This is a genomic window from Sphingopyxis sp. NFH-91, assembly GCF_021401285.1.
In the GTDB taxonomy this organism is placed as follows: domain Bacteria; phylum Pseudomonadota; class Alphaproteobacteria; order Sphingomonadales; family Sphingomonadaceae; genus Sphingopyxis; species Sphingopyxis terrae_A.
This window is the reverse complement of record NZ_JACBGA010000001.1, coordinates 902,230-959,900: the sequence shown is the minus strand read 5'-3', so window position 1 is coordinate 959,900 and position 57,671 is coordinate 902,230. Positions and strand designations below refer to the sequence as shown.

General features: G+C 61.1%; 48 protein-coding genes, 1 tRNA gene and 6 pseudogenes (2 of these 55 only partly in view). 29 read left to right on the top strand and 26 right to left on the bottom strand.

Annotated elements, in window-relative coordinates; genetic code table 11:
* The 9 genes and pseudogenes from L0963_RS04745 to L0963_RS04700 all read left to right on the top strand — a co-directional run.
* On the top strand, positions 1–212 hold the 3' end of the coding sequence (locus L0963_RS04745) for a serine hydrolase domain-containing protein (protein ID WP_052208266.1). Its footprint begins 802 nt before the window's first position; 212 of the gene's 1,014 nt are visible here — the last part of the coding sequence; its start codon lies off the left edge, out of view; the stop codon is at positions 210–212.
* Between the two features lie 175 nt (positions 213–387).
* Positions 388–2,040: a long-chain fatty acid--CoA ligase gene (locus L0963_RS04740; protein WP_313906803.1), complete on the top strand. Its 1,653-nt coding sequence runs from the start codon at positions 388–390 to the stop codon at positions 2,038–2,040.
* A gap of 171 nt (positions 2,041–2,211) precedes the next feature.
* Positions 2,212–2,889 (top strand): TetR/AcrR family transcriptional regulator, encoded by a 678-nt coding sequence (locus L0963_RS04735; RefSeq protein WP_039575391.1) that lies wholly within the window; start codon positions 2,212–2,214, stop codon positions 2,887–2,889.
* A gap of 98 nt (positions 2,890–2,987) precedes the next feature.
* A pseudogene (locus L0963_RS04730) lies at positions 2,988–3,674 on the top strand (DDE-type integrase/transposase/recombinase); the annotation flags it as partial.
* A gap of 86 nt (positions 3,675–3,760) precedes the next feature.
* Positions 3,761–4,204 carry an IS66-like element accessory protein TnpA gene (gene tnpA, locus L0963_RS04725; protein WP_052208271.1) on the top strand — a complete coding sequence of 148 codons (444 nt, stop codon included), beginning with the start codon at positions 3,761–3,763 and terminating at the stop codon, positions 4,202–4,204.
* A complete protein-coding gene (tnpB, locus tag L0963_RS04720) occupies positions 4,201–4,557 on the top strand; it encodes an IS66 family insertion sequence element accessory protein TnpB (RefSeq protein WP_039575394.1) in 357 nt (118 codons plus the stop codon). Before tnpA ends, tnpB begins: the two co-directional genes overlap by 4 nt.
* 31 nt (positions 4,558–4,588) lie before the next feature.
* Complete coding sequence (gene tnpC / locus L0963_RS04715) at positions 4,589–6,106, top strand: IS66 family transposase (RefSeq protein ID WP_217372522.1); 1,518 nt, start codon at positions 4,589–4,591, stop codon at positions 6,104–6,106.
* 12 nt (positions 6,107–6,118) lie between these two features.
* A pseudogene (locus L0963_RS04710) lies at positions 6,119–6,391 on the top strand (integrase core domain-containing protein); the annotation flags it as partial.
* 69 nt (positions 6,392–6,460) lie between these two features.
* Positions 6,461–7,242, top strand: a pseudogene (locus L0963_RS04700) (IS5 family transposase).
* Positions 7,243–7,260: 18 nt separating this feature from the next.
* On the opposite strand, the gene L0963_RS04695 reads toward L0963_RS04700, so the two are convergent.
* The 7 genes from L0963_RS04695 to L0963_RS04665 form a co-directional block, all read right to left on the bottom strand.
* Positions 7,261–7,872: an ABC-type transport auxiliary lipoprotein family protein gene (locus tag L0963_RS04695; RefSeq protein WP_081997347.1), complete on the bottom strand. Its 612-nt coding sequence runs from the start codon at positions 7,870–7,872 to the stop codon at positions 7,261–7,263.
* Positions 7,869–8,777 carry an MlaD family protein gene (locus tag L0963_RS04690; protein ID WP_054588698.1) on the bottom strand — a complete coding sequence of 303 codons (909 nt, stop codon included), beginning with the start codon at positions 8,775–8,777 and terminating at the stop codon, positions 7,869–7,871. Before L0963_RS04690 ends, L0963_RS04695 begins: the two co-directional genes overlap by 4 nt.
* Positions 8,777–9,544 (bottom strand): ABC transporter ATP-binding protein, encoded by a 768-nt coding sequence (locus tag L0963_RS04685; RefSeq protein ID WP_136173726.1) that lies wholly within the window; start codon positions 9,542–9,544, stop codon positions 8,777–8,779. Before L0963_RS04685 ends, L0963_RS04690 begins: the two co-directional genes overlap by 1 nt.
* On the bottom strand, positions 9,541–10,755 hold the full coding sequence (locus L0963_RS04680) for an MlaE family ABC transporter permease (protein WP_136173725.1): 1,215 nt from the start codon (positions 10,753–10,755) through the stop codon (positions 9,541–9,543). The genes L0963_RS04685 and L0963_RS04680 overlap by 4 nt, the downstream gene beginning before the upstream one ends.
* Before the next feature lie 241 nt (positions 10,756–10,996).
* A complete protein-coding gene (locus L0963_RS04675) occupies positions 10,997–12,460 on the bottom strand; it encodes an efflux transporter outer membrane subunit (protein WP_039575413.1) in 1,464 nt (487 codons plus the stop codon).
* 7 nt (positions 12,461–12,467) lie between these two features.
* Positions 12,468–14,039 carry an MDR family MFS transporter gene (locus tag L0963_RS04670; RefSeq protein ID WP_095385529.1) on the bottom strand — a complete coding sequence of 524 codons (1,572 nt, stop codon included), beginning with the start codon at positions 14,037–14,039 and terminating at the stop codon, positions 12,468–12,470.
* On the bottom strand, positions 14,036–15,163 hold the full coding sequence (locus L0963_RS04665) for an HlyD family secretion protein (RefSeq protein WP_054590305.1): 1,128 nt from the start codon (positions 15,161–15,163) through the stop codon (positions 14,036–14,038). Before L0963_RS04665 ends, L0963_RS04670 begins: the two co-directional genes overlap by 4 nt.
* A gap of 131 nt (positions 15,164–15,294) precedes the next feature.
* Between L0963_RS04665 and L0963_RS04660 the strand changes: the two genes are divergently transcribed.
* The 3 genes from L0963_RS04660 (at position 15,295) to L0963_RS04650 (ending at position 18,213) form a co-directional block, all read left to right on the top strand.
* On the top strand, positions 15,295–15,783 hold the full coding sequence (locus L0963_RS04660) for a MarR family winged helix-turn-helix transcriptional regulator (protein WP_052208277.1): 489 nt from the start codon (positions 15,295–15,297) through the stop codon (positions 15,781–15,783).
* A gap of 5 nt (positions 15,784–15,788) precedes the next feature.
* Entirely contained in the window at positions 15,789–17,378 is a 1,590-nt protein-coding gene (locus L0963_RS04655; protein WP_039575416.1) for an ABC1 kinase family protein, read from the top strand.
* Positions 17,379–17,442: 64 nt separating this feature from the next.
* A complete protein-coding gene (locus tag L0963_RS04650; protein ID WP_054590306.1) occupies positions 17,443–18,213 on the top strand; it encodes an NUDIX hydrolase in 771 nt (256 codons plus the stop codon).
* A gap of 115 nt (positions 18,214–18,328) precedes the next feature.
* Here L0963_RS04650 and L0963_RS04645 read toward each other — a convergent pair.
* Both L0963_RS04645 and L0963_RS04640 read right to left on the bottom strand, forming a co-directional pair.
* Positions 18,329–18,936, bottom strand: a pseudogene (locus L0963_RS04645) (IS5 family transposase); the annotation flags it as partial.
* Complete coding sequence (locus tag L0963_RS04640) at positions 18,861–19,973, bottom strand: hypothetical protein (protein ID WP_215350569.1); 1,113 nt, start codon at positions 19,971–19,973, stop codon at positions 18,861–18,863. The pseudogene L0963_RS04645 and the gene L0963_RS04640, both read right to left, overlap by 76 nt.
* 687 nt (positions 19,974–20,660) lie before the next feature.
* On the opposite strand from L0963_RS04640, the gene L0963_RS04635 reads away from it, so the two are divergent.
* Positions 20,661–23,597: a TonB-dependent receptor gene (locus L0963_RS04635; protein WP_054588702.1), complete on the top strand. Its 2,937-nt coding sequence runs from the start codon at positions 20,661–20,663 to the stop codon at positions 23,595–23,597.
* A 256-nt stretch (positions 23,598–23,853) separates the two neighbouring features.
* On the opposite strand, the pseudogene L0963_RS04630 reads toward L0963_RS04635, so the two are convergent.
* Positions 23,854–24,809 (bottom strand): annotated as a pseudogene (locus tag L0963_RS04630) (IS3 family transposase); the annotation flags it as partial.
* 299 nt (positions 24,810–25,108) lie between these two features.
* Here L0963_RS04630 and L0963_RS04625 point away from each other — a divergent pair.
* Genes L0963_RS04625 through L0963_RS04605 form a run of 5 tightly spaced genes read left to right on the top strand, consistent with a single transcriptional unit; the run spans position 25,109 to position 29,437 of the window.
* The gene (locus L0963_RS04625) at positions 25,109–26,020 is read left to right on the top strand and encodes a hypothetical protein (RefSeq protein ID WP_188236317.1); all 912 of its coding nucleotides are present in this window, start codon (positions 25,109–25,111) and stop codon (positions 26,018–26,020) included.
* Positions 26,017–27,126, top strand: a complete 1,110-nt coding sequence (traN, locus tag L0963_RS04620) for a conjugal transfer protein TraN (RefSeq protein WP_039575491.1) — start codon at positions 26,017–26,019, stop codon at positions 27,124–27,126. The genes L0963_RS04625 and traN overlap by 4 nt, the downstream gene beginning before the upstream one ends.
* A complete protein-coding gene (locus tag L0963_RS04615) occupies positions 27,098–27,991 on the top strand; it encodes a type-F conjugative transfer system pilin assembly protein TrbC (protein ID WP_054588714.1) in 894 nt (297 codons plus the stop codon). The genes traN and L0963_RS04615 overlap by 29 nt, the downstream gene beginning before the upstream one ends.
* Positions 27,963–28,562 (top strand): S26 family signal peptidase, encoded by a 600-nt coding sequence (locus L0963_RS04610; protein ID WP_054588715.1) that lies wholly within the window; start codon positions 27,963–27,965, stop codon positions 28,560–28,562. The genes L0963_RS04615 and L0963_RS04610 overlap by 29 nt, the downstream gene beginning before the upstream one ends.
* Positions 28,559–29,437, top strand: a complete 879-nt coding sequence (locus L0963_RS04605; protein WP_082665250.1) for a conjugal transfer protein TraF — start codon at positions 28,559–28,561, stop codon at positions 29,435–29,437. Before L0963_RS04610 ends, L0963_RS04605 begins: the two co-directional genes overlap by 4 nt.
* 35 nt (positions 29,438–29,472) lie before the next feature.
* On the opposite strand, the gene L0963_RS04600 is transcribed toward L0963_RS04605, so the two are convergent.
* Positions 29,473–29,883, bottom strand: a complete 411-nt coding sequence (locus tag L0963_RS04600) for a type II toxin-antitoxin system VapC family toxin (protein ID WP_054588716.1) — start codon at positions 29,881–29,883, stop codon at positions 29,473–29,475.
* Entirely contained in the window at positions 29,880–30,131 is a 252-nt protein-coding gene (locus L0963_RS04595; protein ID WP_039575504.1) for an AbrB/MazE/SpoVT family DNA-binding domain-containing protein, read from the bottom strand. Before L0963_RS04595 ends, L0963_RS04600 begins: the two co-directional genes overlap by 4 nt.
* Before the next feature lie 94 nt (positions 30,132–30,225).
* On the opposite strand from L0963_RS04595, the gene L0963_RS04590 reads away from it, so the two are divergent.
* From L0963_RS04590 to L0963_RS04580, 3 genes are all read left to right on the top strand, one after another.
* On the top strand, positions 30,226–30,756 hold the full coding sequence (locus L0963_RS04590) for a hypothetical protein (RefSeq protein WP_052208289.1): 531 nt from the start codon (positions 30,226–30,228) through the stop codon (positions 30,754–30,756).
* A 192-nt stretch (positions 30,757–30,948) separates the two neighbouring features.
* Positions 30,949–31,224, top strand: coding sequence for a hypothetical protein (locus L0963_RS04585; protein WP_223181289.1), 276 nt, complete (start codon positions 30,949–30,951; stop codon positions 31,222–31,224).
* A gap of 4 nt (positions 31,225–31,228) precedes the next feature.
* Positions 31,229–31,945 carry a nucleotidyl transferase AbiEii/AbiGii toxin family protein gene (locus L0963_RS04580; RefSeq protein ID WP_052208291.1) on the top strand — a complete coding sequence of 239 codons (717 nt, stop codon included), beginning with the start codon at positions 31,229–31,231 and terminating at the stop codon, positions 31,943–31,945.
* A gap of 300 nt (positions 31,946–32,245) precedes the next feature.
* Here the strand turns inward: L0963_RS04580 and vapC are convergent, their stop codons facing one another.
* Together vapC and L0963_RS04570 are read right to left on the bottom strand one after the other, a co-directional pair.
* Entirely contained in the window at positions 32,246–32,653 is a 408-nt protein-coding gene (gene vapC / locus L0963_RS04575) for a type II toxin-antitoxin system VapC family toxin (protein ID WP_058804244.1), read from the bottom strand.
* Positions 32,650–32,844 (bottom strand): type II toxin-antitoxin system VapB family antitoxin, encoded by a 195-nt coding sequence (locus L0963_RS04570; RefSeq protein ID WP_058804243.1) that lies wholly within the window; start codon positions 32,842–32,844, stop codon positions 32,650–32,652. The genes vapC and L0963_RS04570 overlap by 4 nt, the downstream gene beginning before the upstream one ends.
* A 289-nt stretch (positions 32,845–33,133) precedes the next feature.
* On the opposite strand from L0963_RS04570, the gene L0963_RS04565 reads away from it, so the two are divergent.
* Together L0963_RS04565 and L0963_RS04560 are read left to right on the top strand one after the other, a co-directional pair.
* Positions 33,134–34,531, top strand: a complete 1,398-nt coding sequence (locus L0963_RS04565) for a conjugal transfer protein TraH (RefSeq protein WP_234178595.1) — start codon at positions 33,134–33,136, stop codon at positions 34,529–34,531.
* A gap of 5 nt (positions 34,532–34,536) precedes the next feature.
* Positions 34,537–35,013, top strand: a pseudogene (locus L0963_RS04560) (conjugal transfer protein TraG N-terminal domain-containing protein); the annotation flags it as partial.
* Positions 35,014–35,315: 302 nt separating this feature from the next.
* On the opposite strand, the gene L0963_RS04550 reads toward L0963_RS04560, so the two are convergent.
* From L0963_RS04550 to L0963_RS04515, 8 genes are all read right to left on the bottom strand, one after another.
* Positions 35,316–35,519: a hypothetical protein gene (locus tag L0963_RS04550; protein ID WP_171005305.1), complete on the bottom strand. Its 204-nt coding sequence runs from the start codon at positions 35,517–35,519 to the stop codon at positions 35,316–35,318.
* Positions 35,520–35,563: 44 nt separating this feature from the next.
* Positions 35,564–36,151: an RES family NAD+ phosphorylase gene (locus tag L0963_RS04545; RefSeq protein ID WP_062900453.1), complete on the bottom strand. Its 588-nt coding sequence runs from the start codon at positions 36,149–36,151 to the stop codon at positions 35,564–35,566.
* Between the two features lie 2 nt (positions 36,152–36,153).
* Positions 36,154–36,735: a hypothetical protein gene (locus L0963_RS04540; protein WP_062900454.1), complete on the bottom strand. Its 582-nt coding sequence runs from the start codon at positions 36,733–36,735 to the stop codon at positions 36,154–36,156.
* An 84-nt stretch (positions 36,736–36,819) separates the two neighbouring features.
* The gene (locus L0963_RS04535) at positions 36,820–37,818 is read right to left on the bottom strand and encodes a hypothetical protein (RefSeq protein ID WP_120216964.1); all 999 of its coding nucleotides are present in this window, start codon (positions 37,816–37,818) and stop codon (positions 36,820–36,822) included.
* Positions 37,819–37,920: 102 nt separating this feature from the next.
* Positions 37,921–38,235 carry a hypothetical protein gene (locus L0963_RS04530; RefSeq protein ID WP_062902943.1) on the bottom strand — a complete coding sequence of 105 codons (315 nt, stop codon included), beginning with the start codon at positions 38,233–38,235 and terminating at the stop codon, positions 37,921–37,923.
* A 26-nt stretch (positions 38,236–38,261) separates the two neighbouring features.
* Positions 38,262–42,557, bottom strand: a complete 4,296-nt coding sequence (locus L0963_RS04525) for a strawberry notch family protein (protein WP_062900456.1) — start codon at positions 42,555–42,557, stop codon at positions 38,262–38,264.
* A 138-nt stretch (positions 42,558–42,695) separates the two neighbouring features.
* Entirely contained in the window at positions 42,696–44,714 is a 2,019-nt protein-coding gene (locus L0963_RS04520; RefSeq protein WP_062900457.1) for a ParB/RepB/Spo0J family partition protein, read from the bottom strand.
* Between the two features lie 32 nt (positions 44,715–44,746).
* Positions 44,747–45,679 carry a DUF7146 domain-containing protein gene (locus tag L0963_RS04515; RefSeq protein ID WP_223181169.1) on the bottom strand — a complete coding sequence of 311 codons (933 nt, stop codon included), beginning with the start codon at positions 45,677–45,679 and terminating at the stop codon, positions 44,747–44,749.
* Between the two features lie 205 nt (positions 45,680–45,884).
* On the opposite strand from L0963_RS04515, the gene L0963_RS04510 reads away from it, so the two are divergent.
* Positions 45,885–46,085, top strand: a complete 201-nt coding sequence (locus L0963_RS04510; RefSeq protein WP_062900458.1) for a helix-turn-helix domain-containing protein — start codon at positions 45,885–45,887, stop codon at positions 46,083–46,085.
* Positions 46,086–46,200: 115 nt separating this feature from the next.
* On the opposite strand, the gene L0963_RS04505 is transcribed toward L0963_RS04510, so the two are convergent.
* The 4 genes from L0963_RS04505 to L0963_RS04490 form a co-directional block, all read right to left on the bottom strand.
* The gene (locus L0963_RS04505; protein ID WP_062900459.1) at positions 46,201–46,791 is read right to left on the bottom strand and encodes a mobile mystery protein B; all 591 of its coding nucleotides are present in this window, start codon (positions 46,789–46,791) and stop codon (positions 46,201–46,203) included.
* A complete protein-coding gene (locus L0963_RS04500; protein ID WP_062900460.1) occupies positions 46,788–47,252 on the bottom strand; it encodes a mobile mystery protein A in 465 nt (154 codons plus the stop codon). The genes L0963_RS04505 and L0963_RS04500 overlap by 4 nt, the downstream gene beginning before the upstream one ends.
* 135 nt (positions 47,253–47,387) lie before the next feature.
* Positions 47,388–48,623, bottom strand: coding sequence for a tyrosine-type recombinase/integrase (locus L0963_RS04495; protein WP_062900461.1), 1,236 nt, complete (start codon positions 48,621–48,623; stop codon positions 47,388–47,390).
* 172 nt (positions 48,624–48,795) lie between these two features.
* Positions 48,796–48,882: transfer RNA gene (locus L0963_RS04490), tRNA-Leu, on the bottom strand.
* Positions 48,883–49,095: 213 nt separating this feature from the next.
* Between L0963_RS04490 and L0963_RS04485 the strand changes: the two genes are divergently transcribed.
* The 5 genes from L0963_RS04485 to gltB all read left to right on the top strand — a co-directional run.
* A complete protein-coding gene (locus L0963_RS04485; RefSeq protein WP_186402759.1) occupies positions 49,096–50,022 on the top strand; it encodes a complex I NDUFA9 subunit family protein in 927 nt (308 codons plus the stop codon).
* A gap of 194 nt (positions 50,023–50,216) precedes the next feature.
* Positions 50,217–51,017 (top strand): undecaprenyl-diphosphate phosphatase, encoded by an 801-nt coding sequence (locus tag L0963_RS04480; RefSeq protein ID WP_217372554.1) that lies wholly within the window; start codon positions 50,217–50,219, stop codon positions 51,015–51,017.
* Positions 51,018–51,175: 158 nt separating this feature from the next.
* Positions 51,176–52,618, top strand: a complete 1,443-nt coding sequence (locus tag L0963_RS04475; protein WP_186402757.1) for an NAD(P)-dependent oxidoreductase — start codon at positions 51,176–51,178, stop codon at positions 52,616–52,618.
* 23 nt (positions 52,619–52,641) lie between these two features.
* Positions 52,642–53,799, top strand: coding sequence for a DUF2059 domain-containing protein (locus L0963_RS04470; protein WP_186402756.1), 1,158 nt, complete (start codon positions 52,642–52,644; stop codon positions 53,797–53,799).
* A 29-nt stretch (positions 53,800–53,828) separates the two neighbouring features.
* Positions 53,829–57,671, top strand: the 5' portion of a protein-coding gene (gene gltB, locus L0963_RS04465; RefSeq protein ID WP_062900466.1) for a glutamate synthase large subunit. It continues 684 nt past the right edge of the window; 3,843 of the gene's 4,527 nt are visible here — the first part of the coding sequence; the start codon lies at positions 53,829–53,831; the stop codon falls past the right edge of the window.

Below are 57,671 nucleotides of genomic sequence, written 5' to 3'. Positions count from 1 at the left end.
CCACCGATATCACCAGTCATGCCAACGAACTCCCGGCGGATATGGTCGTCGCCGCCGGCGCGGGCGATCAACGCCTCTATATCATTCCGTCGCTTCGGCTTACAATCGTTAGGCAGGCGAAACTCGATCTGGCGGCTTTGGCGGCGGGGGAAAAAGGCGATTGGTCCGATTGGCGGTTCCTGTCACTGTTGCTGAAAGCGGCGAGTGACTAATTTGAAACGCGGCCGAAAACATGTCGGGGCCGATCGAACCTAGGCCGTGCCGCTGCAATATGATCATTGAGAATTGCTGGCCGAATGGAAACGCGGCACGTGGAGTTTGCCGCTGGACCAAAATGATGACGGTTATTGACAGCCCGCGCGGCAATCATACCCGAGGGGCGGAACCTTGCACGCGACGCCGCAGTGGGGCGAAGAAGGATGCAGCATGTTACGGGGATTGATGCAGGACGCGCCGCTGCTGATCAGCGGAATATTGGAATATGCCGCGCGCGCGCACGGCGAGAGGGAGATCGTCTCGAAGGCTGTCGATGAGCCGGTTTGGCGGTATGACTGGCACCGCTGCGATCAGCGTGCGCGTCAGGCTGCGCAGGCCCTTGGTGTCCTCGGGATTGCAACGGGCGACCGCGTCTCGTCGCTCGCCTGGAACACGCACCGCCACCTCGAACTCTTCTATGCGGCGCCGGGCATGGGCGCTGTATTGCACACTGCCAACCCGCGTCTCAGCGACGAGCAAATCGCCTTTACTATCGCTCATGCAGGCAGCCGCATTCTCTTCTTCGAGCCCAATCTAGCCGAGCTCGTCGCACGGCTGCGCCCTCTCCTTCCAGGTATCGAGCGTTATGTCCTTCTCGCGGATCGCGGAGCGACCGCGCCAGATGTTGCTGACGCGTTGAACTATGAAGCGTTGCTGGCACGCCAGGACGGGGCCCTCACCTGGCCGAGCTTCGATGAAAAGGCAGCCGCATTTCTTTGCTACACTTCGGGGACGACGGGCGACCCCAAGGGCGTCCTATACAGCCACCGATCAATCGTTCTCCACGGGATGGCGGCCGGTCTGAGCAGTGCCTTCGGGTTCAGCGCTTTTGATGTCATCATGCCCTGCTCGTCCATGTATCATGCGACGGCATGGGGACTTCCGTTCACGGCAGCGATTAACGGCTGCAAGCTAGTGCTTCCTTGCGACAGGATGGACGGTGCCAGTCTCGCCGATCTGATCAACGAAGAGGGCGTCACCTTTTCGGGCGGTGTGCCCACGATCTGGACCATGTACCTCGCTCATCTCGACACCACGGGGACGGGGGTCGGCAATCTCAAGCGCCTCGTGATTGGCGGCTCGGCCGTCCCGCGGGCGATGGCCGAGACATTCCGCGCCAAATATGGTGTCACTGTGCTCCAGCTCTGGGGCATGACCGAAACCAATCCTCTCGGCGTGATTTCGACGCCCTCCCCGCTCCTGATGGCCGAAGGCGAGGATTTCGCGAACGATCTCCTGCTGACGAAGCAGGGTCGCATGCAATTTGGCATCGAACTGCGCATTATCGACGGCGATGGCACGCCGCTCCCCTGGGACGGTGAGCAGGCGGGTGCGCTCCAGGTCCGCGGACCGTGGGTCGTCGATCGCTATTTCCCCGATTTTGAGGGCGCCGGGAGCGATGGCTGGTTCGACACCGGGGACATAGGTACGATCGATCGCTTCGGCTTTCTCCGGCTGACCGACCGCGCGAAAGACGTGATCAAGTCCGGGGGCGAATGGATCAGCTCGATTGATATCGAGAATGCGGCGGTTGGGTACCCCGGCGTCCGGGTCGCCGCGGTCGTTGGCGTATATCATCCAAAATGGGAAGAGCGACCCCTTCTCGTGATTGAAACGCATGAAGGTCAAGCCGTCACAGCCGACGCAATTCGCGCGCATCTGGAGACGAAGGTTGTTCGTTGGTGGCTGCCGGACGACATCCTGTTCGCGACAGTACCGCTCACTGCAACGGGAAAGATCGACAAAAAGGCCTTACGCGAAGCGTATCGTAACCAACTCGCCTAGATGAGATCACACTGCGTCCATTCCCTGCGAACGGCAGCGATCCTTTCAGGCAGGCAAAGTTCAGCGGGCCTCGTGGGTCTTGCATAAGCCCGGGCAATCTCGCGGGGGCGGGCTATACAATGCAAAGCGCTCTACGCTTGCAGCGCGGACAAGGTATGGCCAAGATGAGGCATGACGTCGACCCAAAAAACCAAAGAACAAGCTTCCGGACGAACAGGGAGGCCTACTCGACAAGCCTCGCAAGCACTTTCGAGGAAAATTCTCCGTGTCGCCCGCGATGTCTTCTTTGCCGACGGATTCGGTCGTTCAACGGCGGAACGGATTGCTGCAAAAGCAGGCATCTCCAAGCGCACTTTGTACGCCCGTTACGGGAGCAAAAAGCTGCTTTTCGAGGCGGTAATACTCAGGGAAATCGAGGATCGGCTCTCCTTCCTCGAACAGCACGTTCCCGAACATGGCGACGTTCGGCCCGAGCTTGAAGAGCTGTCCGATGAACTGCTATCCTGGATGCTTACCGACATTCATGTCGCGTTGGAACGCGTTGTAATGGCTGAGGCTGCACGTTTTCCCGCTTTAGCGCGAAACCTTTACGAATTCGGCGTAGGACGCACGACGAGATTGGTGGCAGAGGTTTTGCGCAAAGCCGAGGAGAGGGGAGAAATCAGGGTGTCAGACGCGAATTTTGCTGCGGAGCAGTTTATATCCAGCGTCATTTTGTCACCTTTTCGTCGGGCCGCTCTTGGAGTGGGAGTGACCAGTCACAATGAAACCTCTTCAGCCCGAATGAGGCAAGCTGTGGATCTATTTGTGTACGGCTGCCGCCCCTCCCAGAAGGGGAGCCATCCATAACATTCCCGCTTCATCTCGGGCTGGGCAGTTGTCACGACTAGGTGTTTAGTCCCAGCATGTGATGGTGTAAGCTTGTCATCGTCACAGCGGGAGGGATTATGGGCCAGCTTCTACACGGCAGCGCCAAGACCACGCACGCCGTTCGAGCGGAGCTACAGCGATCGCAAGCTCCGGTCGCGCAGCTCGCGAAGCGGTACGGGATCAACGAGAAGACGGTGATCAAGTGGCGCAGCCGGCCGTCGGTCGAGGACATGCCGGTGGGGCCGAAGGAACGGCGCAGCACCGTGCTGTCGCCGATGGAAGAAGCCGCGATCGTGGCGCTCAGGGTGCAGGCCCGGCTGCCGCTCGATGACGTCTTCATCGCGTTGAAGGACGTGATCCCGAACCTGACGCGCTCGTCGCTTCACCGCTGCCTGCAGCGGCACGGGATCAGCCGATTGCCGAAGGCGGATCGCGAGAAGCCGAAGAAGTTCAAGAAGTACGAGATCGGCTATTTCCACATCGATATCGCCGAACTGCGCTACGAAGGCGGCAAAGGATTCCTCTATGTCGCGGTGGACCGCACCTCGAAGCTGGTGTTCGCCCGCATCTATCGACGGGCGACCAAGCTCGCCGCGGCAGCCTTCCTGCGCGTGCTGATCAAGACGGTTCCCTACAGGATCCACACCATCCTGACCGACAACGGCGTGCAGTTCGTGCAGCGTGACCAGGGCGGCACACTGGGATGGATCGGCCATATCTTCGGCCGTGTCTGCGAGCAGAACGGCATCGAGCATCGCCTCACCGTAACCGGTGTTTCCCTGCCACCTTGCGGGAGTGAAGCGTGGCGTCGATTTTCGCTAGCCCGATCAGGCTGGAGGATGCTGATGCTATGATGATGACATGTGATGATGCTGGCACCAGCGTGGTTCGGCGTTTTGAGGTTTTCACAGGTGCGGGCCAGCGTCGGGAGTGGTCGCCTGAGGTAAAGGCGTCGATCGTCGCGGAGAGCTATTCGGGTCAGGAGACGGCCTGCGCGGTGGCGCGCCGTCATGGGCTTGCTCCGTCGCAACTATTCGCTTGGCGCCGGGATCTGCGCAAGAAGCTGGAGGACCAAGGGCTGACGCTTCCAGCGACGCCTGCGTTCGTGCCGGCGGTGATCGAACCGCTCCCTTCGGGTGATCCAGCCCCTGTCGCCAGGCGCGGCCGTCGCCGTCGGCGTCCCACAGTCAGTGCTGTCGAGCTGGAGATTGACGGCGTGGCGGTGAAGATCGGACGCGGGGCCGATGCGGCTGTGATCGCAGCGGTGATTGAAGCACTCAAGGCAACGCGATGATCGGACCTGGCGCTGGCGCGCGCGTGATGGTGGCGACGCGTCCGGTGGATTTTCGCAAGGGACCTGACGCCCTGGCCGCGCTGGTCGGCGCCGAGTATGGCGGCGACCCATATTCAGGCGTGATCTACGTGTTCCGGGCAAAGCGTGCTGACCGGATCAAGCTGGTCTGGTGGGACGGCACTGGCCTGTGCCTGATGGCCAAGAAGCTGGAGTCCGGCGGCTTCCGGTGGCCGGGCATCCAGGACGGCGTGATGCGTGTGACCTCAGCGCAACTCGGCGCGCTTCTGGAGGGTCTGGATTGGCGCCGGGTGCATGGCGGGCGCCGCCCGCAGGCCCCGCAGATTGCCTGTTGACGGGGCGTTCCCAGACTGATTCACTGCTCCCATGCTCATGGAAGCGGACCTGCCGGACGATGTTGACGCGTTACGCGCGCTCGTCCTCGAACAGGCCCGCAAGCTCGAGAGTGCCGACGCGGAAGCCGAACGCCTGAGGGCGATCATCGAGGCTTTTCGGCGTCATCGGTTCGGCCGCCGTTCCGAGCAGCTCGATCAGGATCAGTTGCAGCTGGGCCTTGAGGATGCCGAGACGGCGCTCGCGGAAGCCGAGGCCGCCAGCGAAGCGAAGGCCGGACGGCCTCGCAGTGATCCTGTGCGCAAGACCAACCGCGGTTCGCTGCCCGCGCATCTCGAGCGGATCGAACAGATCGTTGACGTCGAGAGCAATGCTTGCCCCTGCTGCGGCGGCGCCCTCCACCAGGTCGGCGAGGATGTCGCCGAGCGCCTCGATGTGGTGCCGACCACCTTCCGCGTCGTGGTCACCCGGCGGCCGCGTTATGGCTGCCGTTCGTGCGAGAGCGCGATCGTGCAGCCGCCGGCGCCGGCGCGGATCATTGAGGGCGGCATTCCGACCGAGGCACTGATCGCCCAGGTGCTGGTATCCAAGTATGCCGATCACCTGCCGCTTTACCGGCAGGCCCAGATATACGCCCGGCAGGGCATCCGGCTCGACCGATCCACTTTGGCCGACTGGGTCGGGCGAGCGGCCTGGTATCTGCGCCCCTTGCGTGACCACATTCTCGACGAGCTACGACGATCCGAGCGGCTGTTCGCCGACGAGACGACCGCCCCGGTGCTCGATCCCGGACGCGGGCGGACCAAGACCGGCCAGCTCTGGGCCTATGCCCGCGACGACCGACCATGGGGCGGCTGCGATCCGCCGATCGTCGCCTATGTCTATGCGCCAGATCGCAAGGCCGAGCGTCCCCAGTTCCATCTTGGTGATTTTGCGGGCATCCTACAGGTCGATGGCTATGGCGGCTACGCCGCGCTCCCCCGGCGGCGCCAGCAGATCAGGCTCGCTTTCTGCTGGGCGCATGTGCGTCGCAAATTCTACGAACTGGCTGATACATCCCCGGTCGCTACCGAGGTGCTGCGCCGCATCGCCTTGCTTTACGCCATCGAGGACGATGTGCGCGGCCTCTCGGCCGAGCAGCGTCGTGCCGCTCGGGCCGGACGCAGCCGCGTCATCATCGACGATCTTCACCAATATCTTGCCGCCCGTGGCCGCCAGGTCAGCGCCAAGAGCAAGCTCGGCGAAGCGATCCGCTACGCACTCACCCGCTGGGACGGCCTCTCACGCTTCATCGATGACGGTCGCATCGACCTCGACTCCAATACCGTCGAACGATCGATCAGGCCGCTGGCTCGCAATCGCAAAAATGCCCTGTTTGCCGGTTCCGACGAGGGCGGCGACAACTGGGCGGTGATCGCCACGCTCATCGAATGTTGCAAGCTCAGCACCATCAACCCCCACCAATGGCTGACCGAAACCCTCACCAGCCTCGCCAACGGTGATCCCGCCAACAGCGTCGGTGATCTCATGCCATGGACCGTCGTAGCCTGAAAACACCGGTTACGCCTCACCAAACCCTATCACCCATGGACCAACGGTCAGGCCGAAAGGATGGTGCGCACCATCAAGGAGGCCACCGTCAAATCTTTCCATTACACGTCGATCAACGAGCTGCGCCGCCATGTCCGCGACTGGTTGGTCGCTTACAACTTTGCCAAGCAGTTGAAGGCACTGCGCTTCAAGACACCCTATGAGGCCATCGAAGAACTCTGGAAATCCAAGCCGGATATCTTCAATATGGAGCCACACCATCACATGCTGGGACTAAACACCTAGGCCGTGTTGACAAAAGGGATTCCCAAATCCTCCTCCTTCTGATTCAAGACTGCTTTTTGAGGATCAGTCATGGGTCGCGGGGATTTGTCGGATGCGGAGTGGGACCTGATTGGGCCGCTGCTGCCGCCTGAACGTGGTCGCTGGGCGCGGCCGTCGGGCGATAATCGTCGCTTTCTCAACGGCATGCTTCACGTGCTGCGGGTCGGCTGCCCTTGGCGCGACATGCACGAGCGCTACGGCAAGTGGAACTCGGTCTATGTCCGCTTCCGGCGCTGGGCCGAACAGGGTGTCTGGGATGCCCTGCTGCAAACGCTGGTCGATCTGGGTCTGACCGACGACTGGCAACATATGATCGACAGCACCAGCGTTCGCGGCCATGTTTCGGCAGCGGGCGGAAAAGGGGGGCTTGTGCGAACGCTCTTGGTCGATCACGCGGCGGCTTTACGAGCAAAATCCACGCCCGCTGCGACAATCAAGGACTGCCTGTCGGCTTCATCCTGACCGGCGGCGAGGCTTCTGATTACACCGCTGCCGAACCGCTGATGGCGATCCCCGTCGCCACACCCAAGGCGCTGCTCGCGGACAAGGGCTATGATGGTGATCGCTTCCGGGAAAGCCTGCTGACCCGGGGCATCCTGCCGATCATCCCGCCCCGCTCGAACCGCAAGGTGCCAGAGCATCCCGACTATCGCCGTTACAAGGACCGCAACCGCGTCGAGCGCATGTTCGGAAAGCTCAAACAGCAACGACGCATCGCCACTCGATATGACAAAACCCTTCTCTCGTTCGAGAGCTTCCTAAACCTCGCCGCCACGCGGCTATGGCTGAAGTCTTTTGTCAACGCGGCCTAAGTTTCCATTGGCTACCCGCTAATTGATCACCGCAGCCGTCCAACTCGCGATTTTGTCGGCCATTTCAAGGCTCGCGCGATCAAAGGCTTCGACGATACTCGAAACACTGTTTGCGCTTGCTGTCCTATCAAGGACGATGCGCGTGACTGCCAGTGGTTCCGATTCTTTGGATCGGCTTAGTTCCACTTGCGCGGCGATGCGAATGATCGGGGCCGCGTCGGGCCCCTGCTCGTAATAGGCTGCAAAAGAAGAAAGCCGTGCGGATAGGACGTAATGATCGGAAGCCACGCTCTGGACAGGGATATATGCGTGATCGATTTTGCGCGCTACGCTTCCGGCAATAGCCTCGCGGATCATCTCGGGCGCAGGCCTCATCCACCGTGCTTTGGCCAGATACGTGACTTCGCGATTCTCGATCGTGAGGATCCTGTCTCCATCGGCCCCAGGCGGAAGCGTCGGTCGCGTAATATACACCGGAATCCACTGTCGTGCAATTTCACGCTCCGGTACGGGCGTGCTGCTGATCCGGTACAACGTCGATTTGCCGCCAGTTCCCAGAATATTCCCGCAACCAGAAAGGCAAATTAGCGCGCCCGTCAGCAAAAACATTCTTGCAGAGATCGTTTTCATTGGGGGAGCTTCCTTTCACGAGGGGTCCGTCGTAGCTGGCCGGCGAGCTGCTCGATTTCCTGCGCCGCGCTATCGAGCGATTTCAAAGTTGCAGCAATCCCGGAGCCGTCGGGCGCCGCCAATCCACTCGCGGCGTCATCAAGCCTGTGAATGACCACCCTCGCCTCGGCGATCCCCTCTCGAAGATCTCGAGCAGCTGCCGAGACATCGGCAAACGTCTTGCGACCGTCGCCATCGATCGCCGTGCGCGCCGATGCGGCCGCGGCCTCGATATCGGCCGCCGCCCGGTCCAGGCGTGCAAACGCTTGTTCAGCCTTGCTGAACATTCCGCGACTAGATCGCAATTCCGCCGTGGTAGCTCTTACATCCGCAATAGCAGCCGAAACATTTTCGATATTCTCGTCGGACAAGGTCCGGTTGACCCTTTCCAGGGCCTGCGAAGCGTCCGCCAACAATGCGCCACCTCCATCCATCAGGGATTGTAGCGAACTTTTTTCCGCCTTAATCACTGGGAGCGTTTCCTTGGAAACCTCCTTCAACAACGGCTTAGAGGGCGTCCCCGCACTGATCTGGATGTAGCTTCCGCCGGTTATGCCTTGCGACTCCGTCGCGGCGGTAGAATCGACGCGCACAGGCGTATCCTCGCGCAGGCGCACCCCTGCAAGCACCCTGTTTGGATTTCTGGGATCAAGACTAATACGCGTGATTTCTCCCACCGGAATTCCGTTGAACTGCACCTCGCCTCCCTCGCTAAGACCGCGGACGGGACCATCGAAAATGATCCGATACTCGTCGAAATTACGGGCGAATTGGGATTGACCGAGCCAGAGGATGAAGCCGAAAGCCGCCGCTAGCAGAGCCAGCGTCAGGCCCCCAATCAGACCGTAGTTCGCGTCGCGTTCCATTAACGGTTCCTTTCCTTGACGCGCTCCGCCCGCCCTCCCAAAAACGCCCTGATCCAAGGATGGTCAGACCTCTCAAGTTCCGCGATTGGCGAAACCTCGACAATTTTCTGATCCGCAACCACGGCCACGCGGTCGCTGATGGAATACAGGCTGTCGAGATCATGGGTCACCATCACGACAGTAAGCCCCAGCGTGTCGCTCAGCGTCCGTATCAGCTGGTCAAATTCGGCGGCGGCGATCGGGTCGAGGCCCGAAGTGGGTTCGTCAAGGAACAGCAATTCTGGATCGAGCGCCAAGGCCCTCGCTACGCTTACACGTTTTCGCATTCCGCCTGAAAGTTCAGCGGGCATTTGCCGGCCCACCTCGGCATCGAGTCCGACAAGGCCGATTTTCATCAGAGCCACGGCCTCGAGCCACGGCTCTCTAAGACGGGTATGTTCGATGAGAGGAGCCTCGACATTTTCTTGCACACTAAGAGAAGAAAAAAGCGCGCCATTTTGAAACATGACGCCAATTCGGTGATCAATTTCCGTACGATCAAAGCGACTCCCAATTTTTTTCTGAAAGATTTCGATTGTCCCATGGCTAGGCGCAATCAGGCCCAAAATGGTGTTCATCAGGACGGATTTTCCACTACCGGACCCTCCGACGACACCAAGAATCTCGCCACGATGGACTTCTAGGTTCAAATCCTGGTGGATAATGTGATCGCCAAATCGGGTTTTAAGATTCTCCACCCGAATAACGATGTCCGGATCGCAAATCATATTTCGAGCACGTTGAAGAGAATTGCAAAGGCGGCATCCAGAAGGATGATTGCGAATAGCGCTTGGACAACGGCGACGGTCACCCGCCCGCCCAGATCCTCAACATCTCCGCGTACCGAAAGGCCGTGGCGACATCCGGCAAGCGCAATCACAATGGCCAGCACCGGTACTTTTGCCATTCCAACCCAGAAGTGTCGGATATCGACCGCAGCTGAGAGTCGTTCGGCGAAATATGTCGGGCTCACGTCGAGTATGCCCCAGCTGACGACAAGCCCGCCGGCCAAACCAGCCAGCATGGCAACAATCGCCAGGAGGGGCATAATTACAAGCAATGCCAATACGCGTGGCACAACCAGCGCGTCGAACAGGTCGATGCCCATCACCTTCATTGCCTGCGTCTCTTGATTCATTCGCATTGCGCCGATCTGGGCCGCGAAAGTGGAAGCGGACCGACCGGCAAGTAGTATCGCGGGAATGAGGACGCCGAACTCGCGGAGGACGGATATGCCAACCAGTTCGACGACCAGTTCCGATGCACCCAATGTCTTGAGCAGATCGCTTCCTATGAGAGCCACCACTGCGCCGATAAAGAATGTCATGATCGCTATGAGTGGCAGCGCATCGAAGCCGACCTTCTGAATTGACGACGCCAGTGCGATCAATCGCATCCTTTTGGGATGTGCAAGAGATTTCATGAGCGCCACCTCAAGTTGGCCGAGAAATCGAGCGCTTGCGCCGATTTCCTGGACAGCTCGATAAACTTTTTGGCCAAGACGCACGTGAAATGGGGGAGTTTTGATTGGCGGGACATCGCGGTCGGCCATGGCCGAGCCCACCAGCGCGAACAGATCAGCAAGATTGGCGGGCAGGTCTGCGGTAAATGCCGCATTGGGTGCGAGAGTCAGGATGGCGAGCGCGCCTGCGCTGTCTATCCTTCCCAGGTTTCCGAAGTCGCTTGAGAAGGAGAGGTTCGAGGGACTCAGAACATGCCCGGAAAGGCCTGCGATCGACATCGCTGTCCAGTCACCTTCAACGACCAACGTTGAAATGCCATCTCCTTCGCGAACGAAGATGTTCGGTGCTGTGCGCGCATTCATCGCAGCAAGTCTCCAACCGGTGTCGGGAGAGCGGATCGCCCGTGGCAACTCCCTCTCCCATAACCCGTCATCGAGCGGATCATGCCAGCAAGCGGGACCACTGACCCCACACATTTAACCATGCCGATCCACACATCGCGCCTTGCCGCAATGACATTATGTAAACGTCACCGTAGCGTTATATCAGGTCGCTTGCAAGGAGTATGCTGCGCACAAATCGGCCGACAGATCGTTTGAATAAGCACAGGATACTCTTGCTAAGGTTAGATAAAATTGTCAGTTGAAATCCCTATGAGATTCTTTCTGAACCGATATCGCACCTTAGAGTTCATATTAACGACACTCGTAGGTGACATTAAATCTTTGCTTGCACTTGCCATCCCAGGCCGAGTGATTTTTGCAGGGCGATCCATGACAGCGTGAGCGCCGCCTTTCCCCGGACGAGGTCGGTTGCCGCCTGCTGCTGTTTGCGAAGCGTGCGATTTAGGTCGGCGCGCGAGATCACTCCGCCGGCAAATCGTTGTCGATCAAGATCGGCTGCGCCATCTGCCTGGGACTTGATCTGCGCGAACGCCACCAGGGCAGAGCGCTGCTGGCTAAAGCGCGACAACGCGCGCTCGGCGTCCTGAAGTGCAGAAAGCACCGTCTTTCGATAGTTGGCAACTGCCTCGGCACGGACGGCGCTCGCCTGATCGACCGAGGCATCGACCCTTCCGAAATCGAGGAAGTTCCACTGCAGCTGTGGAATGGCGAGAATTGACGGATTGCTCACATCAAAGAGATCGTCTGGCGACGTTCCGCCAAGTCCCAAGATTCCCATGAATGACAGCTTCGGAAATCGTGCAGCCTCCGCAACACCGATCCGAGCCGTTGCTGCCGCCAGGCTGCGTTCGGCCGCGCGGATGTCGGGCCGACGTGCGACAAGGTTGGAGGGGTCGCCCACGGCGACCTGTTCCGGCGGGAGGGGAACATCGAAGATCTGTTTCAGCGCTTCGTCCGTTGTCCCTGGGATCTGTCCAGCTAGAATGGCAAGCGCATCGAGCAATACCGCCGTGTCAGCTTCGGCCTCGGCGAGCTGAGACTTGAGCAGCTCGAGCTCGGCATTTGCATTGCCGAGAGGGAACAGGGGCAACACGCCTTGCTGATACCGTTGATAGGTTAGCGAGAGGGTTTGCTGCTGCAACTCGCACTCGGTTCGGTACGCTTTGGCTCGAAACTGGGCCTCGCGCAGGTTGACATAGGCATTGGCAACTTCGGCGGTCAGCTGGACCTTGGCATCCTCCACATTGGCAACCGCTGCCGCGGCCTGAGCGTTGCCGGCCTCGATCCGTCGCTGCGTTCCTCCTGCGAAATCCAGCTCCCAGTTAGCGTTGAGCCCGAGATTGTAGACACTGAGGCTATCATCCGCCTGTCCCTGCGGACTAACAGGCGCGCTCGCCGAAGGCGGGGCACTGTTCTGAATATCAAGGCCCGGCAAGCGGCCCTGAATAGCCGTCGCCTGGGTTCCAAGCGTCGGAAATCTTCCGGCCTTCTCCTGTCTCACGGATGCCCGCGCCTGCGCAATCCGCGCTTGCGCAGCCTGAAGCGAAGGATTGTCCGATAACGCAGCCTCGATAAGCCTGGTCAATTCCGGATCGTTCAAAAGGAGCCACCACTCTGCCAGCTCGGGCTCGGTATCGATGATGTTACCGCCGGCACGGACAAAGCCGTCATTTCGGTTCGCCGAGAATACTTCTGGAGGCCCGGCGTAGTCTGGGCCCGCAACACAACCGGCCAGCAGAAACGAGGCGAGAAGCGATATTACAGATTTTCTTATCATGTCAGGCTCAGTGCATCGAAAGGGAAACATTCTTGGGAAGCGGCTTCAAAAAGATGACCAAAGGAACGGTCATCAAGGTCAGGACGCCCATCACCAAGAATACATCATTGTAGGTCATTACGAACGCGTCCCGCTGGATGGTCCGGCCTAGCATCGACATGGCACCCTCCATCCCGCCGAAGCTTTTCGCGAGTTCATCAAGATAAATCTGGAGTGAAGCACTGTTGGCATTCAGCGTCTCTTCCATGCGCCGGCTATGGTGCCAGATCCGCTGGTCCTGAAACGAAGCCAGTCCGGCCAAAGCGAAAGATCCTCCGAGATTTCGAGCGGCGTTAAAAATACCGGAGGCATCGCCAGCATCTGTCTTTGCCACCGAGGCTACGGTAGCCTGGTTCAGGAACATCATGGCCAGAATCATGCCAACACCCCGAATAAGCTGGCTTTCGATGAATACGGCGCCCCCAGATTCCGCGGTGAGGCTTATGCTGACGAAACAGCTGGCCGCCATCAGAAGCATTCCGACACCGACGGCAATGCGAATGTGGAGTCTGCGGATCATGAAGGGCAGGATCGGCATAAGCACAAAAGCCGGAATACCCATCCAAAATATAACGAGCCCGGTTTGAAAAGCGTTATAATCGGATATGATCGCAAGAAATTGGGGAATGACGTAGGTCGAACCATACATGACCATTCCCAGGGCGAGAGCCATCACCGCAACGCTTCCGAATTGGCGATTGAGAAGGAGGCGGAGTTTCAGGACGGGCTTCGACGCGTTCAGCTGCCCGTATATGAGTGAAGCGAAACCGATAACGGCAATGAGTGCCAGCCAGCGAATAAGAGCGGATTCAAACCATTCCTCGCGATGCCCCTCCTCAAGCAACACAGTCAAAGCGCCCAACCCCAGAATCAGGCCGGCAATGCCCGCCCAATCAGCATCGGTCAGATACTCCCACTTCGGCTCTTCGTGAGGAAGCCCGACGAATAGCAGCAGCAGCAGTACGGCGCAGATTGGAACATTGACAAAGAAGGCATAGTGCCAGCTCAAATTTTCGGTCAGCCAGCCACCGATCAGCGGCCCCATGACCGGACCCAGAATCACTGTCATGCCGAACAGCGCCATGCCGATCGGCTGTTGATGGGGCGGCAATCTTTTCGCCACGATGGTCATCGCAGTTGGTATCAGCGCACCACCCATGAAACCCTGACCCGTGCGACCGATGATCATGGTCGTGAGGTCGGTCGCCATACCGCAAAGAATTGAGAAGCCGGTGAACGCGGAAACCGCAATGATGAGCAGGTTTCGCAGTCCAAAAAGGCGTTCAAGCCAGGCGCTAAGCGGAATTACCACAATTTCGGCAACGAGAAATGCGGTGGCAATCCAAGTGCCCTCGGTGCCGCTGGCTCCGATTTCGCCCTGGATCACCGGAAGCGCGGAATTGACGATAGAGATATCGAGTGTTGCGAGCATGGCGCCAAGTGCACCCGCTGCGACCGCTATCCACGCGGTGATATCGGCATTCCGCCTTTCTGCAGTCGGAGTACCAGAGGCGCTGTTCGATGCCAACTCGGCGGTCATTTGTCGGTACTCGAGATCTCTTTCAGCTCTCCGGCAGCGTTTCGCGTGTCGACAACTGCCACAACCGACATGCCCGGGACGAGCAGACGACGCACTTTGGGCGAGGCTATTATCGCGATACGAACCGTTATCCGCTGAACAATCTTGGTGAAATTCCCTGTGGCGTTTTCGGGCGGCAGGATCGAAAATTCTGCTCCGGTTCCGGGCGAGATGCTCTCAACGCGTCCAGCAATCTCAAAGTCGGGAAGAGCATCGACCTCGAGCCTGACCGGTTGCCCCGCCCGCAAAAGGCCGACCTGCGTCTCCTTGAAATTAGCGATGACGTAGATTTCGTTTACCGGAACCACCGTCATCAATCGCTGACCGGGCTGAACGAATTGGCCGACCCTTACTGTTAGATCGCCAACGCGACCTCCCTTGCTGGCTCGCAGCAGAGTCGATGTGACATCTAGGTCGGCCGCTTCCAGCTGCGCGCGGGCCGCGTCAGCTTGGGCTTCGGTCTGGTCGATCTGTTTGAACAAGGTGGCCCTCCGACCGTTGGCAGCAGAGACTGCTGCCTGGGCAGCAACAAAGTCGGCGTGCGCTTGCTGCGCCTGTGTCTCATATTGTTGAAGCTTTTCTCGCGGCTCCGCACCGGTCGCGGCAAGGGGGCGATACCTCGCTACCTGCTCATTGGCGAGGTCGAGCGCCGCGCGCTTGGCGGCGAGTTGGGCCCGCGCCTGCCGAATCGCTGAGTCCTGTTCGGTTACTTGCGAGCGGATTGTGTCGGCGCCGGCCAGCGTCGCCGCAATTTGCGCACGCGCCTGTTGCGCCTGGGCTCTATAATCTCGCACATCCAGTTGCACGAGCGCCTCGCCGGGACTGACCCGCCCGTTCTCAGAGACGAGCACCGCGTCCACGTATCCGGCCACTTTTGATGAAACCACAACGCTGTCGGCCGCGACATAGGCGTTGTCGGTCGACTGCATGTACTGCCCATAGGTGACATGCCTGTAATACCACCAACCACCTGCAATCAGCGCAGCAGTGATGGCTATGATGAGGATGAGGCGAAATTTGGGTTGCGATTTCAGGCTGGATGCGGGCGCGCGATCCTGTTCCCGCTCATTTGGTTCGTCGGTCATCTGCCTCTTTCGAAGGATTTTGGACATGTGCTAAGTCGCTTCATGGCGTGGCGTAGACCGTTCCATCCGGTTAGTAAAATCGTTTAGTAATTTGCGTTTTGGCATTCCCACGAAACGGACTAGGCAGCGGTATGAACGCAAATCTCGACACAATGCCGCCACGGCTTCGCGAAGGCGCCCTCACCGACGACGACCGTATGCTATATTTGATGGACGAGATTAGTCGGGGGGCGAGGCGCGCTTATGACGCACGGATTGCCAAGATTGGCCTCAATCAGACGCAGTGGCGCATCATCGGACAACTTCTCCGCGAACCATCGTTGACGCAGGCCGGAATTGCCAAGCGACTAGAGTTGGAATCCGCCACGATCGGTCAAGCCGTCGCTGGCCTTTGTGGGAAAGGATTGATGGAAAGGCGACGAGCCAAAACGGACGGCCGGGCATGGCAGCTCATCCTGACCCAGGAGCTCGACAGGTTGTTGCCCCAACTGAGAGAATCCGCGGACGGGCTGCATAGGGTCCTATGGCGGAACGCCACGCGCGACGAAAAACGGACGTTGCTGGACATTCTTGTGCGGATTGCGTCGAATCTCGATCAGAGCCGGACCGATGCGGAATAGGACATATGCCTGGGTTCCGAGATAAACCGATAGGAGACATCGCACGCGCCGCCGAGATAGGACAGATTCTTGTCCGGCACGGCGCCAAAAGCCTGGCGGGCGCTCTCGGAGTCATTCCGCATCCGGCCAAGTCAATCGATCCAGGTGAATTGCGGCCGGCGGCGGTCGTCGCACTCCTGCGCGACATTGGTCCGGTCGGAATAAAGCTTGGACAGCTGCTGGCGACGCGCAGCGATCTGTTTTCCAGGTCCTGGATTGCTGCCTTCGCGACGCTCCACGATCAGGTTTCTCCGGTGCCATTCGAAGAAATCGAGCCCATCCTTGCCGCAAGCTGGGGAGCTGACTGGCGAGGGGAATTCACCCAATTCGATGAACAACCACTGGCTTCGGCTTCGGTAGCGCAGACCTACTCTGCTTCGCTGCTCGACGGCGCCGACGTTATCATAAAGGTGCGGCGTCCGGGCACTGCTGCGCGAATGGAGGCCGATGTGCGGCTCCTGACGCGCCTCGCCGCCGTTGCCGAGGATCGATCCCCTGAAATCGCCCGCTATCGCCCCGTAGAGTTCCTGCGAACCTTTGGCAGAAATCTTGCCTGGGAAATGGATCTGGCAGCAGAAGCTCGTGCATGCGAGCGTATCGGTGGCTATCTTGATACGCTTGGGATCAAGACTCCAACAATTCATTGGGAACTGACGGGGATACGGGTCAACGTCCAGGAGCGGCTGTATGGAACGCCCGCGTCTGCGATCGAGGCCGAATCGACCGACCCACGCGTGGCGGCGTTCGCGAGACAATATGCGAATGCAGTCCTGCGCATGATCATTCTGAATGGCGAATTTCATGGCGATCCGCATCCAGGCAATGTTTTCCTTATCGGGGAACAGGATGTGGGCTTTATCGACTTCGGATCGGTCGGCACTCTCACAAAGGCGAGGCGCGAGGAACTGGTACGACTTGTCATGGCTATAGCCGACGAAGACACAGCAGACGTCGCGAACGTGTTGCTCGAATGGGCTGGAGATCCGAAAGTTGACCGTGATGGGCTCACCCAGAATTTGGACCAGCTGATCGGTGAGTTCAGGGGAACGGTCCTTTCGGGGATTGAGTTCTCGCATATTTTCAGCCGCGTGTTCGATCTCCTGCGAGACTATCAGCTCGCACTTCCGCCTGATCTGGCGATCCTTCTTCGAACATTGCTCACGGCGGAAGGGTTTGCGCGTTCCTTTGCGCCTGACTATAATATCGGGGAGGAAACACGCCCCATCATGTTGGAGCTGTTCGCAGAAAGATTCTCCCTTGGCAGGAATCGCGCCAATTTAAAAAAAGTTCGCCGACAACTCCTCGCCCTAGCGGCGATCATGCCTGACCTTCTCGATAACGCCGCCGCTATAGCCAAGTCCGGGCATGTGCCTGTCCAGATTGATCCGGCAAGTTTTGAGAAGCTCGCAGCCATTCGCCGCGCGAGCCAGCCTGTCAAAGGTCCTGTGGCGGCCGCACTTATCGTCTCCGCGGCGCTGCTTGCGAATCAATCCTGGGTGCTTGCAAGTGTTGCAGTGGCTCTTGCCGGGTTGGTTCTTCTGCGCAAATGGCGATAAGATCGTTGCTCAGCTTGAACGGGCCAGCGTCCAATATCAGGCCAACTGAGAACTGGAGTTTATGATGACACTGCAGAAGCCAGTCGATCCGGTCCCCGCAGCCACCATGCTGTTGCTTCGCGACGAGCCGGAGTTCCAGGTGCTGATGGTCAAGCGGCATCACCAGATCGATTTTGCATCCGGCGCGCTGGTCTTTCCCGGTGGAAAGCCTTCTGCTGCCGATGAAGCGCCTGAATGGGCCGATTATTGCAGGGGCTGGAAAACGCTAGATCCTACGCAGCGCACCCTTCGGATTGCCGCGATTCGTGAAGCCTTTGAGGAAGCAGGCATCCTGCTGGCCGATCATCGCGACGGTAGCGAGTTCGAGGATATTTGCGATCTTGAAAGCCGCAAAGCCGTCGAGCGAGGCGAGCGCGAATTTTTCGACATTGTGCGCGAGGCCGATGTGCAACTGCGCCTTGATCGCCTGAGCGAGTTCGCGCGGTGGATCACGCCCAGCTTTATGCAAAAGCGCTTCGACACTCATTTCTTCGTCGTTCGCGCCCCAGAGCGCCAGATCGCAGCATGTGATGGATATGAAACCGTTGATGCGGAATGGCTTTCGCCAAGCAAAGCCCTGAAACTGGGTGTCAGCGGTGAACGAACGATCATCTTTCCCACGCGATTGAACCTGCAACTGCTAGCCGAAGCTGCGAGCGCAGACGATTGCGTCGCGCGGGCCAAGGCTCGCGAAATCGTGCCGGTCCTTCCAGAAGTCATCCAGCGAGACGGCAAGAACATCCTCACTATCCCCGCCGACGTGGGATACGGCACAGCCTTCGAAGTTATCAGCTGAGATAGAAGCAAGCAAGCGGGGGCAAACTCTTACGATCCGTAGCCGGGTAACTGGGGGAATGGCTTGTTTTATCCCAGTATTTCTTGTCGCATAGTCTAGGGTCAGGACTCATTGATCAGAGCCAGAAGATGACGGTTGCGGCGAGTGCGACGGCGGAGAAGAAGGCCTTCGGGCAGCGATCGTAGCGTGTTGCGACCCGCCTCCAGTCTTTGAGGCGGCCGAACATGATCTCGATGCGGTTACGGCGTTTGTAGCGGCGTTTGTCGTACTTTACGGTCGTGTTCCGGATTTTTCAGCCCGGGATGCAGGGCGTGATACCCTTCTCCTGCAGGGCGTCGCGGAACCAGTCGGCATCATAGCCTCGGTCGGCCAGCATCCATTGCGCGTTGGGCAGACTGTCGAGCAAAGCGGCCGCGCCAGTGTAGTCGCTGACCGGTCCGGCGGTCAGGAAGAAGCTGATTGGACGACCATTCGCATCACTCACGGCATGAAGCTTGGTGTTCATGCCGCCTTTCGTCCGGCCGATCAGGCGTCCTGGACCCCCTTTTTTACCCGCAGGCTCGACGCCGTGCGGTGCGCTTTAAGATAGGTCGCGTCGATCATGATCGTCTTGCGCTCGGGAGCCTGAGGTGTCGCCAGGCCTTCCATCATGCGGATGAAGATGCCTTTGTCGCTCCACCGCTTCCAGCGATTGTAGAGCGTCTTCGCCGGGCCGTATTTCCGCCTTCACAATAGAGACTGAGGGCTTCGATGTTGGGCGATGCCGCGGCGCTCACATAAGCCATGGGCGCGCGACCTTGCACCGGTACAACTTCCCAGGGTGTACCGGGAAGCGGCACTGCCGTTTCGGGCGGGCTTTTGTCCAACAGCGTCTTGATTTCCGGCGCAATCGGCAGCCTAACGCCCGAAGCAGACGGATAAACTGTTAGCTTGCCGCGCTCCCAAAGGCCCACCTGCACCGCACGGCGCGCCGGGTCTATTATTATATAGGCCTGCTCCACACCGCCCTGATGCTGCGCATTGCCGGAAAGATAGTAATAGTTCCCAGCCCGCTGCAATGGCGAGACGGCTGAGAGATTGGTCCGCAGCGCAGCCATCTTCGGCCCCATCCGGGCCTTCAATGCCGCAGCCAAGGTACCCTTATCGAACAGGTCGATATTGTCCTTGGCGTAGCTTCCCGGATATTTGCCGACGAGGCTGGCGAGATTGGTCCATTCCGCTGGAATGCCTTGCACGGCCACCGCCGGCTCAGGCCGTGGCGGCAGTGGCGTGCCAGCAAGAGCGCTGCCCTGGCAGAGCGTGAACGGGCCGCCACCCGTGAAGGCCGCATGGAAAGAAGCCGGGCGTTGGCCGCGCGGCAGATCGGATTCAAAGCGGATGACACCGCGCTTCTCGTCGTCGTTCACATACATGAGAACCCGACCAAAATCATTGCTGCTAACTGGAAAGGGAAAAAATACTGCCATGATGCCGTCATAGCTCTGGCCCATGAAGGTGAGAGCATATTCCACCCGAGGGGGCTTTATTTCCCGACCATTGGCGCGGAACGTCATGCCCTTTTCATCGATGGTTACGCGCGGTTCCTTTGAGCAGTCGCCGCGCGGGGCGTAGCTGCCAAAGATATGGTCGACGCCCTGATCCTTGAAGCTGGATAGTGGTAGCGCCTGCGCACTTGCGGCAGCAATCGTGGCAATCGCACAAGCGGCAAGACCTACACCCGAAAGGCGGATTGTGGACGGCATGTGAAATGGCAATGTCATGTCGAATCCCCATCGAAGTGGTGACGGTTTTCGCGCGCACATGGCTCAGTCACGAGGTAAATTGGTGCGCCGGTCGCCTTGATCCTATTTGGCCAACAGGATAGCTGACTTAAGGGATGGTTTGGTTCTGGTCATGGATGCCCCCACGTGAAAGCCCTGCCCGGCAGGGACCGTGACGTGGTTAATACGATCTTGATGACTCTAAAATGAACGGGAAGGAATAGGTGAACTGACCTGACCCCCTGGTTTCCACCAGCCGGGATCAGAGCCCGGCCTTTTGCACTGCTATCCAACTTTCGACCACGCGGGTCATGCGCTCCGGATCGGGCATGCCGTACCGCAGCCGCATCCAAAAGTCGTCGGCGCGCGCTCGACCGCGCCAAGGCTGAAGCGCTGACAGCAAGCATCGGATGTATAAACTGATATCTTCGGATCTGAGATGGCACACCTCCCACCGCCCCGAGCAAAATAATAAAGTGCCATAATAAAGTTCTTTACCAAATGCCGAAAAACTGCTCATCTTCCAGCCGAGCGGCGAGAATCTTTTCCTCTCCGGAAATCTCCTTCTGGCCACTCCTCAAACTCGGGGCAGCTCGGCGAGCTGCCCCATTTTTGAACATCGACAATCGGGGACAAGGACGGGTTCGCGCAAGAAACGAAAAAATCGAGACAGGGAGAGATAGGGTGATGAATAAGAAAGCCTATTGGTTGGCAAGCGCCGTCGTGATGGCGTTGCCACAGGTCTCAAATGCTCAGGAAGTCATAGCCGAAGAGCCAGATGGCGGTGACAATGTCATCGTCGTGACAGCGCAACGTCAGGCGCAAAGCTTGCAAGACGTACCGATCGCTGTCAGCGCATTCAGCGCTGAGGCGCTTGAAAGCCAGCAGATCGAAAATGCCTCGGATCTACAGCTGACGCTGCCCAATGTATCTTTCTCGAAAGGCAATTTCACCTCAGCTTCATTCACTATTCGCGGCGTTGGCGACCTGTGCGTCGGCGTCACCTGCGATGCTGCGACCGCAATCCATGTCAATGGATCCCCCTTGTTCGGAACACGCCTGTTCGAGACCGAATATTTCGATCTGGAAAGGATTGAAGTCCTTCGCGGACCTCAAGGCACCCTGTTCGGCCGGAATGCGACCTCCGGGGTCGTGAATGTTGTGACCGCGAAACCCAAACTCTCCCGTTTCGAGGCTGAAGCGCAATTCGAGTATGGCAATTTCAACAGCATCGAAGCGCGTGGCATGGTCAACGTCCCGATCGGGGATATGATCGGCGTGAGGCTGGCGGGCATATATGTGAACCGCGACGGTTATACGACGAATCTCTATGATGGATCGGACATCGACGCTCGGGACCTCTATGCGTTGCGAGGCTCCCTTCGTTTCGAACCCGGTCCTGATACGACGATCGATCTCATGGGCTATTATTTCCGGGAAAAGGACACGCGCCTCAGAAACCAGAAACAAACGTGCCAACGCGATCCATTGGGCGTGCTCGGATGCCTGAACAATCGACGTGATTTCGATACCACGAACGCAAATTCAACGGTCGGTGCGACGCTCAGTTCATCCGAGTTCTTCGCCATTCAGGGCATTCCCGCCGTGCTCGGCCTCGGCAGCCTTTATGGCCCTGATGGGTTTTCCGGGTTTCAGGAGCCTGGCGATGTGCGTGTCGTCAACACGGCCTATACCCCTTTCTATTTTGCCGAAGAGCTACAGGTGCAGGCGCGCCTTGAGCAAAAATTCGGCGCGATGACCCTGACGGCCACCGGCATTTATCAGGATACTGAAGTCGATTCCAGGCAGGACTATTTTCTTGGAATTCAAAGCCGTGCCGGTTTCGCCCCGGCGCTCAATACGTTGGACTTTTTTGCGGCTAACGGATTACCGACAGGTCTTGCTCCGCCGGCGCCAGCCTTCATTCCCGGCTCTTCGGCCTATTTTTCGCCGATTGCCGGCGCTCTAATCCCGGACGGTCCGCAGGGCGTGCTGTGCACGTCGGATAATGATGATGGAAGCAGAGGCGCTTTCGAAGGGAACTCGCTGTGTTCCGAAACGCCGCTTTCTTTCGATCGATCTTCGGAACAACGCGAATCGTGGAGCGGAGAGCTCATCCTCACGAGTGACTTCGACGGGCCGTTCAATTTCCTGTTGGGCGGAATTTACGCGAAATCGAAAACCACCGACAATAGCTATTATGTGAACTCGTTTGCGCTCGATTACGCCAGTGCCGTATTGGGTTCATTCGGCTCCTTGTCGGGCGGCCTTCCGCCATCCTATTTCGCGACGTCGATGTATCGGAACAACTCGCTGGAATCGAATCTAGAGAGCTATGGCATTTTCGGCGAGGTCTATTTCGATCTAAGCGACCGGCTGACGTTGACCGGGGGGCTGCGTTACAATAATGACAAGAAGGATGTGACGGCGCGTACGACGCTGATCAGTTTCCTGAACCCTTATGCCAATGATGGAGATCCGTTCGATACCCCGATAACGCCCCTCACCGGGCCGTCTGGGCTTTTCGATGCCGACCCGGGGACGCCGGGCCAACAGCTCGCCCAGTTTCGCGAAGTAAGCTTCGACGAAATTACCGGACGAGCAGTTCTGGCCTTCGAGGTTACGCCGGACAATTCACTCTATGCATCTTATTCTAGGGGTTACAAATCCGGCGGGATCAATCCTCCGCTTTCTCCGATTTTCGCCGTCAGCGAGAGTTTCGGCTCTGAAACGATCGATGCCTTCGAGATCGGCTCCAAGAACGTCTTCGCAAACGGCGCGTTACAACTCAATGCCACCGCATTTTACTACAAATATAGTGGACTGCAGCTCAGCCGCATCGTGGCAAGAACGTCCGTGAATGACACGGTTGACGCCAATATCTGGGGTGTCGAACTGGAGTCTGTCATCAGGCCGGACCCGAACTGGCTTATCAATCTGTCCTTCAGCTATCTCAATGCCAAGGTCGCCGGCGATCAATTCTTCTCCAATCCGCGTGATCCGGGCGGCGGGGATCCTGATGCCGTGATTATCAAGGACATCAGCAATGGTGCGCACTGCGCTGTCACGGGACCTGCGCCTGGCGTTGCTGATGCGTTCGTTGCGGGCGTAAATGCGGCTCTCGGCCTTCGCGCACCGCAGGAATTTCCTTCGGACGGCAATATCGCCTCCAGCGGCGCGTTCGGCATTTGCGGTGTCCTCGCGAGCGCTATCCCTGCGAACAGCGGGATCCAGGTATTGAGTCCTGGCGTCGAGGTTAACATCAAGGGCAACACATTGCCGCAAGCGCCGAATGTCAAGGTCTCGATGGGCGTGCAGTACACGGCAGAGGTCGGGAATGGTATGACACTCGTCCCCCGCGTCGACATTTCCATGACCGGAAAGCAATATGGCAATATCTTCAACGGCAGAATTAATCGCATCCAACCTTTCGTACAGGCTAATGCAGTTTTGCAGTTGAATGGTGCCGACGAGCGCTGGTTTGTCCGGGGGTTCGTTCAGAATATCTTCGATAGCAACTCAGTTACCGGACTTTATGTCACCGATGCATCTTCCGGTAATTTTACAAATATCTACACGCTTGATCCGCGGCGTTATGGTGTCGCGATCGGCGCAAAATTCTAATGCTTTAGCTGTCCCAATCGATCGGGAAAAATTATACCGCATGAAAATCGCGGCGTCGGAGGGCCAGTAGCAGGCCCTCCGACGCCGATTTCATGCGCCAATTGCAGTCTTGGGCGAGGAATGGGTGTGAGATACGTCCGGCGTGCGCACTGCGGAAACTTGCGTCTCGCGCGAGCGATATGGGAGGCACATTGGCTCCTGCCCCTCGAATCTGACCGGCCCCCACCGAGTGGTCCGCGTGGACTGTTAGGTGTTTATCCCATACATTGCCGGACCGGCTCATTGAGCAGGTGACCCCATTGTCGGCCATGAGCCGCTGGAACTGCTCGCTGGTATACTGGCTGCCCTGATCCGAGTGATGCAGGAGAGCATCGGGCTTGCCGCGCCGCCAGATCGCCATGATCAGCGCATCGGTGACGAGCTGGGCTGTCATGTTGGGAGTCATCGACCATCCGACCACCCGGCGCGAGAACAGGTCGATCACCGCAGCAACATAGAGCCATCCCTCGGCCGTCCAGATATAGGTGAAGTCGGCCACCCACTTCTGGTTCGGCCTGTCTGCCGTGAACTGGCGATCGAGCACGTTGCCGGCGATGACCGAACGATCGCCGTGATCCTTGGGAAGCCCGCGTCGCCGCGGCCTCGCTCGCAGACCCTGCGCCCGCATGAGCCGTTCGATCCGGTGCAGGCCGCAGGACACCCCATCGGCCAGCAGGTCGTGCCAGACACGGCGCGCGCCATAAGTGCGATAACTTCCTACATGGCTGGCACGGACCTTCGCACCGATCACCTCGTCGTCGCGGGCACGCTGCGACGGCGGGCGGATCAGCCAGGCATGGAAGCCGCTTCGCGAGACACCGAGCGCCCCGCACATCCATGCCACCGGCCAGATCCCTCGGTGCTTCGCGATGAACTGGAACTTCATATCGAGTCCCTCGCGAAGTAGGCGGCGGCTTTTTTTAGGATGTCGCGCTCCGCCTTCAACTTGGCCAGCTCGCGCCGCAGGCGATCGATCTCCATCTGCTCCGGCTTCATCTGACCGTGACCGGGAAAGGCATGACCCGGATCGGCGGCAAGCTCCCGGACCCATTTACGCAGCACGTTCGCATGCACATCCAGATCGCGCGACGCCTGCGCGATCGTCACCCCGCGTTCGCGGACCATCCTCACCGCCTCAAGCTTGAACTCGCGGCTGAACTTCCTTCTTTGCATTGTGGACCTCCGATAGGTGGAAACACCCTATCTCGGTGTCCACCAAACCGGCAGCAGGCCACGGATCCTGTATGGCACCGTCTTGATAAGCACGCGCAGGAACGCTGCCGCGGCAAGCTTGGTCGCCCGGCGATATCGTCTCCGCGACGGGCGTCATCTATTCGGTTCAGGGCTGCGGCGAAGGCTGCCGACGCTTTCGCATCATCGGAGATGGCAATTGCAGTAGCGCGCCGCCGATCTTCACCGCGCGCTTCGAAGTCAGCGACCCCGCGAAGCTCCTGTCGGCGCGGATCGTCGAGATGGGCGCCGACGACTGGGTCCAGGGCCGCATCAACGGCCGCGTCGTCGGCTCCGCGGGGCCGCGTCCGTGGCTGACGACAGGATTGCCTTCAGGCGACTGCCGCACCGATGGCGGCGCGGCGCGCAATTACACCTCCTATGATTTTACCACCGACCTGCGGGCGGGGCCGACGACGGTGTCGGCACGCGTGCGCGGCGGCGGCGGCGGTGCGCCTCTCACGACCGAATGGGGACTGGTCGACGTCGAGATTCGCGTTTCGGACGCATGCGAACCGAGCGACCGGCTCGTCGACCAGTGCGAAGATATTGGCGCCAATCAAAAGTGCCGCCTCGACAGCGAGAGCGTCGATGGCGTCCAGACGTTTCTGAACGGCGTCGGCACCGGCCTTCGCCCCCTCCCGCGGTCGCGCCAGTTCGGCACGGGCAGTTGCACCGCTACCCTTACCCGCGACTTTTTCCTGCGCCAGCGGACCTATAAATGCGCGATCGACACCGGCGCGATGCCCGAACCCGACCTGTCGCGCGGCGCCTATATCATCGATCGTTCGACCGAGACGCTGCTCGCCGACCGCGTTCGGACGGCCGACGGCGGCAGCGCCGCGTCTACGCGCGCCTTCGCGCTTCCCGATCGCGGCTCGGTTCCAGCTTGCGAGGCGGTCTGCAAGACGCGCTCTGCGAAAGCCAATACCGACGCGGCGCCTGCGGGCGTCGTCGGCGCGCAGCAGACCAGCCCGACCGGCTTCGACACCTTCTATCACGCCTGCTCACCGGGCAATGTCTGTCCCGCCGGTCCCGGCGAGACCATCGTCACGCCCTGCGGCTGCCTTGATACCTTTCCCGAGGCGGTGGTCATGATGCAAACGGTCAGGCTCGCTGGCGCCGATCTCGCCTGCACGGCGACAGCGCGATGATGGGCCGCTTTCTCTTCTGGCCGTCGCGCCTCGCGCTGATCCTGTTCGGCATCGTCGCCTTCGCGCTCGCCGTTTACGCGTCGGCAGCGCAGGCGCAGCAGATTTGCGCGGTCGACCTCAATGGCAATGGTGACGCCGACGACGCGGGCGAGACCGCTAGCTGCGTCGGGATGCAAGGTGGTAGCTGGCAGTGCCCGATCGAACGGGCATCGTGCGCGCCCGAGCCCGGCGGCGCGTCGTCCTGCCCGCTTGGTTCGCAATATGCGTGCGAGACGCTGGCGAGCGGCGGCGTGCCGAGTTGCTCGCCGAACGCCTGCATCGATACCGCGGCAAACCCGATCGAGGATGAACCCGTCGTCGACGATCCGGGCGCGCCCGCCGACGGCGAAGTCGACACCGACGGCAATTGTCTCGGGAACATCGAGATATTCGGCGGCCGCGCGCTGCGCTGCCGCCCAGCGGGCCTCAAGACAACCTTTTCCAACTGCTGCAAGGACAAGGGTAAGATCGTCAAGGACGGAATGGGCTCGTCGATCGCGTCGACGCAGACGAAGATCGCGATCGCCAAGGGCGTGTTCACCGGAGCCCAAGCCGCCTATGCCGCCTTCCAGGCGGGCGCGACGGCAAGCCAGGCGGCGAGCGCGGGCGCCAATGCGATCATTGTCGGCATCGATCCGACCTCGATCGCGATCAGCCTCGCGGTCAACGTCATGATCGAGTTCCTCCTCTCCTCCTGCGACCAGCAGGACATGGAGACGGGCATGCTACGCGGCTCGGGCATGTGCGTCGAGGTCGGCTCCTATTGCTCGTCGAAGATCCTCGGCATCTGCGTCCAGAAGTCGCGCAGCCATTGCTGCTTCAATACCAAGCTCGGCCGCATCATCCAGGAACAGGGCCGCCCGCAGCTGAAGTCGTTCGCGGATGGCTGGGGACCGGTGAAGACGCCGAACTGCCGCGGGTTCACGCCCGAAGAGTTCCAAGCGCTCGACTTCAGCCGAATGGACCTCTCCGAATATTATTCGGAAGTTCAGGCCCGCGCGCAGGCCGACATCCAGTCAGACATGAAGGATCGTATCGATGCCTATATGCAGGCCATCGGCCGCTAGGCGCCGCGCCGTACTCGCGGTGGCGCTCGCCGACGTAGCCGGCATCGCCGGCCTTGCCGCAGCGCAAATATCGCCGGGCATCGACGACAACCCGTCGGCGCGCGAGAAGGTAGAACGCGAGGGCGAAGCGGCGATGGACCGGCTGAAGGGCGCGGTGTCGCGCCGCAAAGCCCAACAGCAAAACGGCCCATCTGACCTGCCGAAGCCGAGCGAGGTCGAACGCCGGCGCGCCTTCGAGGCGATGCGCGACCGTGCCAAGTCGCCAGCGATGGAAGCCCGCGCCCGCGATGCGCTTGAGACCGGCAAAGACCGCTTCGCCGCAGAGCGCGAGGCGATGGCGAAGCGGCTCGGCCAGGCACTCGGGCTCGAAGCGCCCGAGATCAAGGCCGTCGCCGATGCCGGTCCGGCGCCGGCGGCGAAAGGCTGGGTGCCTGTGCTGTTCGTCTCCTCGTCGATGCCGTCGTCAACGCTGCGCACCTATGCAGCGCAGCTCGAGAAGGCACGCGGTGTCCTCGCGTTTCGCGGCATGCCGGGCGGGATGGCCAAGGTCGCGCCGATGGCGAAGCTCACCGCCGAGATTCTCCGCCTCGATCCCGGCTGCGAGGGACCGGCATGCGTGATGCGCGACGTGCAGGTGATCGTCGACCCGCTGGTCTTTCGCCAGCACGGCGTCACCCGCGTGCCCGCGCTCGCCATGATCCCGGGCGATCCGGTGCTCCCCTATTGCGAGCGCGAGGAGGAAAGTCCGCGCGGGAGCCATATCGCTTACGGCGATGCCGCCCTTTCCGGTTTGCTCGAAGAAATTGCCCGCCTCGGCGGAAAAGAGGAGGTGCGCGATGCTCAGTCTCGCCTGGAAGGCCGGTAAGCATCTGGCGATCGGTTTGAAGGGACTGCCGCGGCGCGCAGCCGTTGCGCTCGGCAGTCCGGGGCTCGGCGAGCCCGCGCGCCCCGACCGGCTCTGGAAGGCGACGGCGATCGTTGTGCCACTCGGGCTTCTGACGTGCTGGGCGATGCAGCAAGCCATTCTCGTGATGTCGCCGTCGATCGACGCCTGGGCGGTGCGCGCGGCGCCGGGGCCGATCGAGAAGGGCGATTTCGTCCTGTTCATGCTCTCCCATCCGCTGGCCGGCCCCGAACCGGTCAAGGTGACCAAGCGCGCGCTTTGCATGCCCGGCGAGCGCATATCGCTGATCGAGAAACCGTCGACGATGGAGCCCCACGCCATGGACGGGTGGTATTATTGCGACGGCGTCCTGCTCGGCGTGACCAAGCCCTACGGGCGAAATGGCCAGCGGCTCGACTATTGGCGGCCCGATCACGGGCTGATCCCGCCGGGATTGATCTATGTCGGCTCGCTGCACCCGAGCGGGTTCGACAGCCGCTATTACGGACCGGTGCCGATCGCGCGCCTCACCCGCATGGAGAAGCTGCTGTGATCCGCCCTGCCCTCCTCGCGGCGCTCATCACGGCCTTCCCCGCCGCCGCGCAGCCGACCTCACCCACCCGCGAACCGAAGCAGGGCTATTGGTGGTATCAGGCACCGCCGCCGGTCGAAGATGCGGATGCCGAGCCCGACGCGCTGATGAAGCCGGCGATACCGCCGATGGCGGAACTGGCGACATGGACGCCGCCCAAAATCCGCAAGCTGATCGAGCAGCAACGCGACTATGCAGCGACCGTGCTCACCGTCGACGCGGTCGCGGACTTCTGGCGGCTGCAGGACTTCGCGCGGCGCAAGGCACGTGCGTTCGCAGGCGTGACTCAGATCGCCTTGCTTCAGAACCCCGAACTCAATGCCAAGTCCGCCAACCCGATCGTCGGCGACGCGCGCGCGGCGATGGGTGCCGAGAAGGAAGCGGTTCGCCGCCGGTATCTCCGCGCCCACGCAAGCCAGTTCGCGCTCGTCATGTTCTCGCGGAATTCCTGTGGCTATTGCCGGGTGCAATGGCCGATCCTCGAACGGTTCCGCGAGGAGACGGGCTGGCAGGTCACACAGATGGATCTCGAGCGCCGACCGGAGCTCGGACAGCGCTTCGGCGTCGAGGTGACACCGACGACGATGGTGATCCGCCGCGACAGCTCGGCAAGGATGGTGATCGCGTCGGGTGTCGAATCCTATCCCAATCTCGCGCAGACCACATACCAGGCCGTGCGGCTGATGCTCGGCGACATTCGGCCCGAACAGTTCCTGACCGGCGCGGGCGAGGAAGATGGTTTCTTCGACGCACTCGGCAATGGGCCGGTTTCCGCGACCGATCCCCGTGTGTTGGGCGGCGACCTCGTCGGTGCGGGCTTGGAGCCGCGTCGATGACAGCGTCTATTGCCGAGCAGCGCAGCGCAGTTGGATCAAGCTTTCGATTGATCGGGGTTCATCGCAGATTGCCCATGCTTTGCCAGAAGGCCAACAGCGCCTCGATCGAAGCTCACGAAGGTCTCGCCTCCCAGCCATTGGCCATCGTGGGCGATGACCCCATCAGCGAAGTCTCCACCTTGCTCCAGTATTGCAAGCCCCGCTTCAACAGCCTGTCGGTCCGCTGCGACATTGCCGGCGTCGATAAGCAATCTGACCGATGCAGCGACCCTTGCCGCCTCATAGCGATACACTTTTCTGAGCACCCAGCAGAACTCGCACAAGGCCGGAAGCGTCACAGCAACAAGTTCTGCTTCCTTCAGGAGCTTTTTTGCCAAGGGGCTTTGAACGGGATCGTCCAGCGTTGCGGATCGGACGAGGATATTAGTGTCGGCAGTAATTTTCACAGCTGTCCGGCCCAGCCCTTTTCAATGGCCTCATTCATCTCCTCGATCGAGATGGGCCGCTGGCCTTCCCGCTTGAGTGACCCGAAGAAATCCTCAATCTTTCCGGAAGGCCTGATGGCCCGAATCTTGATTTCACCGCCGGGGAGTTTGTCAAAGCTGATCTTGTCGCCTGGATGGACGCCGAGATGCCTGAGCAATTCCTTCCGCAGCGTGACCTGCCCTTTCGCGGTAATGGTAACAGCGTTCATGTGGCGAGTCCTTTCAATAGCACAAGGTAAGAGCAAATCCCCTTACCTGCAAGGCGAGTTCAGTATGTTGGCGCGATGTGCAAGCGCGCTGAGCATGAGCATCCTAGTCATTTCGCCCGGCATGGCGCAGACTGTCAGCCGCGAGGATGCAGCGCGCGCCGCGATCCATCCGGTCGGAACAACTGCGGCGATGAACCACTGGCTCTCGCGCGTTCCGGTGACGCGCGCTTTCCCGCCGGACTTTACCGAGGAACTGCGCGGACGCAGTTCGGCCTTCGTCGTCGAGATGAGCACCGCGCCCGGCTGCGTTCCCTGCGCCGATCTCTGGACCAAGCTCGGAAGTCTGGGAAGGCGATATGGCTGGCAGGTCCGCGCCATTTCCGCGCAGGAAGCGATGCTGCGATCGGGCCGGCTCGGCTTGCCCTGGATCGGGCATCCGGTCGCATGGGTGCGTCCGATGAACGATACGAACCGGATCATTCCAATCGCCGTCGGGACCGATCATGCGCCCAATTTAGCGCGCAACCTCTATCTCGCCGCGAAGATGCTGACGGGCGTTCGCCCAGCGGTAGGCGTCCGCGCACTCTCGAAATTCACTGGAATCGTTGGGGGCCCGTCGCGATAAGCCGGACGGAACTTTCTTAGCTCTGGCGCGGAATCTGCTTGAAACATCAAAGCCATGATGCATGCTTCATAAGCTGAATCTGGTCTTGTCATTATTGCCTCGCGTCGGGCGTAGGACGCGACCTGAGCGAGATTCTTGTTTTGATAACCGCTCGCGACTATATGAAAACAACGATCCAAACAGGATCGTGTTATGAGTGGAATGATGGCAAACGCTGTAACTCAAGTGCTGACGACGGTGAACGCCCCTTATGGGGCGGCCGTTTCCGCACATCAGCTTGCTGCCATGATCGTCGACTTGAAGAGCGCGATTGACTGCAACGCGCCGGTTTTCGCTTTCTTCTCCGAAGTGCCGCTGAACGTCCAGGAACAGTTCATGGCAGCGATGGGCGTAGACGCAAGTCAAGCGAGCCAAGTCGCCGATAAAATCTCCGAACTTTCGGGCTACACGCTACCGCTGGCGGCCTGACGCCGTGTCTGCAAAGCGGCCGAGCGAATGGCCGGTCCTTTTCAATCTCGCCGTAGATATTCTTGACCATTTCAGGAAGGCGAACGGCTTCGCGCCTCAGTGGAGCTTCGGCGGCGGAACCGCACTGATGCTGCAGATCGATCATCGTGAAAGTCACGACATCGACCTGTTTCTGGACGATCCACAAATCCTCCCATTTCTCAATCCGGAAACGCAAGGCATCAAACTCGATCACGCTCCTGACAGCTATCAGGCAGGCACCGATATGCTGAAGCTTGCTTATCACGATCTGGGCGAAATTGATTTCATCTGCTGCGACAGCATCATTCCAGATCCAACACGAGCGCACGACGTTCAAGGTCACGCCATCGCGCTTGAAACGCCAGCGGAAATCATCGCTAAAAAGGTCTTCTATCGCGGTTGGAGTTTCCAGCCGCGCGATATGTTCGACCTTGCAGCGGTCGCCGAGCATTTTGGACCCGACTATGTAGTCGGGGCTATTGAGCATTGCGGCCGCGCGAGGTGCGAAACGGCTCTGGCAGTCATCAACAAAACGAATCCCGCCTATGTTGAAGGGATTATTGGCCAGCTCATGCTTCGCGAAAAGACGCGCAATCTCGTTGCCCACTCCCGAGAAATCAGTCGAGACCTGATCGGACGAGCTTCAGCGAAACAGCCTATCCTGAATCCGGATACCCGGCCGCATGAGTCCGACCGGTGAACGATACGAACCGGATCATTCCGATTGCCGTTGGCACCGAATCATGCGCCCAATATCGCGCGCAATTTATATCTCGCCGTAAAGATACTGACCGGCATGCGCCCTGCAAGCCGGGGTCCGGGCGTTTTCGAAATTCACGGGAATTGTTGCTCAAGGGCCGGACATCTCACCGCAACGCCGAGCAAAGCCATAACTTCGAGCTTATTCCGGTTGGATATCCGTTCAGGGCGAAGAAGCGAAATCGAGCAACGACTTATCCCTGCAAATCTGGAGCTACGATCCAGATTTGCAGGGATCACATCATCGGCGTGCGTCCGACATGGCCGACGAGAGTCCGAGATGTTCCACGAAAGGATCAAAATCGCGGTCGCTGTAGAGCAGTGCTAACCCGTCTTCTATGCAACGGGTGGCGATAAGCGTATCGATGGTCTTGCGAATAGTGGCCCCTTTGCCGCGTAGTGCCCGAAAGTTTCGGGCCGCCTGGATCGCGATATCGCGACCTCCGATATCGATCTGGTCGAGAGACCCCATCAATCTCAGCCCGACGTTGAAGTCGCGGTCGCTGGTGAAACCCTGCAGGACTTCAGCCAGAATGATGTCGCCGGTCAGCAGTGGCTCGGCGCCTAGCAATGCGTCTAATCGTTCCGTCTGCGGTGTGGCATCGCCCCGGAAATAATCGATCCAGACGCTGGAATCGACGAGGATCACCCGTCGGTTCTCATGGCATCAAGATCGCCCGTCCAAGCGAGCTTACCCCGAAACTTCCGAATCTCGTCCTGTTTGCGAAGCCGAAGCAACGTCCGCAAGCCGAGCTCAACGGCCTCACGCTTTGTCTTGAGGCCCGTTGCCCGGAGAGCTTCGCTCATAAGATTATCGTCGATGACGATGTTGGTCCGCATGATGTGTATCCTTTTCTTAGATCATACACATACGAACCTTTGAAAGCGTTTGCAATCCATCACGGCATCTTGCCGACCCTGAAACATGGGACGAGGCGATGATCGACATGGCAGTGGCCCATTTCGCGTGGGACATATTGGCGGAAGGACCTTGCCTCTGAGAGGCGCGTACGTGCCTCTGCCCTTGTCGCGAGAGGTCAACACAAGCGACCCTGAGCGGGTTCAGCCTGCCACATCCCGCCCCTGAGAAAGAACGCTGATGTCCTCGCTTGGCGGCCGCCGCGCCATTATGATCGCCCTCATCCTGTCAACCTGCGGAGCCGGCGCGCCGGGAGCCTATGCCCAAAGCTGGGCCGAGCATTGGTTCGACAATGTGACCTACACGTCGCCCGGCAGTTTCGAGGACCAGGCGCGCGGTTATGTGACCGCGGGCGGCTTCTCGGGCCGCGTCGACGTCCACAACGACTATCTGATGAGCGTGACGCTGCCCAAGGTGCGCGCGGGCTGCGGTGGCATCGACATGTTCCTCGGCGGCATGTCGTTTCTCGATCCCGACTATCTCGTCCAGAAGCTCGAGAGCATCCTGCAGGCCGCGCCCGCCGTCGCCTTCCAGTATCTCCTCGAAACCCTCGACGAGAAGATGGGCAACATCATCTCGAAGATGGAGGCGGCGACCAACTTCCTGAACTCGATCCAGGTCAACGACTGCCGCCTTGCGAACCGCATGGTTCAGATCGCTCGAGGAGACGACAATATGTCGGGGATCATCGAGGAGATGACCGGCTATCGCTCGATCAAGCAGGGTTATGCGAAAAGTTATCAGCAAAGCCGCGAGAAGATTGAGGCGAACAATAATAATCCGACCGAGGATCTGAAGGAAGCGCTCGCCAACTGCCCGCGCGAGGTCACCGACATCTTCCGCACCGGCTCGCTGCTCGCGCACGCCGCCGCGCGCGTCGGCGCCAGCGAATGGACCAGCGTGATGCGTGCGCGGGTCGGCGATGTTTACATGCGTTGGGACGCGACCGACAAGGTGCCGCTCTTTTCGGCCATCCCTGCCTGCCCGCGTCAGGACACCGAAGGCGTCGAGGATTTCCTGACCGGACGTGTCCAGGCCCGGTCGCTCAACGTCCCGCCGACCAGCGCTGACTGCGCGACTGACGGGCCGGGCCGCGGCGCGCTCGTCCTCGCGCGTGAACGGATGCAGACGATCGCGACCAAGATCCGCACCCGCGCCGCGCTGACTGCCGAAGAGCGCCAGTTCGTCGCCAATGTGAAGACGCTCCCCATCTACCGGATGCTCGAATGGGGCGTGCGCGAAGGCGTCGAGGATGCCGTGATCGGCGATACCGACGAACTGGTCGCCCTGACCCTCGCCTACCAGATGCTCAATGATCTCACTCGCAGCATCGATTTCGCGCTGTCGAATGCCGAGCGCGGCACGTCGGCCGCCGGTGCCGCCGACGCAGGCAATGCCAATATCTGCCAGACGCGCATCCTCACCAAGGGGATAGAGCAGCTGCGCGATCTTCGCGAGGAAGTGCTGCGCCAGCGCGCGCAGATGCGCCAGTCCTATATGGCGGCGCTGAACCAGGCCAACCTCTCGGCGAACTATGCCGGGCTCGTCCGCCAGCGCGACCGCGACGCGCGCGACGCCGCCGGTGCCGCCGCTAACCGCAATCGCTGATCGCGATGTGCTCCCGATTCCTTTCCGCGCTGATCGCCGCCCTCGCCGCCACCGTGCCGACCGCTGCGCTAGCGCTCGAAACCAGCTTCCACACCTATGACGGGTTCAACGAGACCGTCGACGCGTTCCGGCTCGTCTCGATGATCTTTGCCGATCCGCGCTACGAAACGCTGGTGCTCATCGTCGCGGTCGCCGGGATCGCGCTCGGCGCGCTACTCGCGAGCGTGCGCGGCAACGGCATGGGGATCGTCGCTTTCGGCTTTCAGACGCTCGTCGGCATCGGGCTTTTCGTCGGCATGGTTGCGACCACGGGCACCGTCCATGTCTACGACCGGGTCCGCAACGCCTATCAGCCCGTTGGCGACGTCCCGAACCTGATCGTTCTCGTCGCGGGCGTCACCAATATGATGGAGCGGGCGATCGCCGAGACGATCGACGATAATACGATCGACCCCAATGCCAAGCTCGAGTTCGGTGCGGGTGCGTCTGCGCGGCCCCAATGGTGCCCGTGACGAGTTCCACCTCGCCGCCGCGGCCCAAAACCTCCGGAAAATGGCAAAGATCTTCCCGATCCAGCACCTCGCCACCGCCTGATCAAGGTGGGGAGGCCGTTCGCCTCCCGTCCGCTTCCACCCTCCGCAGTCCGCCGGGCGACTTCTTCAACAGAATAGGGCGCTAAGCCGACAATCATTCGTCGCCTCTGAGGTCGATTCGGACGGGCGGATCGACATCTTCTCCTCGGCCAGGATAGTCGTCGAAGACCGTGACACTGTTGTCGGAACAATTATCGCGCTGGGCGGTCAGCTTCGATGGTCGCCGCATTTTTTTGCGCTGTCTGGATCGAAGTCGATTGCCCGGCGAGCGCGATACGCCGGCGTGGTGAGGTTCCGGGAACAGGAATGAATTTGAAATGCTGGGTATCCGCCTCGAACGTCCGCGCTCGGCGGTTCATTTCCTGCGCGGTTTCTCGCAAAAGTGAAAAATCCACTGCAAAATATGTAGCTCAACGCGCAACCGGGATCGACGGTGGATCTAGAATTCTATGAGTTCGAATCCACGCGGTTTGAGGATCTTGCGGACCCAGCCCTTGTCGATCTGCAGATTCTCACCGGTCAGGTCGATTGCGGGATCCGCTCGCTCGAACAATGCGATGCAAAGTTCGTCCGTGTCGAAGCGCGACCTATACTGGATGCCATCGAACGCCGTCTCGGTATAAACGATCGCGGAAATCCGTTGCGTAATGTCGTAACCACCAGGATTGGTGACCGGATCGAAATCGGCCGCTACGCCGGCAGCGGTGGTCTGAAACCAGGCGAGACCGGGGCCATGCAGCTTGGCAAGGCGTAGTGTTCGTCTGGTCTTGAACGTAGCCGCGCGCTTCTGCTCGACACGGTCCCATAACAGGTCCCGGTCAGCGGGCTTCCGCAGCAGGCTTTCCGCGAACGGGCCAACCAGTGTTTTCCCAAGATAAAGAACGCCGAATTGTCCGTCGGGATCGTCCCAGCGCCAGGACGCGTCCTTGCGGCCATACCAGCGCGCGTCGACGGATTTGCCATGAACACGGTGCAGCGTCCGTCCGGCAGCGATCGTCGCCACCGGCATCATCGATTTTGCCGCCATTGTCAGTCGTCGAGTGTTTGGGCGACACGCACGACACGATCGACATCGTCTTGATTGCCCCTTAGGAGGTCGATCGGCCGCGCGTCGCCCAGACCGTCGTCGCCGCTCACCAGATACTGGAGGACCGCCCAGCCGCTCGCCCCGGGTGCAGCACCGAGAACGCGGGGAATCGCCGGGAGGATGGCATTGCCATCGAACTGGAATGCCGGAAACAGCTTGGCACCATTGTCATCGATCATGAGGAGGCGACGGTCCCGGGCGGCCTTGTAGACGGCCTGCACTGTCTTGTGTCCGAGCAGATTGCGAACTGCTTCGGCATCGAAAGCTCCACCTGCGGCTTCGATCAGTCGCCGTTTGAAGGCGATGGCCCGGGTAATCTCTTCCGCCTGTTCCGGATCGCCGGCTTCGACCGACGGAATGCCGCGCGCGATATTCAGGACAAGCGCGGGGACGTCGATGCTGCCAATCGCCGCCGTCTTGGCGGCAGCTGGCATCATCTTGATGATCCGGTCGGCGCTTGCCAGGATGCGGTCACGCAGGATGCGATCTACATCGATAGCGGCCATACTGGCTGTGCGAGACATGTCGGCGCTCCTAGTTTAGTGAGTTTCATATAGGGCATATTGGGAACGCTTTCAACCATCCACAGACGCCGAAACGATGAACCTTCAAACATGGACGTCGACGGACGTCGTGCCATCACGCTGGCTCCGTGGCCTTGGCGGCTGCCGCTTCAACTCGCTGGGAGTAGCAGTAAACACCGTCCAGTCGCCGTAGTAGACCCCGTCATGCTCGACATAATCGTTGAAGATGGTGAGGCGCCAATCGCACAGCGGGCCGACGACGTTCGACAATCCTCGCGCCCGCCAATCGGACATCACCGCCGGGAAGTAGCGGTCCATCACTTCAGGTGTGGCAGCAAATTTGACGTCACACATATAGGTGGTGTGGACATAAGCGAGCGGCCCGATGACGGGTCCATCACTGCCCCAGTCTTCGAGGTTCTCATCGGGATCTTTGCGACCATGATAGAGGTGGAGATAGAGTTGCGGAACATCCGGGGCGACGGCTTCGGCTCTTGGCATCGTATCACCGGTCTCATTCGCTTCGCGGGCGGCAATCCAGTCCAGATAGCCGAGACGCGTGTCATCGTTTGAGATCTCGTATTTCCAGTCGGCTAACGGATGACCGGCGCGGCGGCTCCACGGTCCCTGCTCTTCCGGCGCGGAAGCGATCGAAATCGGAGGCGGAACGAATGCGGCAATTTCGAACCAGGCGTCGGCCGCGGCTATGGATCCGAGCCCATTCAACTCGGTCCGGCTCATGAGAACATGGTCCGACCCGTTGGTGTCGAAATATAGCGGATCGCCCTCGCCGGTATAGACGGCACGCTGAGCGCTGAACGCGCCGACACACGGATCCGAATTGCGAACAAAAGGAATGCCGTGGTGGGTGCAGAAATCCTCGACCTGATCGAATTGCCCGCCAACCAGGCCATGGGCGCAGATTTCGAGGGCTTGGCCATCGACAATGTGGGACGCATCGACGGTCGCTCCAACCCAGTCGAGCATTCCATGGTCGCACGCTATGGCGTCGATCAGCGGCTCGATCAGATCGCTCCTGATCGCCCCGCCGATCCGAATGATCGCGGATGCACGGTCTGTCATGGGAACCTCCATCGTCTCGATGGCCCTGCGGACAATTCCGCCGCCACACCGAGCCCCCCCCCACTCCCCCCTTTTCGCCTGTAAATTGGCCCAGCACGCAAACTATGGCGGTGACTGGGGGCCGCATTCGGCAGCGCCGATGAGGCTGCGAAGCTTCGACCATGCGAGTGCTTCGCCGGCGCACCGCCCTTGCCGGACGCCTATTTCGTACAGGCGATAGGTCAGGCTGACGATTTCAGGTGTGGCGTTCGAGGGGACGAGGATCAGGAAATCGCTTTCGTCGTCCAGGAGCTCGAAGACCGTGCCGTCGGTCGGCAAGGTCGTGACTGCAATGCTGGCCGAGCTCCCGAGCGCGGTGAGAGCCGTGTTGAAGCGGTCGACAAAGTCCTGATCGACCAGTGGATAGAAGTCGGACATCATGGCCCCCTTCGTGGATTCGGGATTCACTGCGGCCGCTCGGCGATGATCGCGGCGAGGACCTCGTCGGCCTTCTCGACAGGCAGGAAGAGCCGCGTCTTGTACTGGATCACCTCGCTGAACAGACCGCGCGCCTTCAGCCATTCGCGGTCCTGTGGCTGGAAATCCCGGACCTCGAAGCGCCGGCTACTGTTCACCATCGTGGAAACGAGGCGCGCGCCATGGAGGCCCGGGATCAGTGCGCCATCGCCGCCACGCGCCGCCTCGATCAGTTCATCGGGCGTGAGTTTGATCGAGGACTCAAGACCGAAGGCGGACTCCAGTTTCTCGAGCGCGGTGGGCATCACGATGCGTCCGAGGATGGACGTTCCCGCCGCGTCATCGATCCGCCAGACGCGGACATCGTCTTGCGGCAGCTTGTTCCAGACGGGCAAAAGGAGGCCGGTCGCGACGCTGATCGTGTCAATATCGACCTTATCGAGCGCTTCGGACACCTCTGCTTCCCAGAAGCTTTTGAAGCTATCGTGATCGACCTCTTTCCAGAAGGTGTGCCAAAGTTCGGCGAGTTGGATACGATTGGAACCCGTCGGCCGGACAAGCTCCAGCATCTTGACGGGGCGCCCCTCGTCGTCGGTGATCGACCAGGATGGAACGCAAACGGCGACGCGCCCCGAACGGCTGTTCCGCAGATATCGCACGTCGTCGGAGCTTCCCCAGATCTTGTCGAGGCGCGTCCATCCGGTGACGTGCGGCTTCAGATGAAGCTCGAGGCGGAGCAAACGCGTTTCGGCGCCGGATACCGGGTCTTTCCTGAGCACGCGCTCCGAGATCTGAACGATACGCTCGGCCCGGATCGCTTCGACGCCGAGGTCGAGCGTTCCGGCTTCGCGCGCTGCGTCGACGCGGGCCTGTATGAGCCCCATATATTCCTCGAAAACCGCGTTCTGGGTCGCGATCCTGAGCGCGAGGATGCGGTTGAGCCAGCGCTGGATCGGCGGCAGCTTGTCGAGCAAGGTGCCATGCTCATCGACAAGCTTCAGGCCTGTGATGATCTGGAATTTCTCGAGGCTGACGCTCGCGAGCTTGCCGGCGTGGAGGAGGTGATACCACTGGGTCAGGGCCTCGCGGGCATAGCTGCTTTCGAGATTATCGGCGGGATCGAACAGGTTCTGGCCGCCTGTCTGGCGTTGGCCGCGCGTGAGCGCGCCCAGCGTGTCGAGACGGCGCGCGATCGTGCTGATAAAGCGGCGTTCACCCTTGCAGTTGGTCGTGACCGGGCGGAACACCGGCGGCATGGATTGGTAGGTGCGGTGGGTGCGACCGAGGCCCTGGATCGCGATGTCGGCGCGCCATCCGGGTTCGAGCAGGAAGTGGATGCGCCGCTTGCGCGCGGTCGGGCAGTCCAGGTCAGCGTGGTAGGACCGCCCCGTGCCACCCGCCTCGGAAAAGACGAGGATGGGCTTTCGCCCCGACATGAAGTTGTCGGTCTCGGCGATGTTGGAACTGGACGTGCGACGCTCGACCTTCTGCCGGCCCTGCCCATCAACGACAATCCGCCGCGTGCGCCCCGTGACCTCGGAAACCATGTCGGTGCCGAAATGTACGATGAGAAAGTCGAGCGCAGCCGGAACAGGCGGCATCGAGCAGAGCCGCTCGATCAAATCGTCGCGCGCGGCGACCGCTTCCTGGCACAGGACACCGTTGCCGTCGTCATCGAGCATTGGCTCGGAGCGCATTGACCCATCGGTCGCGCGAAAGGCGCGCATTTGCCGGGTTGGGAAGGCGGTCTTCAGATAATCGACCATGGTGTCGAGTGGGGAGACATCGATCGAGAGGTTCGCCCGTTCTTCGGGTGACAGGTCAGCCAGGCGGCGGTCGAGTATTGCCTCGGCGGTACTGGTGAGCTGAACGACGGCGACATGGCCCGCGGCGAGTTCATCCTCGATCGCGCGAACGAGCGTCGGCATCTTCATCGCGATCAGGACCTGCGAGAAGAACCGCTGCTTCGCGCTTTCGAACCGGCTCAGCGCCGATCCCTTGGCCTGGGCGTTCATCGTCTGCCCCGAAATGCGGTCGACGATGTTCGACGCCTTCAGAACCTCGTCGAGGTTCTGGTGAATGATCGCCCATGCATCGGCATAGGCGTCGTAGATGTCGATCTGGTCCGGCGTGAGCTGATGCTCGAGCGGGTCATATTCGACGCCGGCGAAACTGAGCGCCCGGGCGGTGTAGAGACCCATGGACTTGAGATCGCGGGCGACGATTTCCATCGCGGCGATGCCGCCGTCGGTCATCGCGGCGAGAAAGCCGTCGCGATTGGCAAACGCCGTACCGGGACCCCAGAGCCCGAGCCGCGACGCGTAACTCAAATTTTCGGGCTTGGTGGCGCCGGTCGCCGATTCATAGACAACGCGGGCGCGCGGCAGCGCATTTTGCAGGCGGACCCCGGCGAGGCCCTGCTCGGATCCCTTGGCTTGCCGGTACTCGTCCTTGGTCCCGGCGGCGTTGCCCATCGAATGGGATTCATCGAAGAGGATCACGCCTTCGAACCCGGCGCCCGTCCACTCGAGAATCTGCTGCAGGCGCGAGCATTGGTCGTGGCGCTGGGACCGGAGCGTCGCATAGGTGAGGAAGAGGATGCCACTCGCCATGCCGATCGGCTGACCAAGCGGAAAGGCGTCGAGCGGCTGGACGTCGATTGGAAGCCCGCCGAGCGCGCTCCAGTCGCGCCGGGCATCTTCGAGGAGCGTCGCGCCCTTCGAGATCCACATGGCGCGCTGATTGCCGCAGTTCCATTGGTCCCGGATAATTGCGGCGCCTTCACGGCCCTTGCCGACGCCCGTCCCGTCCCCGATGAAGAAGCCCATGCGATAGGGGCGGCCTTCGGGGTCCTCGATCAGCAAGTCGCCTGCCGTGTTGGTGACGAACCGGCCCGAGAGGTCGCGCGAGAAGGCATCGCCTGCGTAAATGATCGCTTCGAGCTGGGCGTCTGACAGCGCCTCGCTTGCCCGCTTCTGGAAAAGCGGGCGATATTGGGGGATCGGGGGCAGAACCGACGCCATGGCGAGCGATTCCACGAGATCGTCGGGGTGGGGCTTCGCGCCTGGAATATCGATGCGGGCGAGCCGCCAAGGCGCATAGATACCGACCGGATCGCCGACAGGGAGCGGCGCGTCGCGGACCGAATAGGCGAGCGGCTGCGCTAGATCATCGGTCGCGGCGATCCGCGAGGGTGCGATGATCCTGGGGCCAGCGAGGCCGGAGAAGAGTGAGGACGACGAAGGCCTCAGCGCGGGACGCATCGGGATTACCGCCGGGGACGCCGGGGGCGGTTCGTCGGATGGGTCAAGCCGCGCCGGAGCCGCGAGCACGATGGGCAGCGCCGCCGCGATGGTGTCGACCGTGTGGCGCTCGGTTTGGCCGATCCAGCCCTTGTCGAAGACGATCAGGCGGACGGCGACGCTGGTGCCATGCTTCGCATAGGGACGGCCGAGAATCGTGATCTCGACGCGCGGGCGGGCAATTTCGGCGACGGAGACATAGCCGCTCGCGCCGCTCGCATCGTGCGCGAAGGTCGGCGACATGATCGCGACGCAGCGTCCGCCCTCGGCAAGACGCAGCAGCGCGGAGCGAAGATGGCGCGCTCCGGCATGGCGATCTTGGCCGCGCCCCTCGCTGCGGCTGAAGGGCGGGTTGATCAGGACAATTGTCGGCCGAACATCCGTCGGCAGCCGGTCGTTGATGAACTCGGCGTCATGGGTCGTGACTGGGCGGCCCGTCACGAGGGAAAGCAGCGCCGCCCGGCAGGGATCGCGCTCGTTGAGCGAAGCGCTCGCGCCCGCGGCGATCGCGCGCGCCGCAAGCATGCCGGTACCTGCCGACGGTTCGAGCACATGATCGCCAGCAGTGACCGCCGCCGCTCGGGCCGCGAGCCAGGACAGCGCCGCCGGCGTGCTGAACTGCTGCATATCGACCTGGTGCTCGCTGCGATAGGTCTGGGTCGGCAGCGCCTTCTCGAACGCGAGGATATCCGCGAATTCGTCTTCGGGCCCCCAGTCCGGGTTCGGGTCATCATCGGGCACGAGCGTGTCCGATGCCTGCGCGGCTTCGAGCGCGTCATAGGCATCGCGCATCGACCAGCGCCCGTCGGCATCGGAGCCGCGGAACGCTTCCACCATCAGGCGCTTGAGCAGCGAGCGGGTCACGGATTGCGGATCGGCGAGCCGGTCGCGCAGTGCGCGGGCGACGCCATAAAGGCGTTCGGCTTTTTCCCGGGCCTCGGTGCCCGGGGTTTCAGCGAGCTTCAGAAGCGGAAGGGTCATGGCAATTCTCCTGAAGAGGTTCGGGAGCAACACGCCCCCGCTGCCATCGCCCCTCCCCCTCTCCTCCCGACTGGAATGGGGGCATAAGAAAAGGGGCCGCGGCGCAGGACCGCGACCCCATAAAATCGAAGAGCGAGATTAGGCCGCGTCGGAGAGCGGCTCGTCCTCGTGGGTATCATCGGCGGGATCGCCCGCCGCCTCGGGTTCGACGGTGCCGCTCGTTTCGTCTTCGCCATCATCGTTCACCGGCTCGGCGACCGGATGCTCGAAGCGCATGGCGTCAGGCAGCCAGGCAAGCGCCTTTTCCTTGACGTCCGCCTCGACGATGATGTTCCCGGCGAAGAGCTGTTCAGCCGAAGAGGCGAGCAGGTTCTTCTTCGACGCCCCGTAGCGCTGGCTGAGCTCGCTGCCGCCGATCTCCTGAAAGAGGTCGATGATGGAGCTCTTGGTGAGCCGCTTGAAATAATTCTTCGCGGTCGGGCGCCACCAGGCGGCGACATCGATCTTGAGCTTGCGACCGAGATGATCGACGAAACCGCTGGCGGAATCTTTCATGGGCACCGCATGGATCGTCCGGGCGATCGCCCAAGCGAGCCAAGCCGCACGCGCTTCTTCGCCGAGCGCGCAGAAGGCATCGTAGCGCCCGGCGACGCCGATGTTCGGCTGGACCCAGCTTCGATCGAGCCCCTCTTCGAGCTTGGCCCATTCGTCAGCCGCGAGCGATCCGCTTTCGAAGCCAATGACACGCGACGGCGCGGCATCGGCGCGAAGGTCGCTGGCGAGATCGGAAGCGTAGCGCCGTAAAGCCGCATCGACCATCACGAAGGTTCCGAGATCGAGCGCAAAGCGGGGATCGCTTGCGACATGGACACGAAGCAGTTCCGCCTTCATCGTTGCGAGCTCGTCGATGAGTCGTTGGCTCATTGCCGGTTTCGCCGAGACAGAGCCGTCGGTCTCGGCGTCGCTATCATCGTCGCCATCGATGTCTTCGTCGGCCTCGGTCGGCACCATGTAGGCCTGATGGTGCACACGCGGCTGGCCATCTTCGCCGATGACGAGGAAGGCAAGTGCCGCGGCCTTTTGGTCGTCGGTCAAGACCGCCGGTCGATTCTGGATGCCGCTCAGTTCGGATTCAAGTTCGCGATACCGCTGTTCCTCGTCCTCGGTGATGCCGTCATCACTCTCGTCGGCAGATTCGGCGATCATGTTCATCTCAGCTTCGATTTCGGCGCAGCGCGCTACCTCCTCTGCGGTCGGTTCAGGAATCTCGCCGCGGACCGGGCGGAGGCCGTCATAATCCGCGAACGAGATGCGCGTCATCGGGACCGCGCGAATTTCCGCGAAGCCCTCGCGCGCCCGGATCGCTTCGGCTTCCGCAGCCAGCTTCTCATCAGCGAGGCGGTCGAGGACGTCGCCATCGATCCAGTTCTCGGATGCACTGTCGGAAAAGAGGTCAGAGTCGATCCGCCCGCCCGCCTCGACATAGGCATCGCGGCCGACGAGCAGCGCTTTCGGGTCGCCGCCCCGGTAGCTGCCGGCGGCGAGCTCACGCCGGATGGTGTACGGGTCGTTGCGGTAATAGCTGTCGCGATATTGCTCGAAGACGCGGGATTGGCGAGCCGTATCCGAGGTGCTGCCATAGGCCTTTGCAATTTCGAGGGTGATTTCGCCCTTGCGCAGCGCATCGAAGATCGTCTCGTGGAGATCGGCGAGACGGACGCGGCCGAGCACGAAGCGCTCGGTTTTGCCGAAGCGCGCCGCGACCTGGGCCGCAGTCTTGTCCTCCTTCTCGATCATGTTCTTGAACGCCATGCACTCGTCCGCGGCGGTCATCGGGAGCTTGTTATTCTCGGCGTAGCTGAACTCGATGGCACGCTTCGCGTCCGGCATCACCATGACCGGAATCTTGAAGTCGTCCGGGAGCCGCCCCTTTTCGATCAGGACGTGCACGCGCTCGAGGCGCCGACCGCCGCCGAAGATGCTGTAGTGGTCCTTCTTGCGCTTGACTGCCGTACCAATCAAATTCTGGAGCACGAAGCCGGCCTCGCCGATCATCGCCTCCAGTTCTGCGTCGGCATCGGGATCGCTTTCGGTCCTGACGTTGAGCGGCGAAGGGACGCAGTTGCGCGCAGGCGCGTATACGATGGGAAATGACATAATCAGTCTCCTAGCGGCGGAAGCCCGACCATTCAGGCCGCTCGGCGCCGCCAGTCCCCCACTCCCTTCCCTCCTTGCCTGAGGACATCGTTCCAGTCGTTTCGGCCGTTCCATGGCCAGATCGTATCGATGCGTCGTCCGGGCACCGCGTGCGCCTTCACGGCGAGCGGCACGGCGAGGCGGCCGGCACGGTCGTTGTCGGGCAACAGGATGAGACGCGACACCGATTCTGGAATAGTAATTTGTGGGATGCGCTCATTGCCGAGTGCGGCCCAGACCGGGATGCCGAGGAGGATCATCGCCGAGATCGCTGTCTCGACGCCCTCGGCAATTCCGAGTGTATAAGCGGCCGGCGCGAGTCGAACCGCACCTGTGCGGGGGTGACCGAGCAATCTGCGAGGGTGCCGGAGGTCGCGCGCGCGTCGGCCCCTGCCATCAAGGAAGGTCCGTTGGACGGCCAACAATCCCGAGTCATCGGTTACCGCGGCGAGCATCGCCGGTCGAAACACGGCCAGTCGGCCCTTGCCGAGAGGCGTTCGGGGAGCGAACCGCAGGCAGTTAGGTGCAATATCGATCGACCTGTTCCGCAAATAGGTCTCCGCGATTGTCCAGTTTATTGGCCGACCAATGCCCCACAGGTCACGGGCACGCTGCTGTAGCCATTCTTTAGGGAGGGAGGATGGCGCCCCCCTGCCGTCACGTGCGTCGAGGGCGTTCAGACCGTCGCGGCGAAGCGCCCGGAGCACATCGGAAATATCGCAGCCGGCAAAGCATTTGAACAAAAGTCGTGTTTCGCCAATCCTGACCGACAGGCTCGGGGTTTTATCCTCATGAGCAGGGCAGCGGCACATGCCAGAATCGCCAGACCAAGTCCCGCCGAAGCGGCGCACAAGAACGGCCCCGGCGACTTCGAGTTCTGGCTTGCGAGACGTTGAAAACCCTGCAGGCATGGCAAGCCTCTTCATCAGGACGGATACGCAATAACCCCCTCTTTTCCTCCTCGCTCCGCTTGGCTGCGGCATTAGTCTGTGGCCCCGCGGCGCGGGAATGCCGCCGACCGGTAGCTACGTGCCCTCCTCCTTGTGAAAATCGTGCCGCCGACCATGCTTGAGCGGGCGAAAGCTGCGTTGGAACCGCGCGCAAAAATGTCTCGTTGCGAGGACATGAAAGATGCGGGATTCCGATGACACTCCGGTTGAGATCGTATTTATCGAGCCCCTTACGGTACGGATTTCCACTGCCGTCAAGCTCACCGGAATCAGTCGATCCAGGATTTACGAACTCATCGAGTCCGGCGACCTTGAAACCGTCAAGGTCGGCCGATCTACGCTGATCCCATATAAAAGTCTGAAAGCCCTAACCAGCGCATAATCGGTTGCGCCACCGCTCGAAAAGAGGGTCCCAAATTTTCGTTCCCACCGTGTAGCTCGCGTCGGAGCAGCTATTGATCGCTTGGTCCATGCGGAGTCACATGCTGGCTATCTAGCTATGATCGTGCAAAGAGCAACAATGGCCCGATATCATGGCTATCGGCTACTTTAAGTGCGGCAACATAAGCTGCTCTCGTTTCGCTGGCATTGACCAGGCCAACGCTTCCCCATGTAAACGGTGTACATCCGAGTTGGACCGCCAGCATGTCGCCGACCATACGCGAAAAACGGCCATTGCCGTTCGGGAAAGGATGGATGGCAACGAGCCGGTGGCTGAATCGGACGGCAATTTCATCGGGTGGGTAGGTTCCATGCTCGACCCAATATCGCGTGTCGTCGATCAGTTGACGAAGGTCCATGGGGATTCTGTAAGCATCGACGCCAATGTTGCGCGGCGTGGTGCGATACTGCCCGGCCCAACGCCACACGTCTCCGAACATGCGTTTGTGAAGCTGGTTCATGAAATCCTGATCGAGAATATCCCGCTTCCGGCTCATCACCCATCGTAAAGCTTGCCTGATATTGATCTGTTCGGCTTCATTCAGCTCATGCCGCATGGTGATATAGGACGGGATGAGTTGTTCGCGCTCCTCGGCGGTCAGCGGCGTGTTGGCGTCGTCGTCATCGTTAAACAGCTTATCTGTCATTCATCATCCCACAGGCCGCGCAAGGAGCCGGATAGAATGAGTTCGATCATGCGCCGCTGTTCTTCGTCGAGATCGGCTTTGAGCAGGGCCTGATTTTCCAGCCGCATGGTATGGTCCAGCCGCGCAATATCCTTGCTCGCTTTCTGCTTCGCGCGGTCGCGCAGGATATCATCAAGCGGCTTCGTCGGTACGAAGGCATAAACGAAAGTGCAGTTCATTGCCTCAGCCGCCTGACGCAGCGTCTTAATCGTGGTGGATCCGCTGACTTCGGCCTTCTCAATCACGGGAATGCGCGAAATCGATGTTCCCATACGAGCGGCAAGCTGGCGGACCGTCATGCCCAGAGCTTCGCGTATTGCCTTTATCCAGCCTCTTGGGGGCACGGCAAAAGACGTTTCGCGCAAGGGCGCGAAACGTCTTTCGAGTTGCTTGCGGGCAAGGGCGGCCTGATCTTCGTTCATATATATATGTCCTGATGAGCCGAAGATGTATATATAAATATGAACATATCAAGATATTTTGATCGTAAATTTATGATCGTTACCTCATAAAATATACATAAATATATGAACGTACTACCGCAAAACCTGAGCGCGCTAGGCAGTCATTCGGCCGCCCCTCTGAAAAGATGGCCGCACAATCTGTGCGCCATCGCGGAGCTGGTCGAGATAGTCCGACCAGTGCTGCATCATGCGCACACGCTCATCCCAATATTCGCCGCGCGTGTAGATTCGCCGCGTCGCGTTTGCATCCAGATGCGCGAGCTGCCTCTCGATCGCATCGGGATGCCACATGCCCATCTGGTTGAGAAGAGTCGCGGCTGTCGAACGGAAGCCATGCGCCGTCATCTCCTCGCGGCTATAGCCGAGACGCCGAAGGGCCGCGCTCACCGTATTCTCGGACATGCACCGCCGGGAAGTTCGAAATGAGGGGAACAGAAATTGCCCATGGCCCGTGAGGCCGTGCAGCGCTTCAAGCATTTCGAGAACCTGCCTGGACAGCGGGACACAATGCTGACGGCGCATTTTCATCTTGTCGGCCGGGATCGTCCACACCGCGTCCTCGACATCGATCTCCGTCCATTCCGCCTGTCGCAGTTCGCCCGGCCTCACGAAGACATGCGGCGTCAGTCGCAGCGCAATTGCCGTGATTTCGTGACCAGCATATCCTTCGATAGCGCGCAGGAGCGCCCCTGTTTCCTTGCGGGTCGTGATCGCGGCGTGGTGCTTTACCTTCGGAGCCGTGAGCGCGCCGCGCAAGTCAGCCGCAAGATCACGGTCCGCCCTTGCGGTGGCGATCGCGTATCGGAAGACCCTGCTGATCACGCTGCGCATCCGACGCGCACTTTCATACCGTCCATTGGCCTCGACCTTACGGAGTACGGCCAGAACCTCCTGGGGCGTGATTTTCGAGATCGGACGGCTGCCGATCAGTGGATTGGCGATATCGAGGAGCCAGCGAATTTTGCGAAGCGTGACGGCCGCGCGCTCTTCCCGTTCGTTTTTCGCCAGCCATTCCTCTGCGATCGTCTTGAACGTGTTGTCCTCGGCGATCTTTCGGGTGATCCGTTCGACCTTCTTTTCCGCGGCCGGATCGAGCCCTGCAAGAAGCAGCTTTCGCGCTGCGTCGCGCAGTTCCCGAGCGGAAGCAATTCCAATATCAGGCCACGAACCGAAGTAGAGAGTCTTTTGTCGGCCTAGGTGACGATAGTTCATTCGCCAGACCTTTGCTCCGCTCGGTCTGACCACGAGATATAGGGCATCGCTATCGGCCATTTTATAGGCCTTTTCTGCGGGCTTGGCGTTCGAAATCTGGATGTGGGTAAGCGTCATGATGGTTTCACCTGCAAGAGGCTGACCGGAACCATCAAAAACACCATCAAAGCTGATGGTACGCTGATGGTTCCGGCTGGATCAGCCTGGATTCCATTCAGCGATTCTCATCGAAAAACGGTGGAAAACCAGCCGCTTGCTGGACGTTCCCGGACGTTGCCGGAAAGGTCACTGGTGCCCAGAAGAGGACTCGAACCTCCACGACCTTGCGATCGCCAGCACCTGAAGCTGGTGCGTCTACCAATTCCGCCATCTGGGCACGGGGTAGGAGCGGGCGCTTAGCGGCGGGGCGGCGGGCTTGTCAACCGCGTCGGCCCGCCCCGCGGCAAATTTTATTTCAAAGGCGCGGTTTTGTTGCGCTAGCGGGCCCTGCCCTTCCCTTCGCGCTTGCCCCGTCGGGCGCTTCGCGGCATGGGGACGCGAGGGACGCTGCGGCGTCCGGCTTCGAGAATCGGCAAGACAGGCAAGGGTGATGCAGAATCTGAGCGGGCAATTGATCACGGTGTTCGGCGGCGGCGGCTTTCTTGGCCGCTATGTCGTCCAGCGGCTGCTGGCACGCGGCGCGCGCGTGCGGATTGCGCAGCGCGACCCGCGCCAGGCGGTGTTTCTCAAGCCGCTCGGCGGGCTGGGCCAGACGCAGTTCGTCGCCGCCGATGTGCGCGATGCCCGCAGCGTCGCCCGCGCCGCGACGGGCAGCGACGCCGCGATTAACCTCGTCGGCAGCTTTGCCGATATGGCGGCGGTCCAGGCCGCCGGCGCCAGCCATGTCGCGGCCGCAGCAAAGGCGGCGGGTGCGAAAGCGCTCGTCCATATCTCGGCGATTGGCGCCGATCCGGCCAGCGCGTCGGGCTATGGCCGCAGCAAGGGCGACGGTGAAGCCGCCGTGCGCGCCGCTTTCGCTGGCGCAGCGATCCTGCGTCCGTCCATCGTCTTCGGCCGCGAGGACAAGTTCATCAACCGCTTCGCGGGCCTCATCCGCGCGCTGCCTGCGGTGCCGGTCATCGCGCCGAAGGCGAAATTCCAGCCGGTCTATGTCGGCGACGTCGCCGATGCGGTGGTCGCGGCACTCGATACCCCCGGCCAGACGCTCGAGCTCGGCGGTCCGCAGCAGTTCACCATGCTGGAGCTACAGCAGTGGATTGCGAAAGCGATCGGTCGGAACCGCCTGTTCGTCGAGATTCCCGATACCGTGTCGGGCTTTCTGGCGCGCGGCTTCGGCTGGGCGCCGGGCGCTCCGATCACCAAGGATCAATGGCTGATGCTGCAGCACGACAATATCGTCAGCGGAACCAACGGCCTTGCCGCGCTGGGCATCGCCCCCACCGCGCTGGCCGACGTCGCCGACGGCTGGCTCGTCCAGTATCGCCGCCATGGCCGCTTCGCAGCGATGGCCCGCTGAGCCGCGCGCGCGACGACAGGCGCAATTAGCGGCTGGATAAATCCGTCCGCGCTGCGTAGGTCTCAACATCAGGACAGGGGCGTCCGGCACCGCGCGGGCGCCCCTTCGCTTGTCATCTCCAGCTTCGGGAAGTCCATGATCCAGTTTGCCGCATCGCCCCGCCCCGCCCTTCTCCTGCGCGTGGAGGCCGGACGATGAGCCTGTGGCTGACCGCGATCATCCTCGGCATCGTCGAGGGGCTGACCGAATTCCTGCCCGTCTCGTCCACCGGGCATCTGATCCTCGCCACCGAATTGCTCGGCTATGACGCGTCGAAATGGGCGATCTTCAATATCGCTATCCAGCCCGGGGCGATCCTTGCGATCGTCGTCCTCTATCGCAAATTATTCTGGGACATGTTCATCGGCTTTTTCCGGCGCGATCCGGTGGCGATCGCCTTTGTGCGCAATCTGCTCGTCGCCTTCATTCCGGCGGTGGTGCTGGGGCTCGCGTTCGGCGACTATATCGAGACGTTGCTGGAAAATGCCGTCGTCGTCGCCTGGGCGCTGGTGATCGGCGGCTTCACGATCCTGCTGGTCGAAAAGCTCGCCAAGCCGAAGGAGAGTGGCGGGGTCGCCAAGCTGACGCTGCGCCAGTCGATCATGGTCGGGCTGGTCCAGTGCCTCGCGATGATCCCCGGCGTCAGCCGCTCGGGCGCGACGATCATGGGGGCGATGGCGATGGGCGTAGACCGCAAGACCGCCGCCGAATTCAGCTTCTTCCTCGCGCTGCCGACGCTGACCGGCGCGACGGTGCTGCAGCTCGCCAAGCATCGCGATGCGATCACCTCGAACGATATGGGCCTGATCGCGCTCGGCGCCGCGGTGTCGTTCGTCGTCGCATGGGCGGTCATCAAGGCGTTTCTGGCAGTAGTCACGCGCTATGGCTTCGCGCCGTTCGCCTGGTATCGAATCATCGTCGGCGGCGCGGCGCTTATCTGGCTCACCATGCGATAGGTCCGATATTTTACTAATTGCGAAACTTAATTGCGTGTCCGCGCATCCGTCAACTGAAACCCCTAATTTTTAGGTCAGCATAACTGTCTTATTCCACAAAATGTCCGTGACAGCGGCGCTCCCGCCATGCATCCGCGCTTCAACGAAGGGGATTTTGCATGGCTTCCGAACGCATGCTCCAATTTGTGGGGCGCGAACAACATTATCCGGACAAGCGCTCGGCCGACGAACGTGCGCGCGATTTTAACGAAATCGCGGCGCGCTACGCGCAGCCGGAAGCCGACGATCAGGCGTCGCGCTGTTCGCAGTGCGGCGTACCCTATTGCTCGGTCCACTGCCCGCTCCACAATCATATCCCCGACTGGTTGCGCCTGACCGCCGAGGGACGGCTGCGCGAAGCCTATGAACTGTCGAACGCAACGTCGACCATGCCCGAAATCTGCGGCCGCATCTGCCCGCAGGACCGCCTTTGCGAAGGCAATTGCGTGATCGAATTTTCGGGTCACGGGGCGGTGACGATCGGCAGCGTCGAGAAATATATCACCGACACCGCCTGGGCCGAGGGATGGGTCGAACCCGTCCATGTCGGCCCCGCAACGGGCCAGTCGGTCGCCGTCGTCGGCGCGGGGCCCGCGGGCCTGACCGCCGCCGAATATCTGCGCGCGGAGGGGCATGAGGTGCATGTCTACGATCGGCACGACCGCGCCGGCGGCCTGCTGACCTATGGCATCCCCGGCTTCAAGCTGGAAAAGGATGTGGTGATGCGCCGCGTCGACCGGCTCGCGGAAAGCGGCATCCATTTCCATCAGGGCTTCGAGGTCGGGCGTGATGCGACGCTGGATGAGCTGCGCCGGCGCCACGATGCGGTGCTGATCGCCACCGGCGTCTACAAGGCGCGCGAGATCAACGTCCCTGGCAATGGCGCCGAGGGGGTGATCGCGGCGCTCGATTATCTGGTCGCGTCGAACCGCAAAGGGTTTGGCGATGCGGTCCCGGCCTTCGACGACGGCAGCCTGAATGCCGAAGGCAAGCATGTCGTCGTCATCGGCGGCGGCGATACCGCGATGGACTGCGTCCGCACCGCGATCCGCCAACGCGCCAAATCGGTGAAATGCCTCTATCGCCGCGACCGCGAGAATATGCCGGGATCGCAGCGCGAAGTCGCCAATGCCGAAGAGGAAGGCGTCGAGTTCGTCTGGCTGTCCGCCCCCGAAAGCTTTGCCGCCGACAAGCATGTGAAGGAGGTCGCGGTTGCCGGGATGCGCCTTGGCGCGCCTGACGCAAGCGGCCGGCGCAGCCCCGAACCCGATCCGGGCCGTACCTTCGACCTGCCCGCCGACATGGTGATCAAGGCGCTGGGCTTCGATCCGGAGGAATTGCCGCACCTGTTCGGTTCGCCCGATCTGTCGGTCACGCGCTGGGGCACGCTGCGCGTCGATCATCAGACGATGATGACCAGCCTTCCCGGCGTTTTTGCCGCCGGCGACATTGTCCGCGGCGCCAGCCTGGTCGTCTGGGGCATCCGCGACGGCCGCGATGTCAGCGAACAGATGTCGAAATGGTTGAAGGCGAAAGCGAAAAGCGAAAAGAAGGCAGCCTGACCAACAGGGGAAGGGATTTCAAAATGTCGACGTTCAAAAATCTGCTGCTCGCTGGCGCCGTGGCGCTGACGCCTGCCCACGCCTATGCGGCGCCCAAGGAAGCGCCGATTGCCGAGGCAGTCACCGTTGCAATGCCCGCCGAGAGTGAAAGCGAGCCCGACAGCGAGCAGTCGCTCGCTAATGCCAAGGCGAAGATGCAGAAGGAAATCGATCAGGCGATCGCGCTCATTGAAAAAATCTTCGAGGTGGACAAGCTGCCGCCGGTCGATCCGGCGCAGCTCGCGCTCGCGCAGCAGACGACGAACGCGCTGATCCCGGCGGGAAGCATCGAGAAGATGCTCGACAATATGTACGGCAAGCTGTTTCGCGCCTTCATGGATCAGACGAGCAGCATGTCCGACCTGATGCTCTCGATCAAGACGGGCGTCGATAGCGAGAAGATTGCCGCGCTTGATGCGACGAGCAAGACCGCGATCGCCGATATGTTCGACCCGCACCGCAAGGAACGCGAGGATCAGATCAACAAGGTGATCAAGCCGCTGATCAGCGAGGCGCTCGGCGATCTCGAGCCGCCGATGCGCGACGGCCTCGCCCGCGCTTACGCGCGCAAGTTCAGCGCGCAGCAGCTCGGCGACCTCAACGCCTTTCTCGCAACCCCGACGGGCCAGGCCTATGGCGCCGAATGGATGTCGCTGCAGGCCGATCCCGAAGTGATGATCGCGATGGTCAAGGCCGTGCCGCCGCTGATCAACAAGTTCATCGACCGCGGCCCCGAGCTTGAAGGCCAGCTCAAAGATCTGCCCAAGGAAAAGGCGATGAGCGACCTCACCGACGCCGAGCTGGCGAAGCTTGCCAAGCTGATGAAAGTCGACGTCAAGACGCTCAAGGAGAACCGCGACATGTGGAACGACGACATGACCACGGACGCTACCGCGGTCGATGCCGTCGATGCAGCGGGCGATGCCGCAGACGCGGCCGCTGACGCCGCGGATGCAGCCGCGGCGACGGCCGACGCGGCCGGCGACTATGACGAGGCTTACGATCGCAGCAACTGGTCGGCCGCCGATCTGCAGAAGGTAGAAGATTTGGAGGCCGAGGCCGACAAGGCATCCTCGGCCGCCTATGACGCCGAACAGGAAGCCGTCGCCAACGCGCGCAAGCGGCTCAAGCCTTCGACCTGACCCACGCCCATTCCGGCAGGAACCAAGACATGACCCATTACCCCACCCCCGATCACCAGCGGCTTGCCGAAGACGGCATGTATCGCCCCGACCTCGAGTCCGATGCCTGCGGCGTCGGCATGGTCGCGGCGACCGACGGCAAGGCCTCGCGCCGCGTCGTCGAGGCGGCGATCGAGGCGCTGCGCGCCGTCTGGCACCGCGGCGCCGTCGATGCCGACGGCAAGACGGGCGATGGTGCGGGTATCCATGTCGACCTGCCGGAGCGCTTTTTCGACGATGCGATCGCGGCATCGGGGCACAAGGTGCTGCCGAACCGCCTCGCCGTCGGCATGATCTTCCTGCCGCGCACCGACTTGGGCGCGCAGGAAGCATGCCGCACGATCGTCGAATCCGAAATCATCGACGCGGGCTACACCATCTATGGCTGGCGCCAGGTTCCGGTCGACGTGTCGGTGATCGGCGACAAGGCGCAGCGCACGCGCCCCGAAATCGAACAGATCATGATTGCCGGCCCCCTGCCCGAGGAGCAGTCTATCGACGAATTCGAAAAGCAGCTCTATCTCGTCCGCCGCCGCATCGAAAAGAAGGTGATTGCGGCGCAGATCGCCGATTTCTACATCTGCAGCCTGTCTGCGCGATCGATCATCTACAAGGGACTGTTCCTCGCCGAGAGCCTGGCGGATTTCTATCCCGACCTTGCGAACAAGCTGTTCGAGAGCCGGGTTGCGATTTTCCACCAGCGCTATTCGACCAACACCTTCCCGCAATGGTGGCTCGCCCAGCCGTTCCGCACCCTCGCTCATAATGGCGAGATCAACACAATCCGCGGCAACAAGAACTGGATGAAAAGCCACGAGATCAAGATGGCGAGCCTCGCCTTCGGCGAACATTCGGAAGACATCAAGCCGGTGATCCCGGCTGGCGCCAGCGATACGGCAGCGCTCGACGCAGTGTTCGAGACGCTATGCCGCGCGGGCCGCGATGCGCCGACCGCAAAGCTGATTCTGGTCCCCGAAGCCTGGGCCACCGATGAAGAAATGCCCGCCGCGCACAAGGCGATGTACAACTTTCTCGCAAGCGTGATGGAGCCGTGGGACGGCCCAGCCGCGCTCGCGATGACCGACGGCCGCTGGGCAGTCGCGGGGATGGACCGCAACGCACTTCGTCCGCTGCGCTACACGCTGACGGCCGACAATCTGCTCGTCGTTGGCTCTGAAAGCGGCATGGTACTGCTGCCCGAGGCGAGCATCCGCAAGAAGGGTCGCCTCGGCCCCGGCCAGATGATCGCCGTCGACCTCGACGAAGGCACTCTCTACGAAGACCGCGCGATCAAGGACAAGATCGCGGGAACGCACGATTATGCGGCGCGCGTGAAGGGTTTCCGCACGATGGCCGACCTGCCCAAGGGCGGCAAGTCGAGCCTGCCGGGCTTTGACCGCGCCGAACTGCTGCGCCGCCAGGTCGCCGCCGGCTTCACGATGGAAGATATGGAACTCATCCTTTCGCCGATGGTCGAGGATGCGAAGGAAGCGATCGGCTCGATGGGCGACGACACGCCGCTCGCGGTCATTTCCGACAAGCCGCGCCATGTCGCGCAATTCTTCCGCCAGAACTTCAGCCAGGTCACCAACCCGCCCATCGACAGCCTGCGCGAACGGCATGTGATGAGCCTGAAGACGCGCTTTTCGAACCTTGCCAATATTCTCGACGAAAAAGGCCAGAGCCCGCACGTGCTCGTCATCGATTCGCCGGTGCTCGTCGGCGACGACTGGGACCGGCTGCGCGCCTATTTCGGCGATGCAGTGGCCGAGATCGATTGCACTTTCCCAACCGGCGGCGACGCCTCGACGCTGCGCGACGCGATCGCGCGCATCCGGCGCGAGGCAGAGGACGCCGTGCGCGCGGGGCGGAGCGAGCTGTTCCTTTCCGACCAGACTATCGGCGAAGATCGCGTCGGGGTCGCAATGGTGCTCGCCGCTGCGGCGGTCCACACGCACCTCGTGCGCAAGGGGTTGCGCAGCTACGCCTCGATCAACGTCCGCTCGGCCGAGATACTCGACACGCACGGCTTTGCGGTGCTCATCGGCGTCGGCGCGACCACGGTCCACGCCTATCTCGCCGAAGCGGCGATCGCCGACCGTCTGTCGCGCGGCCTGTTCGGCGACCTAGCGCTCGCCGACGCGCTGCAGCGCTTCCGCAAGGCAATCGACGACGGCCTCTTGAAGATCATGGCCAAGATGGGGATCGCGGTGATCTCCTCCTATCGCGGCGGCTATAATTTCGAGGCGGTCGGCCTTAGCCGCGCGCTCGTAAACGATCTCTTCCCCGGCATGCCGGCCAAGATTTCGGGCGAAGGCTATCAGTCGCTCTTCATCAACGCGACCGAGAAGCATGAGGCGGCGTTCGACGCGCGCGTCACGACGCTCCCCATCGGCGGCTTCTATCGCCAGCGCGCGGGCGGCGAAGCGCACGCCTATTCGGCGCAGCTCATGCACTTGCTGCAGACCGCCGTCGCGACCGACAGCTATTCGACCTATCTGCAATTCGCGCGCGGGGTCGCCGACCTGCCGCCCATCTATCTGCGCGACCTGATGGAATTCAACTTCCCAGCGCAGGGCATAGCGCTCGACAGCGTCGAGGCGATCACCGAAATCCGCAAGCGCTTCGTCACCCCGGGCATGTCGTTGGGCGCACTATCCCCCGAAGCGCATGAAACGCTGGCGATTGCGATGAACCGCATCGGCGCGAAGGCGGTGTCGGGCGAAGGCGGCGAAGCAAGCGAACGCTACAAGCCTTATGCCAATGGCGACAATGCCAACAGCAACATCAAGCAGATCGCGTCGGGCCGCTTCGGCGTCACGGCCGAATATCTCGGCGCCTGCGACGAGATCGAAATCAAGGTCGCACAGGGTGCCAAGCCGGGCGAAGGCGGCCAGCTTCCGGGCTTCAAGGTCACCGAATTCATCGCGCGCCTGCGCCATTCGACGCCGGGCGTGATGCTGATCTCGCCGCCGCCGCACCACGACATCTATTCGATCGAGGATCTTGCACAGCTCATCTACGATTTGAAGCAGATCAATCCGAAGGCGCGCGTCTGCGTGAAGCTCGTCAGCTCGGCGGGCATCGGCACCGTCGCGGCGGGCGTTGCCAAGGCGCACGCCGACGTGATCCTTGTCTCGGGCAATACCGGCGGCACGGGCGCTTCGCCCCAGACGAGCATCAAATATGCCGGCACCCCTTGGGAAATGGGCCTCAGCGAAGTCAACCAGGTACTGACGCTCAACGGCCTTCGGCACCGCATCCGCCTGCGCACCGACGGCGGGCTCAAGACCGGGCGCGACATCGTCATCGCCGCCATCCTGGGCGCCGAGGAATATGGCATCGGGACGCTGAGCCTTGTCGCCATGGGTTGCATCATGGTGCGCCAGTGCCATTCGAACACCTGCCCCGTCGGGGTCTGCACGCAGGACGAGAAGCTGCGGCAGAAGTTTACGGGGTCGCCCGAAAAGGTCATCAACCTGATGACCTTCATCGCCGAGGAAGTGCGCGAAATCCTCGCCAAGCTCGGCTGCCGCAGCCTCGACGAGGTGATCGGCCGCACCGAGCTTCTCCGCCAGGTCAGCCGCGGTGCCGAGCATCTCGACGACCTCGACCTCAATCCGATCCTCGCCAAGGTTGATGCGCCCGACGAGCAGCGCCGCTCGCAGGGACCGAATTTCCGCAACCCGGTGCCCGACAGCCTCGACGCGCAGATCTTGAACGATGCGAAACCTTTGTTTGATCGCGGTGAGCGGATGCAGCTCACTTATAACGTCCGCAACACCCACCGTGCCGTCGGCACGCGCCTCTCGGCCGAAGTTACGGCGCGTTTC

Bases quoted from the DNA above. Each gene is read 5' to 3' on its own strand.
- L0963_RS04735 (WP_039575391.1), top strand. From the start codon at position 2,212: ATGACGTCGACCCAAAAAACCAAAGAACAAGCTTCCGGACGAACAGGG.
- tnpA (WP_052208271.1), top strand. From the start codon at position 3,761: ATGATGATGACATGTGATGATGCTGGCACCAGCGTGGTTCGGCGTTTT.
- tnpB (WP_039575394.1), top strand. From the start codon at position 4,201: ATGATCGGACCTGGCGCTGGCGCGCGCGTGATGGTGGCGACGCGTCCG.
- tnpC (WP_217372522.1), top strand. From the start codon at position 4,589: ATGCTCATGGAAGCGGACCTGCCGGACGATGTTGACGCGTTACGCGCG.
- L0963_RS04695 (WP_081997347.1), bottom strand. From the start codon at position 7,872: ATGAAAACGATCTCTGCAAGAATGTTTTTGCTGACGGGCGCGCTAATT.
- L0963_RS04690 (WP_054588698.1), bottom strand. From the start codon at position 8,777: ATGGAACGCGACGCGAACTACGGTCTGATTGGGGGCCTGACGCTGGCT.
- L0963_RS04685 (WP_136173726.1), bottom strand. From the start codon at position 9,544: ATGATTTGCGATCCGGACATCGTTATTCGGGTGGAGAATCTTAAAACC.
- L0963_RS04680 (WP_136173725.1), bottom strand. From the start codon at position 10,755: ATGTGTGGGGTCAGTGGTCCCGCTTGCTGGCATGATCCGCTCGATGAC.
- L0963_RS04675 (WP_039575413.1), bottom strand. From the start codon at position 12,460: ATGATAAGAAAATCTGTAATATCGCTTCTCGCCTCGTTTCTGCTGGCC.
- L0963_RS04670 (WP_095385529.1), bottom strand. From the start codon at position 14,039: ATGACCGCCGAGTTGGCATCGAACAGCGCCTCTGGTACTCCGACTGCA.
- L0963_RS04665 (WP_054590305.1), bottom strand. From the start codon at position 15,163: ATGACCGACGAACCAAATGAGCGGGAACAGGATCGCGCGCCCGCATCC.
- L0963_RS04660 (WP_052208277.1), top strand. From the start codon at position 15,295: ATGAACGCAAATCTCGACACAATGCCGCCACGGCTTCGCGAAGGCGCC.
- L0963_RS04655 (WP_039575416.1), top strand. From the start codon at position 15,789: ATGCCTGGGTTCCGAGATAAACCGATAGGAGACATCGCACGCGCCGCC.
- L0963_RS04650 (WP_054590306.1), top strand. From the start codon at position 17,443: ATGACACTGCAGAAGCCAGTCGATCCGGTCCCCGCAGCCACCATGCTG.
- L0963_RS04640 (WP_215350569.1), bottom strand. From the start codon at position 19,973: ATGACATTGCCATTTCACATGCCGTCCACAATCCGCCTTTCGGGTGTA.
- L0963_RS04635 (WP_054588702.1), top strand. From the start codon at position 20,661: ATGAATAAGAAAGCCTATTGGTTGGCAAGCGCCGTCGTGATGGCGTTG.
- L0963_RS04625 (WP_188236317.1), top strand. From the start codon at position 25,109: ATGGGCGCCGACGACTGGGTCCAGGGCCGCATCAACGGCCGCGTCGTC.
- traN (WP_039575491.1), top strand. From the start codon at position 26,017: ATGATGGGCCGCTTTCTCTTCTGGCCGTCGCGCCTCGCGCTGATCCTG.
- L0963_RS04615 (WP_054588714.1), top strand. From the start codon at position 27,098: ATGCCTATATGCAGGCCATCGGCCGCTAGGCGCCGCGCCGTACTCGCG.
- L0963_RS04610 (WP_054588715.1), top strand. From the start codon at position 27,963: ATGCTCAGTCTCGCCTGGAAGGCCGGTAAGCATCTGGCGATCGGTTTG.
- L0963_RS04595 (WP_039575504.1), bottom strand. From the start codon at position 30,131: ATGAACGCTGTTACCATTACCGCGAAAGGGCAGGTCACGCTGCGGAAG.
- L0963_RS04590 (WP_052208289.1), top strand. From the start codon at position 30,226: ATGAGCATCCTAGTCATTTCGCCCGGCATGGCGCAGACTGTCAGCCGC.
- L0963_RS04585 (WP_223181289.1), top strand. From the start codon at position 30,949: ATGAGTGGAATGATGGCAAACGCTGTAACTCAAGTGCTGACGACGGTG.
- L0963_RS04570 (WP_058804243.1), bottom strand. From the start codon at position 32,844: ATGCGGACCAACATCGTCATCGACGATAATCTTATGAGCGAAGCTCTC.
- L0963_RS04565 (WP_234178595.1), top strand. From the start codon at position 33,134: ATGATCGCCCTCATCCTGTCAACCTGCGGAGCCGGCGCGCCGGGAGCC.
- L0963_RS04545 (WP_062900453.1), bottom strand. From the start codon at position 36,151: ATGGCGGCAAAATCGATGATGCCGGTGGCGACGATCGCTGCCGGACGG.
- L0963_RS04540 (WP_062900454.1), bottom strand. From the start codon at position 36,735: ATGTCTCGCACAGCCAGTATGGCCGCTATCGATGTAGATCGCATCCTG.
- L0963_RS04535 (WP_120216964.1), bottom strand. From the start codon at position 37,818: ATGACAGACCGTGCATCCGCGATCATTCGGATCGGCGGGGCGATCAGG.
- L0963_RS04530 (WP_062902943.1), bottom strand. From the start codon at position 38,235: ATGTCCGACTTCTATCCACTGGTCGATCAGGACTTTGTCGACCGCTTC.
- L0963_RS04525 (WP_062900456.1), bottom strand. From the start codon at position 42,557: ATGACCCTTCCGCTTCTGAAGCTCGCTGAAACCCCGGGCACCGAGGCC.
- L0963_RS04520 (WP_062900457.1), bottom strand. From the start codon at position 44,714: ATGTCATTTCCCATCGTATACGCGCCTGCGCGCAACTGCGTCCCTTCG.
- L0963_RS04515 (WP_223181169.1), bottom strand. From the start codon at position 45,679: ATGAAGAGGCTTGCCATGCCTGCAGGGTTTTCAACGTCTCGCAAGCCA.
- L0963_RS04510 (WP_062900458.1), top strand. From the start codon at position 45,885: ATGCGGGATTCCGATGACACTCCGGTTGAGATCGTATTTATCGAGCCC.
- L0963_RS04505 (WP_062900459.1), bottom strand. From the start codon at position 46,791: ATGACAGATAAGCTGTTTAACGATGACGACGACGCCAACACGCCGCTG.
- L0963_RS04500 (WP_062900460.1), bottom strand. From the start codon at position 47,252: ATGAACGAAGATCAGGCCGCCCTTGCCCGCAAGCAACTCGAAAGACGT.
- L0963_RS04495 (WP_062900461.1), bottom strand. From the start codon at position 48,623: ATGACGCTTACCCACATCCAGATTTCGAACGCCAAGCCCGCAGAAAAG.
- L0963_RS04485 (WP_186402759.1), top strand. From the start codon at position 49,096: ATGCAGAATCTGAGCGGGCAATTGATCACGGTGTTCGGCGGCGGCGGC.
- L0963_RS04480 (WP_217372554.1), top strand. From the start codon at position 50,217: ATGAGCCTGTGGCTGACCGCGATCATCCTCGGCATCGTCGAGGGGCTG.
- L0963_RS04475 (WP_186402757.1), top strand. From the start codon at position 51,176: ATGGCTTCCGAACGCATGCTCCAATTTGTGGGGCGCGAACAACATTAT.
- L0963_RS04470 (WP_186402756.1), top strand. From the start codon at position 52,642: ATGTCGACGTTCAAAAATCTGCTGCTCGCTGGCGCCGTGGCGCTGACG.